Genomic DNA, 56,020 nt, shown 5'->3' on the forward strand with positions numbered 1-56,020 from the left:
TTCGCGGAAATTTATGCTAGAGGTGACAAAAAACTCGCTGAAGAGTATGTAGAGATAGGCATAAAAATTGCAGACTTAGGGAAAAAAATATACGAGAAGACTTCCACATACAGTAGAGGCATGAAAAGAAGGTTAATTATAGCCAGAACATTAATGACTAAGCCGAAACTAGTTATCCTTGATGAGCCTACCTCTGCGTTAGACGTAGAATCTGCTGTGAGGATAAGGAATGTCATAAGTGATATGGCTAAAAAATTGGGAAGCACTATAATCCTTTCTTCACACAACATGCTCGAAGTAGAGTATATGTGCAATAGAGTAGCGATGATAAACGACGGAAAAATAATACAGATAGGTACTCCTACTGAGATAACAGAAAAATTGGGAGTCAGAAACCTGGAAGAAGCTTTCCTAAAGGTGGTCAGCCGTGATCAGAGTGTTCCTAGCTAAAGAGTTCACCGAGATAAAGAGAGATAAGAAGCTACTACTTTCCACAATAATTTTACCATTTATTCTGCTCCCCATAGTAGGAATAGTCCTTTATGCCTCGGTTTCTGCCCAACCCCCAGTTATAGCAGTGATAAACCATAACCCGTTAAATGACTTCTACGTTAGTATTGTTACTAATTATATTCAGAGCAGGGGAGGAATAGTTGAGACCAATATATCCTCCTCAATGTATCCGGACGTAATCATAGAGTTTCCCGACGACTTCTATCAGAACGCTAGCAACATAAGTAGGCAGGCTTATATAATTTATCAAGTAGTTATCTCATCTAATCAGCAAGCAACAGATCTAGCTCAGGGTGCGTTATATCAGCTGTTACTTAATATATCCAACTCTAGAATTTATTACTTGGAGCATGAGGCAAAAATAAACGTGTCGGTTGTAGATATAAGAGACCCTATATACCTACTCCTTGGTTACAGAACCGTAACTGGACACCCCACTTCAAGTAGCGCTGGACAATTAGCAGAGCTTACGAGAATAATAGCGTTAATAATATTCCCCAGTGCAACTCCAATAGTATTCTATTTACTTGAGGGAATAACCGGAGAAAGGGAAAGGAGAACTCTCGAATCATTACTGGCTACACCGCTTTCAGTAAGGTCGTTTATCTTCTCTAAGTTAATAGTGGCTTCAGTCTTAGGGCTGTTCTCTTCCCTCGGGGATATAATTGGTACCCTCCTATTCGTATTACTATCCAGTGTATCCCTTAATCTCACAACTAGCCTTACTTTACCCTTCTTAGGAATGATAGTTATCGTGTACCTTTTATCAGTGCTGTTAACCGGAGCGCTAAGTTTAATATTTCTAGTAATATTAGGTGGATCAGTTAGAAATATTCAAGTGATTAACTTTATAGTAATAAGCTTTGGAATGATAGCCTCATTTACTGCACTGTTTATAAATCCTGCCCAACTAAGTTTTCCATTATCTGTTATATACATTATACCATACGTGCAAATTAGTCTTGGGCTACTCCTATATGTATTTGGATCAATACAAGAATCCATATTCTCTTTATTAGTAACGTTTCTAGTCTCTGTATTTTTAATATATTTATCATCCAGTGCATTTGATTCTGAGAGACTTCTCTTAAAATGAAAAATATTTTATTTTTATACACTAAAGATTAGATCATGGGAGTAAAAGCCTACGTTTTAATCGTAACAACTGTTGGGAAAGAAACAGACGTAGCTAATGAAGTTAAAAAGATCAACGGGGTTAAGGAAGCAAACCCCGTATATGGAGAATATGATGTAGTCATTGAGATAAATGCAGAAAACTTGGACGAGTTAAATAAGGTAATTGCACAGATAAGGAAGAACTCGGCTATACTGAGAACCGTAACCCTAATTGTAATGTAATCAGTTCGAGGAATCAATTCATCATCTTTTTTAAGTATCTTTATCAGGACGTCCCTGTAACATCATTTTTAGAATGAGTTAGTATGATCCTTTTTACGATTTACCAAGGGGGGACCCACCTACGTTCATAAGCCCTTGGGACACAAGGGCATTTCGCGTAGGCCCAATTATAATTATTTACTATCCTTATTTATAATTTCCACTTCCTCATCCTCAGCTTCCTTCTCATATAGTTTCTTGATAAGCTCATTGACCATAGTCTCAAGCTGCGCTATTCTTGCCTCTAGGAACACCATATTTTCTTCTAGTCTAGAGTATTTATCGTCCTCTTTTTCATCACTATCCTCCTCATCAAAGGAGTTCTTTAGCCCACTCCTTATGTAAAATTTCACTAAGTCTGTAACCTGGACTCCCATCTCGTCAGCCTTTCTCTTCAATTCCTCGTAAAGCGATTCTGGCAAAGATAAGTGTATAGTGGGCAATGTGTATTCTCCTCTGAATAAAAGTATACGAAAAACAAATATATTAATCTTCATCAAGTAATCTTCCTCTCATAAGTGGAATATGGAAATACCGCTCCAGATAATATTTAAACCGAAGCAAGAGGAGTATTAATTTGGGTAGCAAGATGAGAGTTGTAACATTTAAGGTAGAAGAAGACTTATTGGAACTATTAGATAGATATGCAATAAGATACAATTTAAATAGATCAGAAGCAATCAGAAAAGCAATCGAAACGTTAGTAAAAGGAGAATTAGAAAAAGAGACTGTCCCTGTTGCTAAAATAGAGAAAGTAAAGTTATAATAGTTTCTTTTGTCCTTGTAAAAGGGGGCAAGCCATAGGTTTAATGGTTTGTGGTCCTTAAGGTATTGTCTTTTTATAATCCAACCTTTTATCTCAATCTCTTTGTATTTTTGTTAAATAGACTATATACACGGGAGACAAGCATAAGTTAGATTTTTACTAGCAGTAGGCTGAGATTGAAGGAAAAGGATTAATGAATCTGTTTGGATGTTTTAGTCAATAAATTCACTTTCTTTTTAATATCACACGAGGAGTAGGTCAAGATTTACACGGTGGTTATGTATGTCCTAGACTCTGTGATAATGTGTTCATGGAGGAGGAATGTTGTTGAACTGTTATTTAGTATATATTATTAAAGTACATGACAGTTCCCTTTTCAACAGTTTCTTCGTTTACTTCGGGCTTATTTATTTGAAGTATCTTTATCCCCTCATTGTTCACTAATTGTAAGAAAGGCTCTATAGGATCTAATGGCATGTAGTGTCCTTTAACCCAATAATGCATAGGAAAAACTACTTTAGGGTTTAACGCCTTGATAAGTTTAATAGCCTCTGACGGGTTTATAGTTATCACGCCTCCAACGGGAATCATTAAGTAATCTGGATTTTTCAATTCCTCAACTAACTTTTCATCTAATAAGTGCCCTAAATCACCTAAATGTACATAGGTTTTTCCGTCGGGTGAGGTTATTTTATATATAGCAGTCTCTCCCCTTCTTTTACCTTTCTCTTTATCATGGTAAGCCTTTATCCCCTTTATTGTATAGTTTTTGTACGTAAATTCTCCATAATACTTAAGTTTCACGGTTTCATGAGGTATTATTTCATATGCGTTATGGTCGTAATGATTATGGGTGATTAGAATTAGTGAGGCTTTAACCTCAGGTCTTGGTAATCCAATGCTTCCTCCGTCATGGGGATCAATTAATATTAAATTATCTAGAAAAAATGCCGAGTGTAATAAAAATCTTATCATGCATTTATTTTTTTACTAGAAACTTTAATAGCTATCGCTTTTGCATCATCTACTGTTACCTTGTGCCCGGTTTCAGCAAGTGCTTTTATCTCCTTCAAAACCTCTCTTAGCTCATCGTCTGTAAGCTCAATACCTTGATCAGATAACAACTTCTTTAACCCGTGAATTCCGCTGTGCTTTCCTAATGCTATCCTCCTGAAGTTTCCAACTTCTTCAGGTGATATTGGCTCGTAAGTTAAGGGGTTTTCAATAACACCATGAACGTGAATACCTGACTCATGACCGAACGCATTCTCTCCTACGATTGCCTTAAAGTAAGGTACGGGTACACCAGTTAATTCCGAAACCAACCTCGAAGTCTCATACAGTTTATAAGTTTTCACTCCGACCTCATAACCGAGTAATTTCTTTAATGCCATGACCACCTCTTCCAGGGAAGCGTTTCCAGCCCTCTCACCTATACCGTTAACAGTCACGTGTACTTGCCTGGCTCCTGCCATAACACCTGCTATCGAATTAGCTGTAGCTAAACCGAAATCGTTGTGACAATGCACGCTTATTATCTTCCCGTCGGCAACCTTTACTACCTTACTTATCAAATCGTAAAACTTGAAGGGGTGCATTACACCAACGGTATCTGGAATATTAACTCTATCAGCTCCCGCCTCTATAGCAGTTTTAACAGCCTTAAGTAGGAACTCTTCGTCAGTTCTAGTAGCATCCTCAGGTGAATACTCCACAATCAAACCGTGGTCTTTCGCATACCTTACTGATTCATATATCCTTTCTAGAACTTGCTCCTTAGTCATTTTCAGCTTGTACTTTAAGTGTATATCTGATGTTGCAATGAATACGTGAATACTTGCTATACCAGTATCTATAGTTCTGTCTATATCTTGCTTTACAGCCCTCGATAATCCTATTACCTCTACCTTATCCCCTACTTCGTCTAATATCTTCTTAGTTGCCTCGAACTCTCCTTCAGATGCTGCTGGAAATCCTGCCTCTATTACGTCTACTCCTAAATCTGCTAGTTGTTTTGCTATTCTTACCTTTTGCTCCATAGTTAAGTCTATTCCGGGTGCTTGCTCTCCATCTCGCAGGGTTGTGTCAAATATCCTGACTTTTTTTGAATTAACAAAGAAAAGACATCCCAAATTTTTCTTCGGTTATACAATTATAAAGTTTTATTAAAAACCTCTTCAACTACGTGCTTAGCAATTTTTAACTTATTTTTCTTAATCCACGATGCAGGTAAATTATTTTCATAATAAGGCTTAGAATATTTACCTACAATCCCTGAATCGAAGTCCATTCCGTACAGTCTTATAGCCTTAGCTTGAAATAGAGAAGCTAAGACTACAGCCCTATCACCATCAGTAAACCCTCCGAATAACTTTAGCCTACCGAAAGGAAATACCTGACAAGTACCGATGAGTTTTCTGTCAGAAATAAATGGAAATTTGCTTATCAGGTATTCCGTGTTATTACCATGAGCTAAAACCACATATATTGAGTTTTTTGGATAGACTGTAATCCCGTCGAGATCCGTCACTATTACATCGGGCTTGATACCCTTAGATACCAAATAATTTGTCGCACCGTCAGACGATATTATTACATCTTCGTCCAAATATTCAACCTGTTCTAAATTCGGACCAGCACCCACTACTGCGACAGTCTTTCCGCGGATTAGGTTACGTAATTCCTCAGTATAATCATCATAGTTATTTGCTAATAGCTGATCAAGAAGCACTGCCGAGTAATAGTCTTCCTCTTCTCTAAACCCAAATTGTCTTCTAATCTGTGAATAAAAGTTCAACCAGAAGAAGATATCACGCGAAAATAAATTACATCACCTTCGTCCCTGATTATTTCAATTTTGTATTTGTTAATAATCTCTTCAAAATAAGCACTATTCTTATTTATTTTGTATATTATATTACGAAAATAATTATTTAGAGCTTCAATTACGTCCGAGCTACAAGTATCCTTGTCTAAGTCAATGATGGAACTCATCAAATACATTATTTGCTAGCTCGAATAAATCTTCAACTTCCTGAAGCAAGTTCTTCACTTCAACGTTCCTAGCCACTACTGAACCATCTTTAAGCGAAGACTCGTCAACAAGGATAATTGGATAGAGTCTTTGTTCTAGGAGTTGTAATTTTCTTATTAGCGTGATTTCTTTCTCTCCAACCTTGTTTACAATCACGTTTAACATTTGTGCCTTGTGATCGTAAGGATAATAAAAGCCGTAAAGTCCTAGTAAGCTTGCACTTATTTCTTCGACCACGTTATAAATATAATATAAGCTGTCAATCAAGTCACCTTCTTCGTAGGCTGACTTAGAGTTGTTCAAATTCCTCATAGCCTTAGTCAAATATTCCGAAGCAAAGGCGCTGTTGTTCATAGATCGACCACATCTCCCTTGTTAATTTCCCCCATTCTTATAACATTACCGAATGAAGACAGATTAGGAACTTCCATATTGCCGTACACTAACACGCCTTTTGTCGATAGGTAGACTACTAAGGGAATATGATACTCCAGTTCTAAGGGGTCTACTAACAGTGTGTAAATTAAAGGTCTGTGTCCCGTAGAAATTACGTAATTGGCGTAAACCTTCTCGGCTTCAACTTTCTTCATGAAATATTCCACGATCTCTTGTCTAGCTAAGAAAGAGATCTTCTTTACACCTTTAATGACGATGAGAACAAAGAGTGGTTTATTGACGTCCTCTTCTTCTACTGCAGGACCACCGATTATTATAGTGCCGACTTTAATACCATAGTGTTGTATTACTCTGCTTAGGAAATCTTCCACGACGTCAAAAAGTTCTTTCATACTTTATTACTTACCTCTCAAACTGTTAAATATGAGTAATATAGTTGACGATTATTTAACAGCCCCACCCATAGAGAAACTAAAAGTCCTAGAGATAGAAATTCCATGCGGTACAGAATGTATAAAGTACTCTCATTTTAAGGATTTGTTAAACGTGGAGACTTTCAGGCAACAATTAGAGGTCATAGACTCCCTTAAATCTCTAATTGAAGACAAGATAGACGTTTTGATAAGGGAGCTAGAGTCTCGAATGCCAATTAAAGTTAACACCTATGAGCTTGCTTATTCTTTTTACAGAATAGTCGAGATTGGCGGGGATTACACTATTGGCTCTGACACTCTTAGATACGAAGACAAAGTAGTGTTCAAGGGTAGGTTCGAGGAGCTCATGACTGTATACAAGACTATCGAGGAGATTAAGAAAGAAGAACAATTAGTCAACTTATGCCATGAAATAAGGTATTTAAGCGAGTCTATGTGGGTACATCTCGACAAAAACATCAGGAGGGCTCTAAATGAAAGTAAGGGTAGGAGTTGAAGGCTTATCATTCGATTCAGCTCACTACACGCTTTCTTCAGAGGGTAACGACCAGTTACATGGTCATACGTACAAAATATCAGCAGAAGTAGAGGGAGATGGAATAGACCCTAAGACAGGTTTCGTAATAGATTTCGGTCTGTTAAAGGCTACGTTACTTGAAATTATTAAGGAGTGGGATCATAAACTGTTGATCCCTAGAAAGGACTTAGAAAAGATTTCAGTAACAGGTCCCTTTAAGCTAGAGGTTAAAGTTATAGAAGCTGATTACCCTACGGTTGAATATATAGGATATGAAATAGCTAAGGAAATTTTCGGAAAGTTAGGTGGTAAGTACAACGTGAAATTAAAGATATATGAAGGAGAAGGTAGCTACGCAATAATTGAATATCCTTGACGGACTATCTAACTATTAGCCTTAAGCCTATATTGTCTATAAACTTCCCCCTTTTTTCCTTAGTGAAGCATAAAACACTACCGTCGTCAAAAGCATAACATGCATAAGGGTTTTCAGTGAAGGAACAAGGGGAAAATTGTTCTCCCTCATTCCCTTCGTAAACGAAACCCTCTAGATAAACGTGGATAAACGATTTTCCATTACTTATCACCACACCGCCAAACACTTTTGCGTAACAAAGTCCTTTGTCATACTTGCAAGCGTCCGAGATATTGAATCCGTTACGTTTTAACTCTTCCAAAAAATCATCATGAGTAACTATGGGAGGAATTACTGCAATGTAAACTTTCAGTTTTTTATTTTTAGCCGTTTTTTCTATTACGCTCGGTACGGACGCTGTTATATCCATACGGTTTGAAGAGTGGTTTATCTTGAATATATTCTTTACCCAAGTTAAGAGCTATCTCGGCTTTAGCTAACTCATAACCTATATATAATGCATGCTCCGCATTTACTCTAGTCTTCTCAAGAAGTCTTCTACCAATACTCAAACCATCAGTCCCTATCAACGTGAACTTTTGCTTCCTGTACCAGTTGAGGTAGATATATTTGTTATCCTTAACAATCTTTACGAAACCCTCGTCCATATCCTTAGGCTCTATATGACCTTCAACTATCTCTGGCGAGTAAAGGTCAGTACTATTAGTATTCACTTTTCCTCTCTTTTTGTCTTTAAGGATAAGTAAATCAATTCCTAAGTCCTTAGGAACTTTATGTTCTTTCATAGCTATGCTAACCATTTGAGATGCTTTCTTGACTTCAAGTGCTGACCCCCTAGTCTTACCCTTATCCATAATTAGTAAGTTACCCACACCCAACTCTCCAGCTATCGTAGTCATTAACGCGTTTACTCCAACACTGTCCGCGTCTATAAGCTCGGTGACGTTAAGTATTCCCATGAGCATTGGCTCATTTTTTACGGCTTCCCTCACTTTCTTAAACTCAATTATACTTTCAACTACTCCGTAAAGTGGTGGAGATAGTACTGGGTCAAGTATTACTTTTTCAAAACCTTTTTGCTTAGCCTTCTCGTACAACTTTAGAGTGATTTCAGCCCTATTTTCTGTTGTATAGGGTGCGATCACAAATGAGGCGCCCTTCTTAATTACCTCAAGTTTTTCCATGTTCTCTTCGTTTAGGTTGAACACGAAACTTGCCCCAGCTTTCACACCTTCAACTAGCTCCTCTGGAGATGCAGAATCTATAGCGACCGGTATTAACTCTCTGAGATACGCCACTTTACTCCTAACATCGTCTAAATCATTATGACCGTTAGGAAAGCCCAGTACTAAGATGTCTATAAAGTCTTTTTTCTCTAACACCTCCTCTTCGAGTTCCTTACAAGGTCTGGTAGCATCAACCTCGAGAAAGATCCTAAAAGGGGGAGGTACAACAGGGATCTTTACGTTATCCACTTCGAATTTGTAGTAACCAGACTCCTCTATGCTTCTTAAAATGTCCTCCAGGTTCTTACCCCTCTCAATTTGGATCAGCTTATCGGCAGGGTATACTGTAGACAGTTCATACCCTTTCTTTAATAGATCTAACGCAAATGGGAGATCTTGAATGTCTTCGGTACCTTTGTAGGCTTTTACCCCCACTTTTTCTTCGATGGTTTTTGTATCCCCACTAGACAACCCCGGGATTATGATAAGATCAAAGTTTTCTACTTTCTCCTTGAACTTCTTTAGACTCTCCGCTATATACTCCGTCGTCATTAGAGCCGCAACTGGATAATCCAAAACTAAAACATCGGCGTTGATTTTTTTAGCTACTTCCTCGACGGCTTTAAACGCCAATTTACCGGTTACTAAAAGTATTTTCACAAAGTTTAAGTCTCAAAACCACCCTTATAAATGAAAGTTCAGAAAGTCTTAAATTCCATGGGAAATGAAATGAAAATATGAGTCTTATACCAAAATCAGCTGACATTAAACCCGGTGAAACTTTTGATTTAATTATTGTAGGCCTCGGTCCAGCTGCATACAGTGCTGCACTTTACGCCGCAAGATACATGTTGAAGACACTCGTTATCGGAGAGACACCTGGTGGACAACTCACTGAGGCAGGGGAAGTAGACGACTACCTTGGACTAATTGGTATTAATGCACAAGACATGATAAAAGTGTTTAATAAGCACATAGAGAAATACAATGTCCCAGTAATCTTAGACCATGTAGAGAGTTTTAGGAAGGACGGAGATGAATTCGTAGTAAAGGCTAAGAAGAAAGGGGAATTTAAAGCAAAGAGCATTATATTAGCCATAGGAGTGAAGAGGAGGAAACTTAATGTACCAGGTGAGGCTGAGTTTACAGGGAGGGGTGTGTCCTACTGCTCAATCTGTGACGCGCCCTTATTTAAGAACAGGATTGTAGCTGTGATAGGTGGTGGTGATTCGGCCTTAGAAGGTGCTGAAATTCTATCAAGGTATGCGACTAAAGTATATCTTATTCATAGAAGGGACGAGTTTAAGGGACAACCGATCTACCTAGAGAACATAAAAGCAAAGCCTAATGTCGAGATAATCCTCAACACTGTTGTCACTGAAATTAAGGGAGATAAATTAGTGAAGTCAATAGTCACTAAGAACGTGAAGACTGGAGAAACTAAGGAATTAAACGTCAATGGAGTATTTGTGGAGATAGGGTTTGAACCACCGACGGATTTCGCAAGAGCTAACGGACTTGAAACTGATACCATGGGATATATAAAAGTGGACGAGTGGATGAGAACTAATATACAAGGAGTGTTTGCAGCTGGGGATTGTACGGGAATGTGGTTAGGTTTCAGACAAGTCATAACTTCAGCCGCTCAAGGTGCAGTAGCTGCTCACTCTGCGTTTAGATATCTTAATGAAATGAAGAGGAAAAAATAAATGAGAAGAGATGAAATAACGAAAATAGGGATAGAGGTAGCTAAGTTCTTAAGAGAGAAAAAAGATTCATCTGACATTGCTAAAATTATAGCTACCCATGAAGACGACGTTACTAGAAAGATTGACAAAGAGAGCGAAGAATATATATTCGAGCTTATGAGAGAGACAGGTTATAGATTCAAATTTATTTCAGAGGAAGCAGGAACTGTAGAAGACTCAGGTTACGAATATAAAGCGATAATTGACCCCATTGATGGGAGTACTAATTTTGTTTCTGGTATTCCGTGGTCTTCAGTATCAATAGCTGTTTACAAAAGTGATGAAAATAACTTGTTACGATCAATTACCGGGGTTATTACAAATATATTCACAATGGACACTTTTTCTTACGATGAGAAGTACGCTTACGTTAATGATAAGGTAGTACAAACTATCAGAAAACCGGAAAAGACACTTATCTTAGCTTACTTTTCGAGGAGTAAATTCGAAACGGTAAAGGAGTTTTTAAGCAAAGTCAAGGACTATAAACTCAGAAGTTTAGGTAGTGCATCCCTCGATATGGTTCTTGTTTGTATGGGAAAAGCTACTATGTTCTTCGATATTAGAGGAAAACTGAGAAACGTAGATATTGCAGCTTCAAGTAACTTCTGTAATAGACTGGGGATAAATCCTCATGATAAAAAGTTAGAAAATATAAATTCAAGTTTGGAAAAAGTAAGTACGCTAAGTGAAGTCATTGTATCTCTTGATCAGAATTTGAGTTCTTATCTTTCCTCTGCTTTACAGAAGGCTTAACCATCTCTACCGCTTCTACTAAGTCTTCATAAGTGAGTTTTCTCTGGACGTTCCCTTTAATTATCTCCCTCAAAACTTTAAGTTTAGCTTCTCTAGCTACAGCTGCAAGATCAGCACCACTGAACCCCTCTGTAATCTCAGCTATCTTAGTACAGCTAACTTGTTCGCACTCCTCTTTTCCTATATACTTCTTTAGGATATCCTCCCTCTCTTCTCTATTTGGTAAAGGCATGAAAATTATTCTGTCAAACCTACCTGGTCTCTTTAAGGCTGGATCAATATCCTCAATCCTATTTGTTGTTCCTATAACTACTACCTCTTTAAGGCTTCTTATTCCATCCATTTCTGTCAATAACTGGTTCACTATCTTAGATAACTCAGCCTTCTGTCCCTCCCTTCTAGGAGCTATAGCATCTAACTCGTCAAGTAGTATGATTGACGGTTTGTTCTCCCTAGCCCTGTTGAAGACCTCTTTTACAGTACTAACTGCTCCTTCATAACCTTTATATAATATTTCTGCACCACTCAACATTATCAGTTTCACTTTCAACGTTCTAGCCAGGGCTTTAGCCATCATAGTTTTACCTACTCCCGGCGGTCCGTATAGTAGTATTCCCCTTATAGGGGGGATTTTCATCTGTTCCATTAAGTTAGAATACTTTAACTGAACTTCAAGTAAGTCGTAGAGCTCCTTTTTTACGTTAAAATATCCGCCTATATCATCTAAAGTGATCCTTTCGGAATATTCGTCTTCTACTATTTCAGGTCCTTTAAACTTCCTTTCATAATCCATGCGGAATTTCTCATAGTCATCAAGCATTTGTAACGTTACGCTTGGCTTATACCTCTTTATTACTTCTACGAAATCCTCCATTGTTATCTGCCTTTCCCGTCCGGTCTCAAGGCTCTCAATGGCAGCTTTTCTTGCTACCTCTTGACATACGTTTGCCAGATCGGCTCCGGTAAATCTCTCAGTCATCTCAGCAATCTTGTCTAAGTCTACATTTTCGGCTAGCGGTTTGCCCATACAGTGAATCTTCAAAATCTCTTTTCTAGATTTTTTATCCGGAACTCCTACATAGATAAGTTTGTCAAATCTCCCAGCCCTAAGTAGAGCCTTATCAAGAAGTTGAGGTACATTAGTAGAACCTACAATTATTACACCATCCTCACTATGAATCCCATCTATCTCAGATAACATTAAGGAAAGTAGTCTTGGTGTTACAGAATCACCAGTGTGGCTTTCCCTTTTTACTCCAATAGTATCTATTTCGTCAAAAAAGAGAATACATGGTGCGTTTTTCCTCGCATTTGCGAAAAGCTCCCTCAATCTAGCCTCACTTTCACCGTACCACTTGCTCATTATATCGCTAATATTAACGTAAATGAAGTTGATCTTAGCTTCATTAGCTAAAGCCCTCATCATTAAAGATTTACCACACCCAGGTGGACCGAACAAGAGAATACCCTTAGGGGGTCTCAAACCGTATCTTTTAGCCAGATCTTTATGTTTTAGGGGAAGTTCAATATATTCCTTAATCTCCTTTTTTACATCTTCATAACCGCCTATCATGTCCCACGTTATTTTCTCCACTGTATCATCCTTTTTCTTAGTACTTTTCTGCTGTAATTGTACTGCCTTATCTGAAAGCATAAACTTTTGAGTGTTCTTTTTAAATAACATATAAAGTAAAGTCATCATGACTGCAAGCACCCCTACCAATGATATAATAGTTTCTACATCTTGCGAAAAGACCATAATCAAACATCATTATGGAATTACAAATATTTAAGTCATAGTTAGGTTTTTCAAATCTCGAAGAATTTCCATGGCAGCGTTATATCCTGGTGCACCAGTAACACCACCGCCCGGATGAGTTCCGGAACCACATAAGTATAAGTTCCTTATAGGAGTTCTGTAATCCGAATAACCTAACAACGGCCTGAAAACATACAATTGATCAGGGGTCATGTCTAGGTGAAATATATTACCTCCCCACATCCCGAACCTCCTTTCGATATCCAAAGGAGTTAGGAACTCCATCTTCACGGGCTTGAAATTAGGAGCATACTCCCTTACTGTCTCAAGAACGATCTCTATCATTTTGTCCTTTAAGTCATCAAGCTTAGGGGAGTAGGGCAAGTATTGACCGAATATATTAAACACGAATTTTCCTTGCGGAGCTAACGTAGGGTCTACTGTAGATGGGATGTTGATAGAAAGCCATGGCTTCTTAGAATAACCGAAAAACTTAGAGTCTAAGTAAGCATTCTCTATATAGTCTATTGAAGGCATTATAAGGATTGAAGCCTTATGTTCGTCTGTTAGCGACTTACCTTTACCGAAATCCGGTAACTCTTCCAAGTAACCGTTAATTTTGAAAGACACACCAGTAGTTTTCAGTGCATTTACTCTCCTCAAAAAATCGTCTTCCAGATCCGAGTTTCTTGCAAGCTTAAGAAACGTAGTTTTAGGATCCGCATTTGACACCACTATCCTACTCTCCACGACTTTTCCGTTTTTCAGTTTCACACCAACTACCCTCTCCTTTCCGTCAGGGTCCTTTTTAGTGAGTATTTCATCTACTTCTGATGAAGTGAAGATCTCTACTCCAAGATCTCTCGCTGCACTAGCTACCGCCTTACTTACGGCCCCCATACCTCCCTCTACATACCCCCATGCACCTTTTATCCCGTTCACCTCACCTATGTTGTGGTGCAGAAACACATAAGCAGTACCGGGAGTCGAGGGAGAGGCATAAGTGCCGACAACTGCGTCCTCAATTAAAGCCGCTTTTACCTCTTCAGACTCAAAGAACTCGTCCAAAAACGACTTCCCGTCTTGGAAGAACATCCTAGCCAGACTTAAGGCTTTATCCTCGTCTATGCTCAGACTCTTAAATAACGAAAAGAGCTCTTCTACCTCAGAAAATTTAGGAGGACGGTTTAGCATGAAAAGGTCAGCAACGGAGGAGAAAGTATCCAGAAGTTGGACAAATTTCTCGTAGTTCTTCGCATCGTTTTTAGAATACTTCTCAATTTCCTTTATTGTCCTTCTTGTGTCCGTCCATATAGAAATCCCTTTACCGTTCCCAAAAGGTACGTAAATTCCCGGGTCTTTAAGGTAAACCTTAAGACCGTATTTCTCTAAATGCAGATCTTCAATTATTTTTCTCCTTAACAAACTTAAGACGTAGGAGCCTGTTGATACTCTAATTCCAGGCCATAACTCTTCAGTTGCAGCGGCCCCTCCGATTATTCCTCTTCTTTCGAATACCGCAACTTTTAGGCCTTCCTTTGCAAGATATGCAGCAGTAACAAGTCCATTATGTCCTCCTCCTATTATTATCGCGTCGTACATCTTATCCAGTACCCCGCCTTATTCTAAAAAAAGCCGCAATGGCTGCACCTGCAACTGATAAACCTATAGCGAGGTAAGCAAAAATTGTTATCATGTTCTGAATAGCTAACTCATCAGGGGGTATTGTAGTAGCCATGATCATATAACTTCATTAACTCAGATAAAACTTTACTGGTATGGAGTTAGTATACCCTGATTATTCTTCGAGAAGTATTTATAATCTAGCCTGTGGAATAGCTGAATTTCTCGGGGTAAATAGGCAATGCAAAGGCAATAAGATTGGTATAACCGGCAAAAGATTAGTCTTAGCGCTGATTGATGGAATGGGTTATAAGATGATGGAGAATGCGGGAATAAATGTAGACACTTATATAACTACGGTTTTCCCTTCAACTACAGCAACAGTCATAACAACACTATTTACGGCCCAACTACCTGGAGAGCACGGAATTTTAGGCTATACAACATATTCCAAGAAACTCGGTTCTGTGATTAACACGTTGAAGTATACTTACCCCTTAATAGACTCAAGGGACTCGATACAAGTTAAGTATTCTACACTATTCCCAGAGGCAAAGAGTTATTTAGCCGAGGTAACGGATAAGAACACAGTAGCGGTAATACCCAAGGGTTTAAACGATACTGAATTTACTAACATGACTCACGGTAAGGTGAAAGTGACAAAGACATATAGCACTTATTTTGACGCATTCTACGAACTCAGTAACGTTTTGAATGAGAATTATGATTTTGTGTACTTTTATATACCGGACGTCGACACATTGGCTCATAAGCACGGCCCTAACACTGAAGTGGTCAAGGAGGCGATGAGAGATATCTACGGAAGATTGACTAAACTAGCTGCGTTGAAAAGGGAATACGAATTCGTTATTGTCGCAGATCATGGTCATGTACAAACAAGAGAGCATGTAATTTTCAATAATGACACTGAATTGCTTAACATTTTAGATTTCCCCCCTTATGGCGACTCAAGAGCTATTTTCCTCCACAGTAAGTACGATCTGAAGACCTACCTTTACTCAAAGTATCCTTCATTAAAGGTATTCCCTAGGAGTGAATTTGAAAAGTTATTAGGTAAGGAAGGGTCTTACGCTGATTTCATAGCAGTCCCTGATGATGATAAGGCTTACGTTTATTTATTTAAACAACAACAAGATGAGTATACAAAGTTAATAGGCCATCATGGGGGACTAAGTGAGGACGAAATGAAAATACCTTTGGTGATGATGAATGGTTGAGTATTATATTCCTAAGTGGGAGGAAATAGAGGAAGGAATTTTAACAATATCAGAAAGAATGCTGAGTGATGATTTTGTCCCTGACGTAATTGTGGCTATTCTTACTGGAGGAGTAATCCCAGCCAAACTAATGTCGGATGTGCTGGGAATAAAGAGCATGAGATATATTGACGTCAAGTTCTATAAGGGAGTAAATAGTAGGGAAAATAAGCCTATAGTGAGAGCGGTATACGTAGATAATCTTGAGAACAAAAAAGTTCTCGTTATAGACGACGTGTCAGATACTGGGGAAACATTAGACTTTGTCGGGAACATCATAGCAATGTTTAACCCTTCTTTAGTAAGGACAGCAACAATATTTGTTAAGCCGTGGTCTAGAAAGTATCCGGACTATTACTACAAAGTAGTTGATAAATGGATCATCTTCCCTTGGGACAAGTGGGAGATAGTTAGAGAAAACACTGAAGCACCAGTTGATAAGAAAGAGAGGTTCTTAGAAATACTCAAAAAATTGAGGAAAAACAGTTAGAATACACTGGGTTCTCTGTATTCTCCCCAAACTTCTCTCAAGGTAGAACTTATCTCTCCTACTGTAGCTCCAACCTTTATTGCGTTCAGTATGTGTGGGAATAAGTTCTCCTTTTCCTTCTCAGCTGCTTTCCTAACAGCGTTTAATGAGTCCCTCCATTTGATTTCGTCTCTCTCACTTCTATACTTCTTCAGCCTCTCCATTATTCTATCCCTAATTTGGGGGTTTACCCTAAACACTTCAGTAGTACCTATCCAGTCGGGCTCGTAGAACATGTTTACTCCTACTTTCACCATGTCACCAGTCTCGATCATCTTTTGAATTCTGTAAGCACTGTTAGCGATTTCTGCTTGTGGATATCCTCTCTCAATAGCCTTCATCATACCTCCCATCTTCTCTATTTGATCAATTATCTTCCACGCCCTTTCCTCAATCTCATCAGTTAACCATTCAATGTAATAAGACCCAGCTAAAGGATCAATAGTATCAGTTGCACCGCTTTCATACGCAATTATCTGCTGTACTCTAATCGCGATTTTAGCAGCCTTCTCGCTTGGCAAAGCTAAAGCCTCGTCATAAGAGTTAACGTGGAGGCTCTGTGTACCTCCGAGAACAGCTGCTAGGGCTTGTAAGGTAGTCCTTATTATGTTGATCTCTGGCTGTTGCGCTGTGAGTTCAGCTCCTCCGGTTTGTGTGTGGAACCTTAACATCATAGAGTCTGGTTTCTTAGCATTGAACCACTCTTTCATTATCTTAGCCCACATCCTCCTAGCAGCCCTAAACTTTGCTACTTCCTCGAATATGTTAGTATAACCTGCGAAGAAAAATGACAACTTGGGAGCGAAATCATCTACCGGAATACCCCTTTCGGCTGTTTTTCTCACATATTCAATACCATCAGCTAACGTAAATGCTACCTCAAGAACAGCGTCAGCCCCTGCTTCTCTTATGTGATAACCGCTAATGCTTATAGGGTACCACTTAGGTATGTTCTTTGCTGAGTATTCGATTAGGTCTATTGCATAACGTAAGGAAGGTTCAGGGGGATATATGAAGTTCTTCCTAGCTATGTACTCTTTTAGAATATCGTTTTGTACAGTACCGTCTAACACATTCATACTTATTCCTCTGGACTCGGCAGTTGCTACATACATAGACAACAGCTCAATTGCCGTAGCATTAATCGTCATTGATGTCGTTACCTTATCCATTGGAATCCCTGACATTACTAAGTCCATTTCCTTCCAGTGGAACATCGATACTCCTACTCCACCTACTTCAGTAAACGCTAAAACGTGGTCTGGGTCTAGACCCAACTGAGTAGGTAGATCAAAAGCCATGCTCAAACCGGTCTGACCGGCTTGAAGTAGTTTTCTGAACCTAGCGTTTGTGTCTTCAGCCGAACCAAAGCCTGCGTACTGCCTAATTGTCCACAGCCTCCCCCTATACATTGTGGGGTAAATTCCTCTGGTGAACGGGTAATCTCCGGGAAAACCTATTTTCTCACCATACGTACCTTTGAGGTCAAGGGGAGTATAAAGTCTCCTTACCTCTATGCCAGAAGGTGTTGTAAAAGCCTTTTTCCTCTCAGGTCTCTTGGCTAGCCACGGATTCAGTACCCTTTCTTCCCACTTCTGTAAACTTTCCTTAATTTTCTCATCTGTATCCATAAGGTATCATGATTATACTGGTTTAAACACTATATAATCTTTGCTTTTTAAACAAACTTATAAGTCAAAAATGAATTAATTCTAGCCATGGAGACACAAAATATCGACCATATCGGAGTCGTAGTGGAAAATATAGATAAAGCGATTAAATTCTACACCACTATGCTCGGGATGAAACTTGTTCATAGAGAGGACTTACTTGATAGAGGTATAAAAGTGGCTTTTCTTACCGGAACTCATGGTGAAACTGCTGTAGAACTTTTAGAGCCCATTAATCACGAGGACATGAATAACACCGTTGCCAAGTTCCTGAAAACAAAGGGGCCCGGGCTTCATCATTTAGCGGTTAAGGTGGAAAACATAGAAAAGAGCCTGAAAGAGTTAGAATCAAATGGTTTACAACTTGTCGACAAGGTCCCTAGACCTGGTGCTAGAGGGCATCTAGTAGCGTTTATACACCCGAAGAGTGTTATGGGTGTGTTGTTAGAGCTTGTTCAGCCTCATGAATAATCAAGGTAATTTCACGCGTTGATTTTTTTAGCTCTAATTCGTAATTCTCTTTTGGGATAAAAAGATGTCAAGAAGGTATAAGGATCCATTTGATCTATTTGATGAAATGATAAGAGAGATAGAGGAAGAATTTGAGAGGTTCGAGAGGGAATTCATGAGACTTGGGGGAGAAGGCGAAGTAAAAACATTCGGTCCCTATGTTTACGGATTCAGAGTAACAATAGGACCTGACGGGAAGCCAATTGTAGAAGAGTTCGGAAACATTAAGAACTACAAAGGAAAGCCAATGATAACTGAAGAGAGAGAACCTCTAGTAGACGTAATAGAAAAAGGAGATGAGATTAGGGTTATAGCAGAAGTACCTGGTGTTGATAAGAATAGCATAAAAGTAAAGATAACGGATGGAGGGAAGACATTAATAATAAGGGCTGAAGGTGGGGATAGGAAATATTACAAAGAGATAGAACTACCGACTCAAGCAGACGAGAATAGTGCCAAGGCTACTTATAACAACGGAGTATTGCAGATAATACTGAAAAAAGCGAAAAGCAAGGAAAATGAAGGCAAAGAAATTAAAGTTGAGTAATTTTTACTTTTTCCGACTGAATGAAGCTCAGACCACTTTCATCATTTATTATTAAGGTAAACGGGATTTTCCCATTTTTTGCATCCTCAAGCTTTTTACATTTCTCTTCTTCGCAATTATCCCCCAACTGATCAAGGATTATTTCTAAAATTCCCTCAATAGTCGTCAAAACTCCTTGATATGCTTCACCCGCAGTAACCTCAATTTCTAACTCGGGGATTATAATGTCCGCAAAAGCTGATCTGTAAACTATTGTTCCTAAGTCCTCTTCCTTTTCAACTTTAAGCTCTAATTTAATTGGTGTCAAGAATTCTAGTGGTTTTACATCTCTCAATCTGTAACCACAACTTTGACATTCCCAAACCGACAGTTCTAGTCTACCTACATTGGGTGCTTCATATAAATACTCTCTGACGATCATTTGATCCGCATGACATATGGGACATTTATGTTTTCCTTCATAGAGTAATTGAGGTTCCATTTTAATCTTATTAAAGTTTATCTATTCGGATACAAATTATTATTTGTAAAAAGTGGTGGGATGAGGTATCCTAAAGAGAACGAGATCGGTAAGATAGAGTATAAACTTTTAATAAATAGCAAAGACGAGAATAGATTACAATCTCTCGCTACACAAATGAAATACAGACTTGAAGAAGGAGGAGGAGAAGCGTTTTACGTAATCGGAGTAAGCGATGATGGAGACGTTTTGGGGTTAAGTAAAGAGGACTTAGAAAGTAGCATTGAAATTCTAGATAAAATTGCTTCGGCAGTTAATGCTAAAGTAGTACACAAGAGAATTGTCGAAGTAAAAAAAGGACGATATATAGGAGAAGTGCTCATAAGGTTATTCAAGGATAAGATCCCCGTCCAAGTTAATGTAGCAGTAATGGGTCATGTAAATGCCGGAAAGAGTACTTTGACCGGTGCACTAGTATTAGGAAAACTTGATGATGGTAACGGTACACTGAGGGCTATGGTAGCCCGACACGTACACGAGGTTTTGACTGGGAGAACTTCCTCAATTACTTTAAGGCTTCTCGGATTTAACGATAAGGGAACAATTGTTAACTGGAACTTGAGAGATCCTCTGGACGAAGCGGAAATAACGTTAAAAAGTACGAAGATAGTGAGACTTATAGACCTAGGCGGTCACGAGAGGTACCTCAGAACAACTCTGAAGGGATTATTAGGATACGAAGTAGATTATGTAATGCTCGTAGTGGGGACGGACGACGGATTGTCCGCCATGGGAAAAGAGCATTTAGCTATTGCATCAATACTTAAGTTCCCGGTGTTCATAGTCATAACAAAAATCGACAAATACGACGAAAAGAGAGTACAAGATATAGTAAATGACATAAGAAACGTGCTTAAGATTCCAGGGATTAACAGGCTTGTCATGGAGGTAGAATCAGATGAGGACTTATTAAACGCTATCCTAGCCATGAAGAGTAAGAGAGTAGTGCCGATCTTTAAAGTGTCAAACGTAACCGGGAAGGGACTCGACATACTGAGTAAGTTCCTGAACATGCTACCACCAAAGCCCAAGGTCACAAGTGATGATAACCAGCCTCCTCTAGTTTATATAGACGAAATATATAACGTGAGCGGAGTAGGAACTGTAGTACTAGGTTCAGTAATAAGGGGGAACGTAAAAATAAATGATAGTTGTTATATAGGTCCTACTAAACTGGGAGAGTTTAAGCTAGTTAAAATCAAGTCGATTCAGTTGAACAGAGTATTTGTTGACTCTGTCAATGCAGGAAGTATAGCGACTTTTGCAGTTCAAGGAGTGGATAAGGAGAACCTGAGAAAAGGAATGGTACTAACAGTGGAAAAACCCAAAAGCTACAAGAAGTTTAAGGCTAGAATAGTAGTACTTCATCACCCTACTACAATCAAGGAGGGATACGTGGCTACCTTGCATCTATACACAATTAGACAAGCAGTGAAATTCCGTGAAATTTCCTCAAGATATCTTAGGACTGGTGACACAGCAGAAGTGGTGATGGAGTTCCTATACAGGCCGGAATATATAGAGAAGGGGCAGATATTCGTTTTTAGAGAAGGTAGGACTAGAGGTCTTGGGATAGTAACCGAGTTACTAGAGTGATTATTCATCTATTCTTTGTTTAGTACATGTTATTATGTCCTCTGCAATTTTATGTGCTTGCTTCTCTACAAGTTTCTCCAGGCCTTTAATAGTAACCTGTACCTCATATTCTATTTTATATATCAACTTGTCATTGTCGATCTTGACTCGACTGATAATCGTAGAGGTTACTCCAACTCCTTCAACTTCGATAACAGACACAGACTCATTATCCCTAAACTCAAAGGACTTCACTTGAGCCTTAGTCTCTACTGTCAAAAAACCGATCTTTGCTCTTGCAGTAAACTCTTTTCCTTTTATTTCAGTTACCCCTGGAATACAATTAATTAAGTTCTGATAAGAACTAAGGAACTCTTTTGCTTTATCCACATTCTTTATTTTCACTTCTCCACTTATCTCCAATCACTTCACCTTAGTTTTCACGCACTCAAACAAGTCGTTCACTATCTTACCTACAGCTGAGTCCATTAATCTCGCCCCTATCGAGGCAAGAACACCTCCGACTTTTACGTCGGCAGAATACTTTAACCTAACTGGATTATCTAAAACTTGTAAAATTGCATTAATATCTACGTTGCTGTTTAACCCATTTCCTTTTGCGATTAAGCTAAGGGTTTTCTTAGCATTGTCTATGTTAACAAAACGAACTAACGCCTTATACTCTCCCTTTATGAAACCTATTCCAGCTGTTCCTACTACTCTATACTCGTCACCTTCCTTAGTTAAACTCTTTATCCCGGGGAAGCAAGAAGCCATGCTTTCTGGTTTTGTCACGAAATTCCAAAGCTCTTCAGCACTTACCTGAACCGGAACTTCTCCTTCATATTTCATAAATAGGTATTTTGAGTAAAAGTATTTATGAGAATCGGAGCTGTAATTCTAGCTGCAGGTGAAGCTAATAGGTTTGGTTCTAACAAACTAATTAAGGAAGTTTACGGAGTGCCTATTATTAGAAGAGTAGTAAGTGCTGTTGAAGGCATAGATAAAGTAATTGTAGTGGGGAAATACTACCAAGAGTTGATGAGAATATTGGAAGACCAAGTAGTATTGTACAACCCTTATTGGAGTAAGGGAATGTCTACTTCATTAAAACTCGGGATAAGGTTCTTTCAAGACTATGATGGAGTTATTGTACTCCTTGGGGATATGCCGTTTATTACTAGGGATACCGTAAATAGGATAATCCAATCATTCACTGTGGACTGTGATATAGTAGTACCTACACACAAAGGAGTTAGAGGGAACCCAGTACTATTGCACAAAAGGACTTTCCCCCTGATCATGAATCTGGAGGGAGATATAGGAGCTAGGGCTATAATGGATAAGGTTAAAAAAATATGTTACGTTGAGAGCGGTGAAGAAGTCCTTATTGACGTGGATACTCCTTCTGACTTAACCTCAAAGAAGCATCCTTAATAGCCTTTACTATGTTTTGATACCCAGTACACCTGCATAAATTACCTGATATACCTTCTCTGATTTCCTCCTCTGACGGGTTGGGATTCTCTTTAAGTAACCAGTAAGCCTCCATTATCATACCCGGAGTACAGTAACCGCACTGTAAACCGTGATTGTCCCAGAAAGCCTCTTGTATCGGATGTAGCTTCCCGTCTTTGCTAAGACCTTCGACAGTTAGTATATCAGCACCATCAGCCTCTACTGCCAGAACTGTGCATGACTTAACGGATCTTCCGTTCATTATTACAGTACATGCCCCACAATTAGAAGTATCACATCCGATATGAACGTCTGTATATCCTAAGTCTCTTAAAACGTGTACCAATAGTCTTCTAGGCTCTACCTCCACCTCGTGAACTTCTCCGTTTACCTTCAAAGTTATCTTAGCCTTTTGGTCTTTCTCAATTATCTTCATTTACGAACACCTCCTAAAGCTTGATTTATACCCCTCTTAACTAATACTTTAACCATCTTTTTCTTATACTCAGCTGATCCCCTTATGTCCGAAGTAGGGTTTGCACTCTCCATAGCCCTTGTCGATGCTTTCTCGACGACTTCTTCAGTGAGTTCCTTTCCTATTAACTCTTCTTCTGCACCCTTTGCTCTAACTGCTATATTGTTTACAGCAGTTAAGCCTATTCTTGCATCCTCGATTCTACTTCCGTTTACCTTCAGAAGGACCGCAACACCTACTATTGCGTAGTCGCCAGCCCTTCTTTCTAGCTTTTGATATGAAAACTTGTAACCATCAAAGGCCGGAACTTGTATTTCTGTCACAAGTTCTCCAGGGTTTAAATCTGGTGTAAACATGTCTTTTGCGAAGTCCTTGAAGTCAACTAACCTCTGACCTTTCTTGCCTCTTATTAAGACCTTAGCGTCCATTGCTATCAAAGAAGCAGGGTAATCTGCAGCCGGGTCTAGGTGTGATATAACACCGCCTATTGTTCCCATATTCCTAACTTGGGGATCTCCGATCGTTTTTGCCGCATCACTTAGTAGTGGTACATTGGATTTTATCATGTCGTAATGGGTAGTTAATGCACCTATTTTATAGATATTTCCTTCTCTTTTCACGTAGTTAAGTTGTTGAAATCTTCTTATTTCTACTAAATAAGAAGGTCTTATAATCCTGAGCTTTAAAGCAGGTATTAAGCTATGCCCGCCAGCTAAAGGTCTTGCATCTTCATGTTGTTGTAAGAACTCTATCGCTTCCTCTATACTATCGGGAATTACATAACCTATCTTAGGAGGATACACGAATAATGAAATACCACATTATATTTTAAATCTTCTTACTGTATTTACTACAAACTGTGTGTCCTCAAAAGATTTACCTTTTAAGCGAGATAGCTAGTAGATTTATTTAAGTTAAGAAATACTCTTTACTACTAGTGATGAAGACTTTTGGGTCAGAGTAGTGAAGACGTGGCGGCTAACTGAGGTGTTGTATATTGAAACCCATACATCTTTCAGTTGGTAGAATTAACATAGATATAATAGTAAAGTTAGATAAATTTCCTCAGCCTGACGAACCTCTTACTACCGACATTCTTGAAATTCAGCCCGGTGGTGCAGCTGTAAATTACGCTATAGCGGTCAATAAACTAGGTCATAGCGTTAAGATTTTAGCCAAAGTGGGGAAGGACTCACTTGTCATAAGACCTATACTCGAAAAACTTGCGGAGACCGGTGTGGGCTTGGACTATGTAGAAGAGGTAAATGCACCCCAAAGTATGGCTTTAATTCTTCTGAGGAGTGATGGAAAAGTCTCAATTGTTAGGAAGTTAGGCTCTTCGTTACTTCTATCAAATGAAGACGTGAGAAAGTACTTCGGGATGTTTGATGTGATTCACTTCGCCTCCGTACCTCCTGAAATCGTGATCAGAGATCCTAGCTCGAAGTTAATCAGCTATGACCCAGGGCCAAACAGTGGAAAGCTTAATTCTGAACTGGACGTAGATATACTCTACCTAAACGAGAAGGAGAGCAACTCCGTAAACATAAACAATTTGCGGAAAGTGAACTTAATCATAATAAAAATGGGTGAAAAAGGTGCTAGGGTAATATCCCAAGATAAGGAGTGTGAGGTAGAGGCTTATAAAGTAGACCATGTAATTGATACTACTGGTGCGGGAGACGTATTTGATGCAACGTTTAATTATGCGTATATGGAGGGTTATAGTCTAGAGGAGTCATTAAGACTCGCGGTAATTTCTTCAGCGTTAAAAATAACAAAATTAGGAGGAACATCTTCTCCCACTCTAAGCGAGATCCTAAACGCATTAAAATCTTACACTCCAAGTGTATATTGTAAATGATTGTGCTCTTCGTGGACTTTGACTACTTTTTCGCCCAAGTAGAAGAGGTACTTAACCCCCAGTATAAGGGCAGGCCGGTAATTGTCTGCGTTTACTCGGGAAGGACTAAGACCAGTGGTGCTGTGGCTACAGGCAATTACGAGGCTAGAAAACTGGGAGTAAAGGCTGGGATACCAATAATTAAGGCGATGGAGTTAGCCCCTTCCGCTATATTTTTACCCATGAGGAAGGAGGTCTACCAAGAGGTTTCTAATAGGATTATGAACGGAATACTCAGGAAATACACCTCAAAGCTCGAAATAGCGAGTATTGACGAAGCATACTTAAATATAACAGATAAAGTGAAGGACTTTGATGAAGCTTACGCCCTAGGTAAGAAAATAAAAGAGGAGATATTTGAGAAGGAAAAACTAACAGTGACTATAGGAATTGCCCCTAATAAAGTATTTGCTAAAATAATAGCTGATAAGAATAAACCGAATGGGTTAGCCGTGCTAAAGCCAGAGGACGTTCAGTCTTTCCTCCAAAGCCTGGACATTGACGAAATACCGGGGATAGGAAAGATGTTGACTGACAAACTGAAAGAAATGGGGGTTAACAAGCTAGTTGATGTCTTGAACTTTGACTTCACGAAGTTAGAAAGGGAAATAGGTAGGTCTAAGGCAACTTATTTGGTCAAATTAGCTCAGAACAGATACAATGAACCGGTGGAGGACAAGACCAAAAAGCCTCACGGTAGGATTTTAACATTACCGTATAATACGAGAAAGCCCGAAGTAATACTACCTCACCTTAAGAGAGCTGCAGACGAGGCTTATAGCAAAGTTCAAGGCGTTCCTATGAAGATAACAGTTGTGGCAATAATGGAGGACTTAGACATCGTAAGCAAAGGAAAGAAGTTTAAACATGGGATCAATAAGGAAAAAGCATATGAAAAAGCGTTCGAACTACTCAAACAGATCCTCGAGGAGGACGATAGAAAAATACGTAGAATAGGAGTTAGGTTAGATGACGTGATTAAGACCAGAGGGTTAGACCAGTTCTTCTAAGGAAACAATGCCCTTTAATACACTGAAATTTACGTTACCATACTTCGATAGGTAGTTCACAAACCCTCTAACTCCCCTACTGTTAGTATCTACTTCTTTAAGTACTTGAATGTTTACGTAAAAAGGCACTACATTACCCTTAACGACCTTTTCTAGAGGGATTACTCTCCTGATCTTATCAAAATCTTCTTCTATGTTCTTAGCCTCTAAGTAAGCTTTCTCGCCTCTTATCGCTATAACTACGGGCTCGTCACTTATTTCACCGTACTTATCATGAATAACTACCAACCTTCCTGCCCTACCTCCAGGAACGTCTTCGTAAAAGTTCAAAGCCTCTACGAAGTCACCGTTACGGGACAGAGGTATAACTATTAACTCCTCTATACTTACGATTTTAACGACAGATTTTATTCTCACTTTCATATTTATCACCATAACAATGATCGAGATAGATGGATCTTACGGTGAAGGTGGAGGTCAAATACTCAGAACATCATTGACACTATCGGCTCTAACAAAAAAACCTTTTAGGATCTACAACGTTAGAGCTAAAAGACAGAAACCTGGGTTACAGAGACAACACTTGACAGCCGTAGAAGCTGTTAAGGCTTTGACCAACGCTAAGACCAAGGGAGACTTCGTGGGTTCAACTGAACTCATTTTTGAGCCTCAGGATATTGTTGAATCAGGACACTTCACATTTAATATAGGCACTGCTGGAAGCGTTACCCTAGTGCTTCAAACAGTATTGCCAATCATCCTTAACAGAAAAATAGAGATAAGGCTAATCGGAGGGACAGATGTACCTAAGTCTCCTACTATCGACTATATAAGGCTTGTGTTCCTGCCATTACTTACCAAAATAGGAATAAGAGGAGACATTAACGTTGTCAAAAGAGGTCATTACCCAGAAGGGGGTGGTGAGGTTATAATAAAGAACTTTAAGGCTGATCCTACATCCTTTTCTATAAACACCTTTGGAAAACTGGTAAGGATAATAGGAATTTCACATGTGTCCTCACTCCCATCTCATATAGCTGAAAGGCAGAAAACTTCTGCGATGTCAATTCTCGCCAAACTGGGAGTTGAGGTCTCGATCGATTTAGACATAAGAGAGAATGAGATTAGTAAGGGGAGTGGGATAACCCTCAGTGCAATAGGAGAGAACAGTATTATTGGTGCAGACTCTTTAGGAGAAAGAGGAAAGAGAGCAGAGGTTGTAGGAGAGGAGGCTGCAGAGCTCCTAGTCAAAGAGTTGAAGACTGGTGCTGCAACCGACAGTCATATGGGAGATATGTTAATGCTTTACGCTTCACTGTACGGTGGAGAGTATACATCATCATATTTAACTCAACATGCAAGGACTAATGCCGAAATAATAAAGAAGTTTCTAAACGTAAGCGTTGAAATAATAGGTGAATCACCATACTTATTTAAGGCAAAATAACAGCCCTTCCAACTATTCTCTCCTCTAGAAGATCGTTTATTGCCTCATTAATCTCCTCAAGTTTATAGGGAACCGATAAAGTTTTGAGCTTTCCAGCTTCAAATAGCTTAATTACCTCAACCATATCATCCATATTACCATATAATATTCCCCTCATCCTTAACCCCCTTAAGACTATTAGTTGTTCAGGGATTTGTAAATGACCACCGTATTCACCGATTATTCTTAATTCCCCTTCTCTACTTAATAACCAAGGAGCGTCTTCAAGCGTTTGATCGTTTCCAACGAAATCCAGTACATAGTCGAATTTCTTTCCGGCTACTGGAGAGAATGGAGGGTCTTTCTTTTTCATCGCTAATACTTCATCGGCTCCCAAACTCTCCGCCTTACTCAACCTTATCAAATTCCTCCCTATTACGGTGACCTCAGCGTTTTTCAATTTAAGTAGTTGAATAGCCAGTAAAGCTACTGATCCTACCCCTATCACCAATACTCTATCTCCTTCCCCTATCCCTTTCGTGGCATTATAGGCAGTTATTCCAGCATCAGCTAAAGGTGCTGCGGATATGTAATTTCCGCTTACTTTGAATAAGTACTCCTCAGAGGGAACTTTTACATATTCTGCAAACCCTCCGTCCGTATGAACCCCTATGACTCTCACGGACTCACAAAACTGCCTATCTCCCCTTCTACAGTACTTACACCTACCGCAACCTATCGAGCTGTATACGAGAACTTGATCCCCTCTCTTGAACTTGTTACCTCCTTCCACAACCTCACCTACTATTTCATGCCCCAAGATGACGGGAGTCTTCACGGTTATGTCGTTCTCCCATTCACCGAAAATTAAGTGAATGTCACCGTGACAGAGCCCAGAAGCCTTAACTCTTAAAAGGATCTCACCAGGGTTTAGTTTCGGCTCAGGCACGTCCATTATTTGAAGGGGCCTACCTTTTTCTAAAAAAACAGCCGCCTTCATTTACCATCCCGACTTAAGATATGCGAGTATCTCCCAATCTGTTATCTCGTTCTCGTAATCATCTAACTCCTTCCTTTTAATCTCTATAAACGTGTTAATGAGGTCTTGACCCAGTGCATATTTTAACTTGGTGTCACGATCTAGGCTGTTAATAGCCCCCCTTAAACTCGTCGGTAATGTTACTACGCTGTAATTAACATCTACGTCTAAACCTCTTTCTATTCCGTCTAGACCCGCGTGAATGATTGCGGATAGAAGTAAATATGGATTTGCTAGGGGATCTGCCAACCTGAACTCGATTACCCCGTAATCCTTATACGTTGACGGGATCCTTATTATGTAGTGCCTCTCGTTTCCTATGCCAGCGATTGTTGGTGTAACTATCTCTTTAAATCTCTTATATGAGTTTACAGTAGGGGCTGCAATAGTCATTATTGAGCCTATATGATCAAGTATACCTGCCAAAAAGTTATAGAAAGTTTTGCTCAATCCCAATCCTTTCGGGTCGTTAACGTCGATACCAATGGGCCTCCCAGTTAAATCCAAGAGCTTAATGTAAACGTCCATACTGCTACTCGGGTAATTCCTAAAGGGCTTTGGCATGAAGGTGGAGTACAACTTATAATACCTTGCGGTGTCGCGTATTATTTCTCTAGCAGTAACTAAAGAGTCAGAAGCGGTTAATGCATTTGACATCGTGAAGGTAATTTCGTACTGACCTGGTCCATAGTGTTTATTGATGTATTGAACCTGAGTATTGACACTCTCAAGATTTTTAATTAAATCCCTTAAGAAATTCTGTTGTTCCATAAGCCCTTCAAGAGAGAACGCTCTTGCTTCATCTGCAGGTAGAGGTTTCCCGTCCTTGAAGTTTATAAGGTAAAAGGTCGGTTCAAAGGCGACTTCCAGTTTTATTCCACTGTCCATCAACTTCTCCATGGAACGATTAAGGAGAGACCTTGTGCAAAGGTTATGGGGAGAGCCATCACTTTCAGTCAAATAGCTCATTACTCTAGCCGTCCTTTCTAAGTAGGGAATAATAGCAAAGGTTGAGATGTCGGGCTGCGCGAACATATCACCATATGTGTGTTTTATCGGTGTATCTCTATAATCGAGAAACAGTAATGACTCGGAATACTCGACTCCCTTTCCCTCTAATACCTTTTCGAACTCTGCCCTCCTTAAAGATCTTCCTCTTATATTTCCTAAAATATCAACGAAGACTACCCTTACATAGTCTACTTTTCCGGATTTTAGTATCTCCAGTACTTCATCCCTGATCAATTTGCTCAAACTATCCTAACTATTACTTTATATAAAAGCATTCAACGAAAACGCATGAAGATCTGACCTGCGTAAATAACGGCGTTTTTGTAATCACCGAAAATACCAGACTCGACCACTTTTCCATCTTTCAATAAGGTTACTATATATAGATAACCTTCGGGTGTCTTTCCCTTCTTACGATAAAATTTAAGCGTATAAATTCCCAGATTAACGCGCTTCCTTTGGGATACTTCATATCCTAATAACATTATGGTATAGATGTCTACCATAGAGTCCTTAATTACTTTTTAATGTCAACAACTACATGATAAACTTTTGGTTTCACACTCCTTACAATCCTAGCAAAGACTACGTTAGGGTATTTACTCTTTGCTATACTAATAGGGTCGTTGCCCTCTATTTCAGTGTATAAGTGCAATATCCCACCTGGCTTCAAATGAGGTATAGCTACCTCATAAGCTTCTTCAGCCTTCTCTGGGAGAGGAGCCAATATTCTATCTACATTATACGGGAGATAATCCATTTTCTTAAAAGCGTCTCCGTAAATAGGGATAACCCCGAAAGCCTTGTTTAGATCAACGTTAGCCATCATATAATAATAAGCAAAAGGATTGATGTCAATAGAATAGACAGTTGAGGCACCACCTATAACGTAAGAAAGTATCGAAAACGGTCCATAGCCTGAGAACATATTTATGATTACTTCCCCTTTCCTCACAAGTTTTGCAACCCTTATGTGCTCGTAGGAAAGTTTAGATGAATAAAAAACCTTGCTTATGTCTAGGAAGAACCTACACCCGTACTCTTTATAAATAGTCTCACTCCTTTTCTCACCGGCTAAATGGACTGTTGTTGATAGTCTGAAGTCCCCTTTAATGTCCCTATACTTACCCCACACTGACTTAACGTAAGGAATTTTTTCGAGAATTACTTCCGCTAACTTTCTTACTTCTTCAACGTCTTTGTCAAAAGGGATTCCGATTATGGCGATGTCTCCTACTACCTCAACCTTTTTCCAGAGACCTAGTTCTTTCGCCAGTTTTTCTATCAATTTCCTCTAACCTCCTGATGCCCTCTTCAACGTCTTTTAACCCCACGTTTAATGGTAAACCTCCGTCTAACACGGGCTCACCGTTCACTATCACTGTCTCTAATGAATAACTCGAGTAAATCAGGGTCTCATAAGGAGATACATTGTCTAAAGGAAATGCTGGAGGTTCAGAGTACTGGAATATAGCTAAATCAGCAGTATATCCCGTATTCAGGACTCCAGAGTTCATTTTTAATTGAGAATAACCCCAATCTGTCATTGAATGGAAAGCATCTTCAGCTGTAAGTAAAAGCCTTGTAGAGGTATAAGCCAACTCGTGGCGGATGTCAAATGATGGTACAAGGTCTAATGATACGGATGGTTTATACTCGCTTAGAGGAAACTTAGATACCTCGTAAGAGGGTGTAAATGACAACTTAAAGCCCTTCTTTCTTATTACCTCTAGATCTAACCTTGACCCACCACCTAACCCTATTATTTGGTCGTAATCTATGTCCTCTGTGAGATACACCTTGTTATCAACAAGAACGACAATTTCGTTTTCCTTAGCCAGTTCAACTGCGTCCCTCAGTAAGGACTGATCACAAACTTTCAGGATTACATTATTGGCTCCTTTATGAGACCATCTATTGAACAGTGTCCTGAACTCTTTTTCCCAGTCGCTAGGTGAATTACTACAACCAACGGGAACTATTATAATCGGTCTTAGACCCACTTCCGACACAGCTCTAGCTACTATATCTAAATGATTTCCGCTAAATCCTACTGTAGTAACACCTTGTTTTAGAAGATGATAAGCTCCCAACAAGGAGAAGTAATAAGCATCATTAGACGAGAAAGTTGAGAGAAGCTGATTAGCGTTTTCCCTACCAGTGAAGATTCTAAATCTGAATGGGTAGAGAGACAAGTAAGTGTGAATTGTTATAAAACCCGGTGATACAATTCTATCCCATCCACCTATATCGAGTTCTGCATCCTCATAACCAGTGAGCTCATCGTGAGATACTACGTCTATCTTAGAGTCTTGTAAACCAACGTAAACTTTTCTTAGTGGTTTGCCAGCACCTAAGGCGAAGCCAGCCCTTATTATGGTTTTCATGGTATTAAATACTGGAGGGTAAAATATAAGACTAATGAACTACATCGAGTTAATAGAAGACGAGGTAAAGAAATTCCACCCTATAGAAGTTGAACAAAAAATTACCTCTGGGATTGTAGTGGGTGCCGGAGACTCCTATGCCGTAGCTCTCGCTTTGGAAGGAAAGACAAATAGGAAAGCTATCGCAGCAGACCCATACGACGCCTTATACATAAACTCGGATAGACCTTACGTTATAGTCTCGATATCTGGAAGGACTAAGACAAACGTTGAGCTAGCTAAAATGAAGAGAAAAGAAGGGAGAAAAGTAATAGCCGTCACGGCTAACCCCAATTCACCCCTTGCTGAAAACTCTACTGACATCATTCTAATACCCTATAAAAGTGATGTCACATTACCTGGTACCTTGTCATTCCTTCTGGCCTTATCTGCTGTTTATTCACTTTTTGGTATTGAAATTACCAAAGATTACATCAAGGCTAAGAGTTTTGAACTACGAGAAAAACCATTCTTCGTCGGTCAAGGAGAAAACTACGGTATAGCTTACTACTCGGTTTTGAAATTAAACGAGATTTTCTGCGAGACCGCAAACTACGAAAAGTTAGAATTATTTCCTCATTCTCCTATATTCTCTACAAGAGGTAGGCAAATAGTACTTTTGAATAGTGGAAGTGGAAGAGAAAGAAGACTCAAACAACTCATAGACTTTACCTACGTCTACTTAACTGAGTGTAATGATGCTTTTTGTAACGCACTTACTGTCATTCTTGCAATAATTGAAAAGATGAAAAGGGAAAACTGGAATAGAATTTGTTTTTTGGATGATAAAAAGATCCTAAATATTAGTTCAGAGATGATATACTAAATGGCTAAAACTTTAGACCTAAGGCAAAGCGATACTAAGTGTGGTTCCAGTTCACCTGCTCTTACCATAATGAGGTTTTGGCTTTCGGAGGGTGGTAATCAAGAAGTAGAGATAATTGCTATTAAGGGAGTTCAAGCAGATCAAGTGGAAATGTGGGCTGAAGCCATGAAAGATAAGGGAGTTAAAATCCTTTCAAAACAAGACGAAGGAGATAAATTGATATATAAAGTTTATCTACCATAAATCCTGATAATGAATTTTAGGTTGGAGGACAAAATATACTTTGATACGAAATGGATTATTTGAGATTCTCAAAATATCTTTCAATATCAATACTGATAGTATCAGTATTAATTTACATTATTGGAGACCCTATTGAGAAATTATTAGCTTATCAAGGTCCGGTGATAGGTGGGGGTATATTGGGGTGGTATGTCCTAAACTCGGTCAGTAGAGATAAAATAATTGAAGAAGAGAACGGTGATAGAACCCCAGTTACAGCTATTCTCTTGAGGAAATACGCTCTATTGGGAGTAATTATAGGTACATTAATGATTATCCCTTGGTTAACACCCACGTTGTTCGTATTGGAGGAAACGGTTCAACTTCTTTACATTCTCTCTTTTACGAGCATGGCAATAGGAGGTTTCCTTATAGGATATGTGATCTCGTCTTTTAAATTCATAGAAAAGGTCGTACTCTATTCCTTAGGTTTCGTTGGAGACATTTTATACTTCTTTGTAATCTATATAGCGTCCCAATTATTCGGAATTCCTCAACTAGAAGTAGTGAATTACGTCCTACTAATGGTTTACGGCGTAAAATTTCCTGAAGGTGCAATATTCGGCTTTTATATCATTAAGAGAGTAAATGCAATATGAACGGTATAGTTTACATAGTCGGTGCAGGCCCTGGGGACCCTGAATTAATTACGGTCAAAGCATTGAAAATCTTAAGGATAGCTGATGTAATAATATACGATAGATTAGTTCCACAAGAGTTATTAGAAGGTCTGAACGCGGAATTAATATACGTCGGGAAAGAGTTAGGAGACGCAAAGCTTCAAGATTATATAAACGAGCTGTTGGTTCGAAAAGCTAAAGAAGGGAAAAAAGTCGTGAGGTTAAAAGGCGGAGATCCATTTGTCTTTGGACGAGGAGAGGAGGAATGTATCTATGTCTTAAGGCACGGAATAAAATGTGAGATAGTACCGGGAGTAACAAGTGCGATAGGTGTTCCTACATATGCAAGAATCCCAGTAACCAGCAGACTGGTGGAAAGTTCTTCAGGTTTCACGGTAATTACGGGGACGACAAAAGACGGTGGATTAATTTCAGAGGAGTATATACCAAGAAAAGGGACTATTATTATACTTATGGGTATTCACGTAATAGACGAGTTAACTAAAGTATTAATGAAGGTCAGAAGCGGAAAAGAGAAAGTAGCTGTAATTGAAAAAGGCACAACTAAACAGCAAAGAGTTTTTACTGGTACATTAAATGAGCTACCAGAAATTATAAAAAGGGAAGGAGTAAAGTCACCTGCTGTCATAGTTATCGGTGAGACAGTATCACTAATGGATTTGCTTACTCTTAAAGAGTAGAGGTAAAACTTCGTCGTTATTACTGTAACGGAGAGCCGCAATTACTACAGAATTTGGCTCCAGCTGAATTTACATAACCACATTTAGGACATTTTAATGGAGTCAACGATGCACCGCAGTTAGGGCAGAACTTTGCGTTAGAATCTACTTCAGCACCACACTTCCAACACTTCGTAACGGCTTTCTGAAGCTGAGCTCGGGGGGCTGATGTAGAAGGTTGAGTCACTGATGATGGAGTGATTGATGGTTGGTTCATCCCAGACGTGTTGACGGATTGTTGGGGAGGAGTGGATTGAGGTGGTTGGGGAGGATATTGCTGATAGGAGGATTGTGGTAGTTGCTGGGGATAAGGCTGAGGATATTGTTGATAGGAGGATTGTGGAGGTGCTGAAGACTGAGCCATCATTATAGCCATCATAATAGTATTCATAATCTGGTCTTCCTGCATGAAGTCCTTTACTAAATTGTAGGCATCTACAGCTGTAAGCCCACCACTAGCTAGAGTTAGTAGAGAGTTATGCAAATCCGTGTCCGAAACTGTTGCGACTCCCGCACTTCCTACTAAAGGTATTAAATCTTGCAATAGGTTAGTCATACCCGTTTCTACCATGATCATGTTAGGGCCTTCACAAATTCTAATGGTATAAGCTTTATTCGAGTCAGTAATCATCCCCAAGAAGCTAGAATGTTGTGCTTGAATTACAGCCATATACTGCCCTACCATTGGAAAAACTTGAAAACCTTGCCCCATTAGGTACATCACAATTTGTTGAATTACAGGTTGTAAATCAATAGGCCTCTGTATAGGTATCATCTGTTGTTTGCCACCTAGCCCTATGGGCTGCATGCACATCATCATATTGAACATAGCATTGGGTTGAGGATTTCCACCATATGGATAGCCAGAAGGTTGAGGATAGTTAGGTGGATATCCAGTAGGCGGATAACCGCCTGAACCATAAGGGGGATAGCCTGAAGGAGGATAGCTCATTATAATCTTAATAACAATTATAGATAATAAACATTTAGGAAACATACTTATAACAACACATTTCTTACTAGAGAGGAAGATTTATCTCACCAGCTCTTAAATTATTTTAACTACATAGGATTGTTAGGTTAGGAAAATGCCTCTAAGCTTTCTCATTATAGGTTTGGTTATAACTCTCGCACTGACTCACTCATTAGAGCCTGATCACATAGTTACCATGAGAATAATGAACAACCCCAAGGATTATCTAGCCTTTGGAGCTTCTCACGGTGTTGGTTTCGCAATAATCGCTATACCATTAATCTTACTTTTTAATCAATTCCAGTTTTACGGGATATTAGCTGGTGATGTGATAGCTATAATCTTCGCGATTATCTTAATTTACGGAGAGGTTGTAGGTAAGGAATTTGAGATATCACCTAAAGGTTCGGGGATCCTGCAAGGAGCATTCGCGATAACTCCGTCAAAGGTAGTTGTTGCTGTACTAGCTTCAGAGACTACGCTTCCGATAGGAATTGTCTATGTGGCATTATTTATACTAGTATCAACAATAGCAATGTTTATCGTAGGTGTATCGTTACACTATGTCACGGAAAAGCTCGAGAGGGTCATTAATATAGGAATAGCCCTAGTTACTATAGCCTATGTAATCTACACAGTGATAAACGGAGAATTGTAGAAGACTAAGATCCTCATTTTTCTCGTTCTACAATCCACAAAGGGGTCTTCTCCCCCTTTAAATACTTCTCTATCATTTCTAGTGTAGTTGGACTTATAGAAACCTTTTTCATTTCATCTATAGAGAAAAACCTTGCATCCGCAGCATCAGAACCAGCCTTTACATCACCGTTAGTGATTTCACAAACGAAGTCCAATATAACATAATGGAACCCCTCCTTAATAATTTCCACAATAGCCATCAATTCTTTGGGTCTAACTGTTACTGATATTTCTTCCATCATCTCTCTTCTCAACGCTTCCTCAATTAGCTCACCAAAATTTACCTTACCCCCTGGAATAGCCCAAGAGCCTTGATTAGGTGGATGTTTCCTCTTTACTAGTAATACTTTCCTATCAGAGTCAAATATTACGCATCCGACAGCTATCCTAGGCAAATTCATAGAGATTAAAAGTTCTACCTTGGATAAAAGTTAATATATACTATATACTCGTGTAATGTGATGAAAGGTTATTTAGTACTTTTAATCGCATTAATTCTTCTTGCCCCCATGGCTATTATAAGTAATGCTACTACAACTGAACCTTACCAAACAGTCCAAATTCCTTCATTAACAATATATAAAGACTTGACTTATCATGTAGTAGCTCAAAAGACTCTGAACAATACCAAGATTACTACAATTTTTAGTGTTAATTACGAAGTCACTTCAATAGAGAATACTACTTTATCTGTAAGTGTGAGCGGTAATTTCACTAAGAACATGAGCTATGTGATTGGTGGATTAGGTAACTTTAGCGTTAATATATTTAGCGAATTGTTCTCCCTTCATTACCCTTTCATTCCACCTTTCTTAGAATTTAACAATACATACGGGCTCAACACCACTGAAGGGAGATGGGATCTCCATTATGTGGGGCCCACAAATGTTACTATAATGAATAAGAATGTGACAGCGTCAGCATATATAGTCTATTTCAACCAGACTTATTCACAATATTACGTAATTTTGAAAAACGGTCTTATTGCGAATACAAGTTATTCAAGTGAAAACGGTTCGCAAATCACAATGTGGTTAGTGTCCTACTCTAATCCCGTTAATATAACGTTTAGTACCCCTTCTCTAACAGGGATCGGAAAACCTTACCTTTATATTCAATACATTAACAACTTTGAAACTGACAGCTTAACTCCTGAATATTATTTAGAGGTATATTACCCTTATCAAGTTGGTGACTACTTAGTCCAGATAAACTACTTACTATACCCTCAGCAAGGAAGTTTGGTAGTTCCGGCCAACTTAGGAAATATTCCCCAGCCAATTAGCTTCGTCGCCGTTTTTGCACCATACTATAAAGAGCAACTGACTTTCGTAAATAATGTGGGTAATAGTACGATAATGTGGAAGGGAGTGAACTTAACGCTCATAAACACTACCTATATTAAAACCATTAACGGTACATACGTAAAAGCGTATGTGTATAAATATTATCAAAATTCTTCAGTTCCGCAAGCATCAGTAATACTTTACGTCTACTTCTCTAGTGACGGAACATTATTACAACAAAGCGTGTACTCAGTAGGTCTCAAGAACATTACAGTAATGTTTAAATTAGTATCGAATGAATACGTAAGTTTAGATTCTCAATATCCTACTCTAACTAAGCCCTTATATACTACATTACCATATGAGCCTGTAAACCTGCCAACCGCTATACTAATTACTGTGATTATATCGGTAGTTATTTCAGCGTTAATAGTTGTGTTAAGACAAAGATAATGTTTTAATCTTTTTTAAAACCAAACGATTTATCACTTGTGTCTTTACATTAATAATCAAAAGCTTATATGCGTCTATTGCAAAGAAATAAATTTTTCCAATAGAGAAGGGATCATGAAGAGTTATGACAGAAGCTGTTCAAACTACTCTTACTTCTAACCTTTATGACCAACAAGTAAAAAAGTTATATAGAGTAGGCGAAATTTTAGGACTTCCACAAGATGTTTTAGAAACATTATCTCAACCAGAGAGGGTTATTCAAGTCAAGATAGAGATCAAGGGAAAGGATGGCAAAGTTAAGACTTTTATAGGTTGGAGATCCCAGCACAATAGTGCGTTAGGTCCATATAAAGGAGGAATCAGATACCATCCTAACGTGACTCAGGATGAAGTTATCGCATTATCAATGATGATGACATGGAAGAACTCCCTTCTCTTATTACCTTACGGTGGAGGAAAAGGAGGAATAAGGGTCGATCCAAGTAAACTTTCATTAGAAGAATTGGAAATGTTGTCTAGAAGATATATTGATACATTATATAAGTATATCGGTAGTGACATAGATATTCCAGCCCCAGATGTTAATACAAATCCTCAAACAATGGCGTGGTTCATAGATGAATACATAAAAATAACTGGAAAAGCTGACTACGCAACCTTTACCGGTAAACCCGTGGAATTAGGAGGACTGGAGACCAGAAACTACAGTACTGGATTAGGTGTAGCAACCGTGGCTAAAGAAGCTGCATCAAAGTTTATAGGTGGCATAGAAGGTGCAAGAGTAATAATACAAGGATTCGGGAACGTCGGTAGTTTTACTGCTAAATTCCTGCAAGACATGGGAGCTAAAATTATAGGAGTAAGTGACTCTAAGGGAGGGGTAATAGACCCTAACGGAATTGATATTAATAAAATGATAGAAACCAAGGAGAAGACTGGCTCTGTAATCAACTATCCTACTGGGAAAAAGGTAACAAACGATGAGCTTCTTACTTCAGAGTGTGACATCCTAATACCTGCTGCACTGGAAAACGTAATTCATAAATTTAATGCTGACAAAGTAAAGGCTAAAATGATAGTTGAAGGTGCTAACGGACCTCTCACAGCTGACGCGGATCTAGTTATGAAAAATAGAGGAATACCAGTAGTCCCCGATATTTTAGCTAACGCAGGAGGAGTAGTAGGTAGTTACGTGGAATGGGCAAACAACAAGATGGGAGAAATTATGGAAGAAGAAGAGGCTAAAAGACTCATAATATCTAGAATGGAAAAAGCGTTTAACAGTGTTTATGAGATGCATAAAAAACTTGGAGACCAAGACCTCAGAATGGCTGCAATGGCCTTAGCTGTTGAAAGAGTAGTAAATGCTATGAAGGTAAGAGGAATGATCTAGATAATGACGTAACAACTTTTTTAAATTCTTTTTATTCAAATCTCCACGTGGTCTTGTCTTTAGAATCCAATAATTTTATCCCAGCTTTACTCAATACATCTCTGATCTGATCGCTAAGATCATACATCTTCTTTGCCCTGAGTATATTCCTGACCTCGACCACAGCGTCAATAACCTTGTTCAAATTGTCGTAAGCTAGATTGAACTCTTCATCCATAACGCCATAAACATAGTTAAACTGCCTAAACGCGTCTAAGGCCAACATAGCCCCCATGAAATCTTCTGAGGTTTGTATCTCGTTAAACACAATGGTAGCTATTTCATGGATATAGGATAGTGCTGTTGCAGTATCAAAGTCTTCGCTAAGAGCTTCGTGGAACTTTTGTATAAGGCTGATAATTTTTCTCTGGGTTTTAACTTGTTCGTCATTGGAGTAATATTTTGGTCCAGCCTTTATGATCCCCCTTAATACGCCCATTGCGTCTTTTAACCTCCTCAGGGATGTGGATGCTTGGGAAAGTGAGTCTTCACTAAAATCTATTGTGTTTCTATACTTGGCTGTCAAAAACCAATACCTGAGAGTATTAGTTCCCCATTTCTTGATTGCCTCGTTCAAGGGAATAATGTTCTTTAAAGATTTACTCATCTTCTCCTTATTGATGGTGAGGTAAGATACATGAACCCAATACTTTACCCATGTTTTGCCCAATAATGCTTCAGACTGTGCTCTCTCGTTTTCATGGTGGGGGAAAACTAGATCTACCCCACCACCGTGAATATCGAACTGCTCTCCCAAATACCTCGTAGACATTGTAGAGCACTCTATGTGCCATCCCGGTCTACCCTTCCCCCATGGAGACTCCCAATAAGGCTCACCGGGTTTCCAAGCTTTCCACAAAGCGAAGTCGTACGGGTGTCTCTTCTCTTTCATGAATTCTTCTCCCTGATTCCACTCCTCCTTTTTCGTCCCCGATAAAAGACCGTAACTGGGGAAAGTATCAACATCGAAATACACGCTACCACTGGGAGCTACGTATGCATGACCTTTATTAATAAGCCCTTGGATGAACTCGGTTATCTCCTTAATATGAGTTGAAACTCTAGGATGTTGATCTATTTCTACTTTGAGCTGACCCATAGCGTCGATATAGTCCTTTAGGTAAAAGTCTACTATTTCAGTCCAATCTTTACCCGTATCTTGAGCTTTCTTAATTATCTTATCGTCAATGTCAGTTATGTTTTGGACTCTTATTACGTTGTATCCTCTTAGCTTTAAGTATCTTACCATCGCATCGAAGGCTACAAAAGTCCTACCGTGACCTATGTGAACGTAGTCATAAACTGTGGGACCACATACGTACATCTTAACCGTATTCGGTTCTACTGTTTGAAGTTCCTCTAGTTTTTTTCCCATAGTGTTGAAAATCTTAATCATGATAACTCCCTTTCAAATGCCTTATATGTTATCTCCCTTATTTTAGGAATTAACCTTAACTCCTCCGGCTTTAATCCCATAAGTTCTGCCAATTTCACAGATGTAAAACCAGCTAATAGAAACATACTTGAGATAATTTTTAATGGCGAAGAATAAAACGGTCTTATAGTAATCGCATTGATTAGCTCAGCTGTCTTCTCGTCAATTATATCTGAAGGGAAAACTACTGGCTGAAAGTGAAATGGATAGTTCTCAGAATAAAGTTCTATTTCATTATGGTTGGCTTCGGGTAATTGAGAAAAGAAAGCTGGATATTTTGCGTTCTCATTTACCTCTTGCTTAAACCTTTCAGCTATCGGTAGTAAATCAGAAGCGTAAAACACTGGGATCTTACCTTTAATTTTTGAAGCAAGGTCAGTTGCAATCTCTTTTACCTTGGCTTGACTCTCCGTAACTCCCTCCAAAAGCTCCCTTTCTTTATACCCCACACCTAAAGTGTTGTTTATTAGTTTAATAAGATAAGTGAAAATGTAAGGGAATACGTACCTGGTCTGAAGACCTCTAGGAAGGATTAAAAAAGGGTATCCTTTTGCTTTCGCATATTCTAACAATTTTCCTCCGCTAGTTATAATCACTACCTTTCTTACACCTTGCCTTTCTGCCTCCTTTAATGCAACGAGTGTCTCAGTAGTATTTCCGGAATAACTCACAGCAAAGACTGTAGTCTTCTCATCTACTTTTACCTTATATCCCCTAAATACCTCATAAGGGACGGGTAAGGAAAGAAGTTTTAGTGCTTCTCCAGGGATTCCGCTTCCTCCTATACCGAAATAGGCTATTTTTTCGGACTTTCCTAATTCATGAACTTGACTGTTTAGAGCATCGGAAAAAAAGTCAGCCCATCTCTCATAAATATTATTCACTTTTTACCACCATACTAAGATTCACTGATGGTGGGTTTGTAGCTATAGAGACATTTATACTTTCGACTCCTATCTTCTTAAGATTTGGTCTCAATTCTAAAACTCCAGAGGATATTATTAAGGAAGCTAATGAGATATACTCTTCTAAGTAAGGGGATACTTTACTCTCCGTTGTTAATAACGAGATGTTAGCTGGCTGAAATATGTAAATAAATATTATGTTGATCCTTTGGGTCAAAAGTATAAAACTAGCAAGGGCTTCATCCCATTTCTGTGAAGATATAGAATCCTCAAACTTCTTTAGCAAGTCCCTTTGTTTCTTCGTCTCAGCCCTTAGGAATTTAACTACCTCGTTCTCGTTAAACGACAGAGATGTAGCACTTAATTCATCTAGCTTCTTAATTAAATTATCGAAGAGTAGAGCTTTCTCCATAAATGATATTACAAGATACAATATAATAAGGTCTTTCTTCATTTAATAGATAATATGGAGAAATTAGTCGTAATAGGTGGCGGAGCCGCTGGAATGAGTGCTTCAAGTAGGGCTAGAAGATTAAAGCCACAAATGGAGATAGAAGTCTTCGAAGCTACGAAAATGGTAAGCCATGCCCCTTGCGGAATTCCTTATTTCATTGAAGGATTATTTGATGACGAAAACTTGTTTATGACATACACCCCCCAGTTCTTTATTGAAAACAGGAAAATCAACGTGAGAATCAATACAAGAGTGACAGAGATAGACCTGAGTTCCAGAGTAGTGTACGCCGAAGGAAAAGACGGTAAGATGAAAAGTGAATACGATTATTTAGTTATAAGCACTGGGTCTAAGCCGAAAAGGCTGCCGAGTGAAGGGAACGACAGAGTGTTCTATATTCACCATCCGGCCGAAGCTGTGAGCTTAAGGCAAAAGCTGTGGTCTCTTAACACTATCGCAATAATAGGGGGAGGAATATTGGGTGTTGAAGCTGCAGAGGCTTTAACACAGAGGGATAAAAAAGTACTCCTCATACACCGTGGCGAGTATTTGTTAAATAAAAGTCTAGACCAAGAGTTAGGAAAAGTCATCACGGATAGAATTTCAAGGGACGTTGAGTTGAGACTTGGAGAGAAAGTTATTGAGATCAAACAAGGGGGAAGACTGATTATTACAGATAAGGGAAAATACGAGGTGGACGGTACTATCGTAGCAATAGGAGTAGAACCTAACGTAGATCTGGTAAAAGACAAAATCCAACTAGGAACAACAGGAGCAATAAAAGTAGACGAGTACATGAGAACGAATTATAGAGAAGTTTACTCTGCAGGTGATAACACAGAAAGCGTTAACATAGTAACAGGGAAGCCTTACTGGGTTCCTTTTGCTCCGGTTGCGAACAAGATGGGTTACGTAGCTGGTAGTAATATTGGGGGAGAGCCGATGAAATTCCCTGGTGTCGTTAACACACAAATTACGAAGTATAAGGAGTATTACATAGGTAGGGTAGGACTTCAGGAAGAAGAAGCTAAAAAGTATGGGTTTCACCCAGTTTCTGCTACAATAACCGGAAAGACAAGAGCTAGGTATTATCCCGGTGCAAAAGACATTCATGTGAAAGTCATAGCCGACGAGGAAACTAAGAGGATTCTAGGGGCTCAAATCGTAGGCGAAGAAGAAGTGCTAGGGAGGATAGACATGATGGCAGCTGCAATCATGAAAGGGTTTACCATCGAAGATACGTTCTTCATAGAAATGGGTTACCTACCGGCAATATCAAGAGTATGGGATCCAGTCATCGTAGCAATAAGGAAAATAATGGAAGATTGAGAAGAGGTAATACCCATGGGTAATACGCCATATTTAAATATTTCGTCAATTAAGTTAATCAAAGCATGAGTAATACTTATGAACTTACTGTAATACTCGACGAGGTAATACAAAAATACATTAGGGAGTACTTTAATGTATATAGCGTAGACCCCTCCTTAGTTGAGAGTCCAGCTACTTTAGCTTCTAATGACATCCTAACAGAGATAACACCTAGGAAATTAAACGGAGAAGTCTTTGCTGTTGACAGCAGTAGCAGAAGTTTAACTTCCGCTGGAGGAATAATCAGCATAGTGACACTCGGGGTTTCTTCGTTATCCAAACCCTTATATGGCGCCTATCCCGGACTCTTCGGAATAAGTAACCTTGATCTAAACAAGCCTTTTATAGCCCTTGCGTCTTCTTCTTTCTCCAAGGGTATTAATGCATATTTATATTCATCAAAATACGTAACTACTGTCTCCCTTGACGGAGCACCATTTCAGTCAACAACTGAGCCGGAGAGAATAGAAACAGAGTTGAGGGCGATCCTTGAAACCGAAGCTTTGAAGAAGTTGAAAAACAAAGGATTAATTATCGTAGATGGACCTCTTTTTCCCTCTTATACGTTCCTACCGGAAAAAGTTAAAAAGAATATTATAAAAGAACGTGTTAAAGTCCTAGACCAAAACTACATAGGAGTAGTGAAGAGACTTGATAAATCCGACTTATTGGTTAGATCTTTGTCCTCCAAAGCCACGGAAATATTAGCGAAATATAAGGTTGATCCTAGAGGGTTCATTTCAGATGAGGCTTTCTTATTTCAACTTGTAAGGTTTAACTACACTCCTCCCTATCCTACATTGAGTGTAGGTCCTCTAATTAAGGAGGTAACAGAAGGAGTTAAAATATACGTAAATTATTTAATTTACCCGATACACAAATACATTCCTAAGTTCTCCCTCTTGAGAATCGAGTCATTCACTAGAGATGCAATAGAGAGAATATCGTCACTAAAATTTACACTAGACGGTATACCCATCGTCCTAGCATTAGCCGACAAAACAGCAAAAGAACTTTCTTCGGGAATATTACGTTACATAGCATTCTCACTTGAACGTATAGGACTACAAGAGAGCTTCAGAGGAAAGTTTGAGGTGCTAAACGTTGTCTGAGGACATTTCCAATACTATTAAAGATAAGATAGAAAAAGCTAAAGCCCTAGCTATAACTCTAGGAGTCATTGTCGGGAGAGTAGCGAGAAGTATACCGAATAAAGTTGATGAAGAGAATTACATTACTAATGTAATTATTGACGCCACGACTTATTATAAATACCCTTTCCTCGGCAAAGTAGGGGTGTTATTAGGTGCTGTCGATATTAAGTCCTTGTATTTCGTATTACTTAGGGTAGTTGGCTATGAGAGGAGCGATGTTTCATCCCTGCTTTTTTCAGACTCCCCGATAATCTCGTCGAATGATACTGGTGAAGAAGAGCCTGGCTCACTGATCTCAAACGTAGTTGTAAAGTGTGAAATGTTAACCAAGGTAAACGTATTAGAATCTACAGAACCTGAAGCTGCAGATATCGTAATAGAACCTCAATCCCCTGTCATAATCCCTCAACCTGAGATAATAGAAAGATCTCTAGACACTAACCGGGGTCTATTGAAACTAGGCTACTTAGATAACCAGTCTAGTCAAGTTAAAGTAGCAATAAGCTTAGATGATCTAAATTATCACATGTTACTTTTGGGAACTACTGGAGCTGGAAAAACCTCATTTGTTAAGGACTTAATAGCAGGGATTTACAAGGCTGCTGATGATACTAGAGCGTTAATATTCGACGCTACCGGTGATTATTATCACATTTTCCTTCCTCCAGATAAAACAAATAAGACTGTGAAACAGAGCGTGAGCATGTTCGAGTCACTCTACTCACGAATGACTGGAATAGACCTCGGGATAATTTACCCTGTAACAAAAAGGTGGTTGAAAAAATATACTAACGGTAAAAAAGACCTCTTATCTATCACTACGGCCTACTATAAGTTGTATGTGGAACCCATAGTGAGATACTTAGAGAGAAAAGGATATACGTTCTACGTTTCTGTAGATAAGGGGAAAATAGTAATATCAAATAGCGAGTGGAAAGCTGAGACCGAGATCTATCCTTTTTATTTCAGGTTTAAGGAAGCTAGAAGTATACTACCTAGGCTTAATCCATACTTCTCAGAACAAGCAACGCAGTTCCTTAAGATCTTGATGAAAAGGGAAGGAAGAAAGTACGAATCGCTCTCAGACCTTATTGAAGGTTTCGAAAAAGAGGATCTTGAACATATAAGCATCCATAAGAGCACGAAGGAAAACATCTTGAGGGGGCTTTATTTACTTAAGGAGACTGGCCTTTTCGATGTAGGTGCCGAGAGGGTGCCCTTATCGATCATCCTCTCAAACAGTAGTAAGAAAATTCTAGTATTTGATTTATATAATAGCGAAATAGACGATTTCTCTCAGAAAATTCTCACTTACTACATGCTTGACAAGATATTTGATGTTAGAGAGAAACAAATGAAAAGCGGCCTCTTGAAGGATAGAATAATACTCATAGTTGATGAGGCTCATAAGTTCTTCCCTTCCGTAAAGGGAGGAGAAGAAGACGCAAACTACGTAAGGAGAGTAGCAGGAAAAATAGCAATGATGATGAGACTAGGGAGGAGGAGAAAGATAGGGTTTATATTTTCAACACATAACCCTGCGGATTTATCTGATATTATTGTCCAATTGGCAAACACAAAAGTTATATTCAGGATAAAAGCTGAAGTAGCTGAGGCAATGGGATTATCAAGAAGTGAAGCTAAGACTCTTAGCTGGGAGAAAAACGGGGTAGCCTATTTGATCTCCCCTTGGCTTAGGGAGGGGAAGGTAAAGATAAAAGTCCCAGTTCCGCCACCACTTGGGCATTACGATTTGTCAAAGGCGACGTGAAATGGGAGAGCTGGAATTAGTCATTAAGAAAATGAAAACTAAAGGAGACAAAGAATCTGTTATAGAATTCCTTAAAACTCTGATGAAATTAATACCGCCAACAGACGATATCGGGATTTCCTTAGCTAAAAAAGGGACTCACGAATATATTTTAGATAGAAGAGGGCTTGCTATAATAAGCCTATCCGAAGACGAGTACCTACCCTTTTTCTCAGCATCTGAAAAGAGAGTTGAATTGGAGAGCTTACCTGAGGACGTTGCTAAAAATATAAAGAATAATTGGAGGAACATACTAGATCAACTAAGAGATTATGTGTTAGATTACAGTAAAATTGATAAGAAGTATTTGAAAGTAGTAGATGAGATAACAGATGCAGTTTTTAAAAATCTCTGACACCAAAGTAACGGCTATTAAAGTCATTCATTACGAACACACAAATTACATGGGCAGATTACACGGAGGTGACATGCTGAACTTTCTAGTCGACATAGGGATGTTATCAGCGATGAAAGTAGCTAAAGGATTAGCCGTACTGGCTTCTCTTGATGACGTCATCTTTAAGAAACCTATCCTCCTAGGCGACATAATAACAGTTGAAGCTGAAACGGAGTATGTAGGGAATACATCAATGGAAGTAAGTATGAGAGCTGTAAAGGGGGATGAGACGTTAGTGGAAGCTACTGGAGTTTACGTTAAGGTGGACGACCTCCTTAGACCGACGGTTGTTGATACGAAAATACAACCTGATAACGAGGAAGAGAAGAAAAAGTACGAAATTGCATTGGAGAGGAGGAAAAACAGAAAAGTTAACACGTCTTCAAGGTATAACGTAAGCGATCCAACAGAGGGACTGACTTATAGACTTATATCAACAATCTACGTGACGCCGGATATGACTTATGACGGTAAGATAATATCCGCCGGAAAGATGCTTAAAGTAATGGACGACTTGGGCGGAGCCTTAGGTCTAAACTACATAGGTTATGAGGGGTACGGAAAGGGTGATACAGTAGTCACTGTTTCGGCTAATAGTATGAGTTTTTACACTCCAGTCAGATTGGGAGACATTCTGGAAATGAGAGCTGGGATTAGTTACGTGGGAAACACCTCCCTCGAGACTACTATAAACGTAATTAGAATAGATCCCGAAAACATGAGTAAAGAACACGTAACTACCGCTTACTTCAACTACGTCAGGATAGACAACTCTGGAAGACCGGTAAAGCTGAAACCTCATATACCACAAAACGATAAGGAAAAAAGGATCTTCGAAGAGGCTTTACTCAGGCGGAAGAAGTTACTTTCACACTATTGATGTAATCATAAAACATGAAGAAGGATATTACAAAACCGAAGAAGGATATGAAATATGCTTGGGAAATAGAATGAGGGTTTACGAAGGCTGAAAGTATACTACCAGCAGCACTAGCTAAGTTTTCCCCTGCGTTAAACAATCCTATTATAGCGCCTCTGTTTTTACTTAAGTTCTTGAACATAAGTGAGAAGAAAGCCGTACTGTATATAGGATAGCTGGAACCAAATACTAGAAATACTGGCATTATCCCATAGGATAAGTTTATAGAGAAAAACACTAAGAATCCTAGCGCTAGAACTATCGACGACCGTAATGATATCACTGAGAAAGCATAATACAATTCGTTATCCTTTACCATCTGAGGTGATTTGTAATAAACATACTCGTCCAAAATGTACAATGCGGTATATGAGAGAAAGTAAGTCCAAGATGGTACTTTATAGATCGTAAGGAGAGGGATAAACATAACGTAAAAAATCTCAGCAGAAAGATTGAACATAGAGAATGATATTAGAGGCTTTAACAGTATCTTAAACTCTCTTATTCTCTCGTTTTTATCCTCCCTTATTTCACCCTTATAACGCGGGATGACTATCGCATTTATCACAGTACCAAGTGCAAATAAGATTAAGGGAATTTCGAAATGAGGTAAAACCGCACCGAGGATACTACCTGCTATATTCCCAGCTAATGAAAGTTGAGAAAGTCTAGAATTGCCTACAACAATCGTTTCAGGCGTTAGTTGCTCTAAGAGAATAACTGAGTATAAAGGAGAATCGAGTGCCGAGAAAAACCCTACTAAAGAGTAGCCTAGGAGGCCGAACGATGTCCTAAATATTATAAATGAAATTAACAAACCACTTAGTGGAAGTAATATAGTGTAAAAGTATCTCTCCCTACTCTTGTCTAAAAGAAGTCCCCATATATAGGAACCTACTGCAACAGCTAAGTTATTCAGTGTAATACTAAGACCGAGTAAAGCTGTTGAATGTGTCTCATTATATAGAGAGATAGGGTACAGAAGGGAGAGCATTGTAAGCCCAGCAACAATAAACGCTTGACCTATGAATACCTTCACGATTTTTTAGTTAGGAGTGATAAACCTAAAAGATGTAGGGCTTAATTTCATTATCCTTTCGCCCTTCATATTTCATATGGAGTTTATAGCCCTCGTTATAGCAATTTTTACATATTTAATGATAGCACTAAGGAGTATTACGAAAATACCCCCTTGGGCGTCAATGTTCTTTGGTGGGGTATTAATGATTGTAACGGGAGTTATAAGCGTAGATCAAGCTTATTCTAGTATCAATCTAGATGTTATAATATTCCTCATAACTATTTTTACCTTTTCTTCAGCTCTTGAAATCTCTGGTTTCCTGAGATATTTAGCATATAAATTAGTGACAAAATATAGACAACCAAGGAAGATAATATTTTTTATACTTCTCTACTCAGGTCTCCTTTCTAACCTTGTGACTAATGACGGAGTTGCCTCGAGTTGGACTCCAGTCATGTTAGAAGCTTCTAAGGCCATGAATATGGACGAACTCCCTTTCTTATACACTCTAGCTTTCGGAGTAACAATTGGAAGCGTTATGATGCCAACTGGAAACCCTCAGAACTTACTTATCCTACTTGAGGCACATGTACCTTTTTTATTATTTATAGGAATACTAATCGTCCCGACATTCGTTAACCTAATTTTATCTTATCTTGTTATCGTTTTCTTATTTAAGGACAAGCTAAAGAACGTCGTAATTGACGATATAGAACCAGTAGAAATTAAGGACAGAAGACTGGCATATCTGTCATTAATATTACTCATAATAACTGTACTACTCTTCCTCGCCTTAAGCGCACTGCGAATAGATATAGTTTTAGGCTCGCTAGTCACCTCTTCTCTTCTTCTCTTTATGAGCAAAGAGAGGAGAAACATAATCCAAAGAATAGATTGGAGTACTATTCTCTTCTTTATAGGACTCTTTATATTCACAGAGGGACTCTTCCAAGGCGGAGTAATCAATCTGCTTTACAGCTTCATCCCCCCTCCAACAAATGTACTGACTATAATGGTATCAAGCATAGCCTTGAGTCAGGTCCTAAGCAACGTACCGTTAGTAGCTATATACATACCAGAAATGCAACAGCTAGGAGTCGCTAGTATAATAAACTGGTTAGCTTTAGCGGCAGGTAGTACTATAGCCGGAAATTTTACAATATTAGGAGCTGCTAGTAACGTGATTATATCAGAAGCGTCAGAAATAAGAGGAGGAAAAAGTTTCAATTTCTTTGAATTTATGAAATACGCGACTCCGGTGCTCTTGGTTAATTTCACAGTCCTCTACTTGTTTATTTCTTTGGCTGGAACAGCCTTGATACAGCTACTAGCTGCATCTCATTAGTACCTTCTGCGATCTCCATGATTTTAGCATCTCTATATAATCTCTCCACTTTAGATCCTCTGTTAAGACCGTGGCCGCCAAATATATGAAGGGCTAGTCTTGTCACCTCTGTTGCAGTTACTGCAGCGTAATACTTAGCCATTGAAGCCTCTGTAAGTGCCTCTAATCCTTTATCAAACATTGAGGCAGCTCTCCAGGTTAGAAGCCTTGCAGCCTCAACTTTTATGTAAGCATCAGCTAGGTTAAAGCCGATCCACTCCTGCTCTATTATTGGCTTTCCGAACTGCTTTCTGGTCTGAGCCCTCTGGATTGCCTCATCTAAAGCTCCTCTTGCAATTCCCACAGCAATTCCTGCATATCCATTTCTTCCGATCATCAGGGCCTTTAAGGCTCCTCTATACGCATCGCCTTCTTTTCCTATTATACTGTCTTTCGGAATCCTAACGTTGTTGAACTTGACATATGACACACCAGCACCTCTGATACCCATTAGGTCGAGCTTATGAATTTCAACACCGGGCAATTTGGAGTCTACAAGAAGTAAGGATATTCCTTGCCTGTCTCCAGGATTTCCGCTAGTCCTAGCTAATACTACCATCTTTGTAGAGAACGACGCGGCACTAGTGAATATTTTCTCTCCGTTGAGGACAAGCTCATCTCCATCAGGCTTCGCCGTCGTTTGTAATGCGCCTAGATCAGAACCGGCTTGTGGTTCTGTTAATGCTACGGCGTATATTTCCTTTGCCTTTATTCCTTTCTCTATCCATTCTTGAGCTGCATCACCCCCTACTGAAATCAAGAGTTGTAAAGCGTTGTGTTGTGTATGTAGAGAGTGAGAAGCACCTCCGCTCTCAGCTCCTAATTCCTCCGTAGCTATTGCGAATGCAACTTCCCCTAGACCGAGACCACCATATTTTGTGGGCTCCTTCATGCCTAGCAAGTTCATTTCAGCTAAATCTTTCAGTATTTTATCTCCACCTTCGTTGGTATCGTCCATATATTTAGCATATTCTCTAACAGTTTTCTGAGCATATTCTCTAATTTTATACCTATACTCTTCTAATTCCTTACTTAATTCAAACATGGCTATTTAGGTATAAAGAGTTTAAGTGATATAAAATTTTAGAGGGAATAAAATTAACGATATCTGACGTCTTTTCATTCGATCAGAGTTAAATAGAGGGAATTATTATATGTAATCAGATGGGGTATCTAGCCCTCTGACTGCCTCGCAGAGGGCTGTGTGAGGAGGGCTTCCTGCCGTGAATATAATATACTTACTACAAGTAGTGTTAACTCTAGTAATGCTAATTCACACATCGATTCTAGACATCAAGACCAGAGAGGTTGACCTCAAGGTTTGGCTAATTTACTCACCGTTAATACTATTCTTATATTTCGATTATAAGTTAGTTATACCCTTTCTCTACTTATACTCTGTCATAACCACTAATGTTATGATTTACGTGTTTTACAGACTGGCATTAATGGGAGGAGCTGATCTTTTCTTATCAGTTATACTCTCCTTAGGTAACGCCGTAGTCTATCCCTTTTTCTTTCCGAAACTCTCAGAAGAGGGAATCGAACCTTTAGTAATCCTTCTCTACGCCTCACTCTTGATAGGAATAACAGCCTTAGGTAATATGATAAGAAATCTCGGTCATATAAATGGAGACCTACCGTTTACCACCAAACTTAGCTTAATGATATCTGGAAAGAGGATTAAAGTCAGGGATTTTCTCAATTCTAAGTTTCTTTTTCCCCTGACACAGATCGATGAAAAAGGTAATGTCTCATTGAGGACAACTTTTTCTGTAGATGAAGACGATGCAGAGTGGAGGAAGAAATTTCAGGAATACGTGAATAAGGGAATAATTAAAGAGGATGACGAAATTTGGGTAGTTTGGGGAGTCCCAGTCATTCCTTTCATATTAGCCGGGTATGTAATTAGTTTAATAATAGGTTTGCCGATTTAGGAGGAAAAATAGTTTTAAAGAAAAATCATATTTTTACTATGATATATATCATGATTAGACCTATTAAGCTCAGAATTGCTATCCCCAATGAAGGGTAAACGTAAATAGGATTTGAATCCGAAGACCACATCATGAATGAGCCTAAAAGTAAGATTTGTTGAATAACCAGAATAATGCCTAATCCTAAAAGCACTGCTGTAAGTTTGCTCCTTACAACACTCCTAGTAGATACTAATTCATACGATACCAGTAATGCCAAAATCAACGATATAATTACAATACCAATGTTAACTATCCAAATATGAAACATTATGATTAGTAATCTGATAGAGTTTCCTTTTAAGTTTTTACCAAAATTCAATTCTTTTGACCATATTATTAATTGGTATAGTGAAAATAGTTCTTTTAAGAATTTGACAAATCATATGTATATTCTTAAATAAAAAATAATAATATGTATATATACTTCTATTCCTGCAAACAAATTAATTTAACTCTATTAAACTTTTACAGTTACGCACTACTTAGTCCGTAAAAACGTTCATGTTATATGTTTTAAAATTAGAGAGATATAGCGGACCCGCCGGGATTCGAACCCGGGACCACCGGCTCTCTTACCGGCCCCATAGAAGGCCGGCGCTCTATCCTGGCTGAGCTACGGGTCCAGGTTCATAAATCATGAGTCTCACATAACTTAAAGGTTTTTCGGTATATTATATGGTACAAATTAAAAACGCCCATTACTACTTAATGAAAACAAGTTGAACTTCTCCCGATTTAAGCCTTTATCAATAATTAGTATCAGTAATATTCTTATCGTTCATTTATTATTCTTTTTATCGATATTTATCACATGCCTTGGATTTCAACAAAATCAGCAGATAAATTGGTTTTCGGTCAAGTCATTAAACTAGAAATAGGGAAAGTAATGAGAGTCGAAAGCTTTAAGGGAGACCGTTGGGTAGAAATCACAAAGATTAGAGAAGACTTGTTCAAGATAGTAGAAAGCGGATTTAAGAAGACGACTTACGAGAACGTATCTGAGAAAGACCTGAAAAACTTATTGAAGAGAATTTTCGATGAGGAATTCCCCAGAAGTCATCAACTTAGAGTGTCAATTCACAGTAGCTAATTCACTCGTATTCACGCCATACTTTTCCACACTTAGTACACTTGTAAAATCTCGTAGGAGGCTCGTCAGCACTTCTCGTCTGTAAAATCCAGAAATAAGCCTCATCATTACCACAAGCAGGACAAGAAACACCCTTAGTTATTTGTGCACCAGTAGGAGGAACGTCGCTCTCCAAGACCAACGTTTTCTCTTTAATAGAGTGCTTAACTGTCGTCGTTATCTTAACTGATTGTTGCCCTGCCACTTCCTCGTAACCACACTTAGGACATCTGTAAAGTGTCTTTCCTCCATCTTTCTTAGGTACCATAATGGAGCCACATTTGGGACAGAACTTCATAATAAAGTCACCAATAGAAATACCTACTTACGCCATAGTTTATTTAATTTTCTTCCAATTTGCTCAGCCAAAGAGTTACAAATTTCGACTTCTTCTCCACTATCAACAAAGGTTTTAACTTCCTCCTTAACACTTGATGAATTAAAAGAATTAATAACCTCTTCTTTACTTTCCCCGAAAAATATTTTTTCTAGAAAAAACCTCTAAATATACATACAATGTATAACTTGTCATGATAAGACGAGACAACCGCTTTTCTAGTTTCCTTTTTCAATACTCTTAACCTCTTCAATAAACTTGTTAGCATAACTCTCGGCAAGTTCAATAGCCTTCTTCAAAGCCTCCCTTGGCTTTATAGTTCCGTCTGTCATTGTCTTTATTATTATACTGTCTATCAGAGGGTGAGGTTGCGTATAAGAGGCGAACTTTACTCCCGGTACCATTAAGAGCATACCCTTTAGTAGGTTACCTAAAGTGTGATCCTCACCGTCTATTTGTACTTCTAAATACTCATCCGTTTCCTTAAGGATTTTAACTTCCACCTTTCTTCACCTGAAGTAGAGCTATTTTTCTAGACTCAATATTACCACAGTTGGGGCACCTTAAATGTTCTTCGTCATGTTTAGTCATTTTAGTACCGCATATCGAGCATTTAGCGTAAACAACACCCAGATCCCTCTGTTTTAGAGTTAACGCTATAGGGATTGTGGAGTTTAAGGGCTTAGCCCTTATTATATCTCCGACCTTAACAGCTTCGGATATCGAGTTTAAGTACTTGTTATTTATCTGAGAAATATGTAGGTAACCTGTAATAGACTCTGTCTGTTTATCCTCAATACTATAAATGTTTACTAGGGCTGAGTCTTCCTTAAGCCCAACTACAATTCCTAGCACATACTTCGCCTTTTTTATCATAACAATTCCAGGTCTCTTAAAGGCGATCGAATTTACCTTTCTATTTATCATATCGTAAAACGCTTTCCCTACGACACTGGAGTAAACCTTTCCGTCCTTCTCGTAAGTCCCTTCGCTCGGTACGAATTCCTCCAATACATTCAACTCGTCACCCGGTAACAATAATTCTCCTTGCTTTCTCAACACTCACATCACCAAGGGAATATATATTTATCTAAATTACCAGCTATAATCATTTTCGCTTCCCCCGGAGTTAAAACCGGTTTCTCATAATCGTACAAATCGTCGATAGGAAGTCTAGGACAAGAAGTTACGACAAACGTGTCGATCTCATCATTGTCTACGTTTCTCAAGGTGTCCTTACTCAAAGACCTATTTGTGACTACGAATACTTTATATCCTCTTTCTTTTAGTTTCTTCTCAAAGTACTTAACCATCAGAGGTCTGTTCTGACCAGTTTTCACTCCCTGAATTATTACCCACGTCTTTGCATCTAATGCTTTCAATATCTTTCCGTATCTGACCTTAAGGATTTTATAAACTTCACTCGTTAAGTCCTCATTTCTTTCGGTATAAGGATCAACCTTAATTACAGGCTTTCCAGTAGCAAGACCTACGCCTAAAGCGTGAAATAGACCTCCTGAGATGTTAAGATATACGTCAGCCTCTACATTCAAAGCTGCTTTATAGTCACAACCCAGTATTTGCCCATCATACATAAAAGGAGAAGAGGGTTTTCCTACAACCACATCAAATTCCTGAAGTTTTGTAGCCAGTTGCTTGATCAAGTGTACATGTTGTATGGTCGAAGTTATAGATACTCTTCTCGCTTTGTATTTTTCTTCAAGAAGGGATTTCAAGTTCGCTACTTGCTGGTCACTTATATAAAGATTACTTCTGACTTCGATGAACACGGTAGGGAACTTAGGGTAATACCAAGTATATGGTGTATGACCATAGTGAATTATTAGATCTACTTTAAGCGTAGTAGCCTCGTCTTCGGCTATATCACATGCTCCCCAACTGGGTTCAGTAGATATGAGAAATTCTATATTCGGTAATTTTTCTTTTAGCTGTTCAACCACTTGTAATGAAAAAGGTTTTAAACCCTCCGGAAACTGAAGAAGAACTCTTTTTGCTCCTCTATTCTTTATTTCGTTTATGGTTTTCTCTATTTCAAAGTTATAATTCACTGTGCTGGTGCCTCTTTCTTTAACGGCACGATCTCGATCTTAGTCCTAATTGATATTTTGGACTGTGCCATCTTTAATGCTTGTTTTGCTATATCTACGTGTTCCTTCTTAACTTTAACGAACATTATGAGGTCTCCTAACCTTTCTATTCTAGCTGCTGTACCTATGGGCTTTCCGAATGAAAGCCTCATACCATCCTGTAATCTGTCCGCTCCTGCAAAGGCCATCATTTTGTTTTCCCTCAAAACATGGTGGGGATACTTAGTAACAACCAAATAGAAGTTCGTTTCTGAGGCTAATTTCTTCGTTAAATACTTTAACGCTAATACACGTGCGGCTTCTAAAGCGTTATGCCTTATTTGCCCTATCTCACTACTGACTAGTCTTAATTCGTAATCGTAATCATTATTGGGATTACCCATA

68 protein-coding genes and 1 tRNA gene (2 of these 69 running past the window's edge) are annotated in these 56,020 nt (G+C 38.8%); 32 read left to right on the top strand and 37 right to left on the bottom strand.

Translation table 11 applies throughout. The features are described 5' to 3' along the window. The 3 genes in view from D1868_RS07815 to D1868_RS07825 are tightly spaced (at most 35 nt apart) and all read left to right on the top strand, a layout consistent with a single transcriptional unit that may run on beyond the window. Positions 1-450 carry the 3' portion of an ABC transporter ATP-binding protein gene (locus tag D1868_RS07815; RefSeq protein ID WP_156007147.1) on the top strand. 300 nt of this gene lie to the left of the window's left edge, so the window shows 450 of its 750 coding nt (coding positions 301-750); its start codon lies beyond the left edge, outside the window; the stop codon is at positions 448-450. Further along, entirely contained in the window at positions 428-1,609 is a 1,182-nt protein-coding gene (locus D1868_RS07820; protein WP_156007149.1) for an ABC transporter permease, read from the top strand. The genes D1868_RS07815 and D1868_RS07820 overlap by 23 nt, the downstream gene beginning before the upstream one ends. A gap of 35 nt (positions 1,610-1,644) precedes the next feature. After that, positions 1,645-1,872 (top strand): Lrp/AsnC ligand binding domain-containing protein, encoded by a 228-nt coding sequence (locus D1868_RS07825; protein ID WP_156007152.1) that lies wholly within the window; start codon positions 1,645-1,647, stop codon positions 1,870-1,872. A 173-nt stretch (positions 1,873-2,045) separates the two neighbouring features. On the opposite strand, the gene D1868_RS07830 is transcribed toward D1868_RS07825, so the two are convergent. Beyond that, complete coding sequence (locus D1868_RS07830) at positions 2,046-2,354, bottom strand: hypothetical protein (RefSeq protein ID WP_156007155.1); 309 nt, start codon at positions 2,352-2,354, stop codon at positions 2,046-2,048. A 146-nt stretch (positions 2,355-2,500) separates the two neighbouring features. On the opposite strand from D1868_RS07830, the gene D1868_RS07835 reads away from it, so the two are divergent. Continuing rightward, positions 2,501-2,677, top strand: a complete 177-nt coding sequence (locus tag D1868_RS07835) for an aCcr1 family cell cycle regulator (protein WP_156007991.1) — start codon at positions 2,501-2,503, stop codon at positions 2,675-2,677. Between the two features lie 339 nt (positions 2,678-3,016). Here the strand turns inward: D1868_RS07835 and D1868_RS07840 are convergent, their stop codons facing one another. Genes D1868_RS07840 through D1868_RS07865 form a run of 6 tightly spaced genes read right to left on the bottom strand, consistent with a single transcriptional unit; the run spans position 3,017 to position 6,499 of the window. Further along, positions 3,017-3,652 carry an MBL fold metallo-hydrolase gene (locus tag D1868_RS07840; protein WP_156007158.1) on the bottom strand — a complete coding sequence of 212 codons (636 nt, stop codon included), beginning with the start codon at positions 3,650-3,652 and terminating at the stop codon, positions 3,017-3,019. Further along, positions 3,649-4,809: an isopropylmalate synthase gene (locus D1868_RS07845; protein ID WP_156007160.1), complete on the bottom strand. Its 1,161-nt coding sequence runs from the start codon at positions 4,807-4,809 to the stop codon at positions 3,649-3,651. Before D1868_RS07845 ends, D1868_RS07840 begins: the two co-directional genes overlap by 4 nt. A gap of 20 nt (positions 4,810-4,829) precedes the next feature. Continuing rightward, on the bottom strand, positions 4,830-5,474 hold the full coding sequence (locus tag D1868_RS07850) for a 6-hydroxymethylpterin diphosphokinase MptE-like protein (protein ID WP_156007163.1): 645 nt from the start codon (positions 5,472-5,474) through the stop codon (positions 4,830-4,832). Continuing rightward, positions 5,471-5,671 carry a hypothetical protein gene (locus D1868_RS07855; protein ID WP_156007165.1) on the bottom strand — a complete coding sequence of 67 codons (201 nt, stop codon included), beginning with the start codon at positions 5,669-5,671 and terminating at the stop codon, positions 5,471-5,473. Before D1868_RS07855 ends, D1868_RS07850 begins: the two co-directional genes overlap by 4 nt. Next, positions 5,655-6,065, bottom strand: a complete 411-nt coding sequence (locus D1868_RS07860) for a HEPN domain-containing protein (protein ID WP_156007168.1) — start codon at positions 6,063-6,065, stop codon at positions 5,655-5,657. The genes D1868_RS07855 and D1868_RS07860 overlap by 17 nt, the downstream gene beginning before the upstream one ends. Then, positions 6,062-6,499: a hypothetical protein gene (locus D1868_RS07865; RefSeq protein ID WP_156007171.1), complete on the bottom strand. Its 438-nt coding sequence runs from the start codon at positions 6,497-6,499 to the stop codon at positions 6,062-6,064. Before D1868_RS07865 ends, D1868_RS07860 begins: the two co-directional genes overlap by 4 nt. Before the next feature lie 31 nt (positions 6,500-6,530). On the opposite strand from D1868_RS07865, the gene D1868_RS07870 reads away from it, so the two are divergent. Further along, positions 6,531-7,037 carry a hypothetical protein gene (locus D1868_RS07870; RefSeq protein ID WP_156007173.1) on the top strand — a complete coding sequence of 169 codons (507 nt, stop codon included), beginning with the start codon at positions 6,531-6,533 and terminating at the stop codon, positions 7,035-7,037. Beyond that, a complete protein-coding gene (locus D1868_RS07875; protein WP_156007175.1) occupies positions 7,015-7,434 on the top strand; it encodes a 6-pyruvoyl trahydropterin synthase family protein in 420 nt (139 codons plus the stop codon). The genes D1868_RS07870 and D1868_RS07875 overlap by 23 nt, the downstream gene beginning before the upstream one ends. 4 nt (positions 7,435-7,438) lie before the next feature. On the opposite strand, the gene D1868_RS07880 is transcribed toward D1868_RS07875, so the two are convergent. Together D1868_RS07880 and D1868_RS07885 are read right to left on the bottom strand one after the other, a co-directional pair. Next, a complete protein-coding gene (locus D1868_RS07880) occupies positions 7,439-7,843 on the bottom strand; it encodes a hypothetical protein (protein ID WP_156007177.1) in 405 nt (134 codons plus the stop codon). Continuing rightward, positions 7,797-9,320 carry a dihydropteroate synthase-like protein gene (locus D1868_RS07885; RefSeq protein ID WP_156007179.1) on the bottom strand — a complete coding sequence of 508 codons (1,524 nt, stop codon included), beginning with the start codon at positions 9,318-9,320 and terminating at the stop codon, positions 7,797-7,799. Before D1868_RS07885 ends, D1868_RS07880 begins: the two co-directional genes overlap by 47 nt. A 77-nt stretch (positions 9,321-9,397) precedes the next feature. Between D1868_RS07885 and trxB the strand changes: the two genes are divergently transcribed. After that, the gene (trxB, locus tag D1868_RS07890; RefSeq protein ID WP_156007181.1) at positions 9,398-10,369 is read left to right on the top strand and encodes a thioredoxin-disulfide reductase; all 972 of its coding nucleotides are present in this window, start codon (positions 9,398-9,400) and stop codon (positions 10,367-10,369) included. Continuing rightward, entirely contained in the window at positions 10,370-11,164 is a 795-nt protein-coding gene (locus D1868_RS07895) for an inositol monophosphatase family protein (RefSeq protein WP_156007183.1), read from the top strand. Here the strand turns inward: D1868_RS07895 and D1868_RS07900 are convergent. Genes D1868_RS07900 through D1868_RS11250 form a run of 3 tightly spaced genes read right to left on the bottom strand, consistent with a single transcriptional unit; the run spans position 11,103 to position 14,661 of the window. Next, positions 11,103-12,923, bottom strand: coding sequence for an AAA family ATPase (locus D1868_RS07900; protein WP_156007185.1), 1,821 nt, complete (start codon positions 12,921-12,923; stop codon positions 11,103-11,105). The two genes, D1868_RS07895 and D1868_RS07900, sit on opposite strands and share 62 nt — an antisense overlap. 30 nt (positions 12,924-12,953) lie before the next feature. Next, positions 12,954-14,525, bottom strand: coding sequence for a phytoene desaturase family protein (locus D1868_RS07905; protein ID WP_156007187.1), 1,572 nt, complete (start codon positions 14,523-14,525; stop codon positions 12,954-12,956). Between the two features lies 1 nt (position 14,526). After that, positions 14,527-14,661, bottom strand: coding sequence for a hypothetical protein (locus tag D1868_RS11250; protein ID WP_269194902.1), 135 nt, complete (start codon positions 14,659-14,661; stop codon positions 14,527-14,529). Between the two features lie 40 nt (positions 14,662-14,701). Between D1868_RS11250 and D1868_RS07910 the strand changes: the two genes are divergently transcribed. Next, the gene (locus D1868_RS07910) at positions 14,702-15,784 is read left to right on the top strand and encodes an alkaline phosphatase family protein (RefSeq protein WP_156007189.1); all 1,083 of its coding nucleotides are present in this window, start codon (positions 14,702-14,704) and stop codon (positions 15,782-15,784) included. Beyond that, on the top strand, positions 15,777-16,313 hold the full coding sequence (locus tag D1868_RS07915) for a phosphoribosyltransferase (protein WP_156007191.1): 537 nt from the start codon (positions 15,777-15,779) through the stop codon (positions 16,311-16,313). Before D1868_RS07910 ends, D1868_RS07915 begins: the two co-directional genes overlap by 8 nt. Here D1868_RS07915 and D1868_RS07920 read toward each other — a convergent pair. Next, positions 16,310-17,983, bottom strand: a complete 1,674-nt coding sequence (locus D1868_RS07920; RefSeq protein ID WP_156007193.1) for an acyl-CoA mutase large subunit family protein — start codon at positions 17,981-17,983, stop codon at positions 16,310-16,312. The two genes, D1868_RS07915 and D1868_RS07920, sit on opposite strands and share 4 nt — an antisense overlap. An 87-nt stretch (positions 17,984-18,070) precedes the next feature. Between D1868_RS07920 and mce the strand changes: the two genes are divergently transcribed. Both mce and hsp20 read left to right on the top strand, forming a co-directional pair. After that, positions 18,071-18,493, top strand: a complete 423-nt coding sequence (gene mce, locus D1868_RS07925; RefSeq protein WP_156007195.1) for a methylmalonyl-CoA epimerase — start codon at positions 18,071-18,073, stop codon at positions 18,491-18,493. 64 nt (positions 18,494-18,557) lie between these two features. Then, a complete protein-coding gene (gene hsp20 / locus D1868_RS07930; protein WP_156007197.1) occupies positions 18,558-19,079 on the top strand; it encodes an archaeal heat shock protein Hsp20 in 522 nt (173 codons plus the stop codon). Here the strand turns inward: hsp20 and D1868_RS07935 are convergent. Then, entirely contained in the window at positions 19,066-19,560 is a 495-nt protein-coding gene (locus D1868_RS07935) for a ZPR1 zinc finger domain-containing protein (RefSeq protein ID WP_156007198.1), read from the bottom strand. The two genes, hsp20 and D1868_RS07935, sit on opposite strands and share 14 nt — an antisense overlap. Positions 19,561-19,620: 60 nt before the next feature. Between D1868_RS07935 and D1868_RS07940 the strand changes: the two genes are divergently transcribed. Continuing rightward, on the top strand, positions 19,621-21,195 hold the full coding sequence (locus D1868_RS07940) for a GTPBP1 family GTP-binding protein (RefSeq protein WP_156007200.1): 1,575 nt from the start codon (positions 19,621-19,623) through the stop codon (positions 21,193-21,195). Here D1868_RS07940 and D1868_RS07945 read toward each other — a convergent pair whose 3' ends face one another. Together D1868_RS07945 and D1868_RS07950 are read right to left on the bottom strand one after the other, a co-directional pair. Further along, positions 21,196-21,597: an SRPBCC domain-containing protein gene (locus D1868_RS07945; protein WP_156007202.1), complete on the bottom strand. Its 402-nt coding sequence runs from the start codon at positions 21,595-21,597 to the stop codon at positions 21,196-21,198. Then, positions 21,598-22,026: a CoxG family protein gene (locus tag D1868_RS07950; protein ID WP_156007205.1), complete on the bottom strand. Its 429-nt coding sequence runs from the start codon at positions 22,024-22,026 to the stop codon at positions 21,598-21,600. It abuts the gene before it with no gap. A gap of 27 nt (positions 22,027-22,053) precedes the next feature. On the opposite strand from D1868_RS07950, the gene D1868_RS07955 reads away from it, so the two are divergent. Next, complete coding sequence (locus tag D1868_RS07955; RefSeq protein WP_156007207.1) at positions 22,054-22,611, top strand: nucleotidyltransferase family protein; 558 nt, start codon at positions 22,054-22,056, stop codon at positions 22,609-22,611. Here the strand turns inward: D1868_RS07955 and cutC are convergent. Further along, positions 22,562-23,068, bottom strand: a complete 507-nt coding sequence (gene cutC / locus D1868_RS07960; RefSeq protein WP_156007209.1) for a glyceraldehyde dehydrogenase subunit gamma — start codon at positions 23,066-23,068, stop codon at positions 22,562-22,564. The genes D1868_RS07955 and cutC overlap by 50 nt on opposite strands. Then, positions 23,065-23,910, bottom strand: a complete 846-nt coding sequence (cutB, locus tag D1868_RS07965) for a glyceraldehyde dehydrogenase subunit beta (RefSeq protein WP_156007211.1) — start codon at positions 23,908-23,910, stop codon at positions 23,065-23,067. The genes cutC and cutB overlap by 4 nt, the downstream gene beginning before the upstream one ends. A 194-nt stretch (positions 23,911-24,104) precedes the next feature. Between cutB and D1868_RS07970 the strand changes: the two genes are divergently transcribed. Both D1868_RS07970 and D1868_RS07975 read left to right on the top strand, forming a co-directional pair. Beyond that, positions 24,105-24,971, top strand: coding sequence for a carbohydrate kinase family protein (locus D1868_RS07970; RefSeq protein ID WP_156007213.1), 867 nt, complete (start codon positions 24,105-24,107; stop codon positions 24,969-24,971). Beyond that, positions 24,968-26,020, top strand: coding sequence for a DNA polymerase IV (locus tag D1868_RS07975; RefSeq protein WP_156007221.1), 1,053 nt, complete (start codon positions 24,968-24,970; stop codon positions 26,018-26,020). The genes D1868_RS07970 and D1868_RS07975 overlap by 4 nt, the downstream gene beginning before the upstream one ends. Here D1868_RS07975 and D1868_RS07980 read toward each other — a convergent pair. Next, positions 26,003-26,443 carry a hypothetical protein gene (locus D1868_RS07980; RefSeq protein ID WP_231112346.1) on the bottom strand — a complete coding sequence of 147 codons (441 nt, stop codon included), beginning with the start codon at positions 26,441-26,443 and terminating at the stop codon, positions 26,003-26,005. The genes D1868_RS07975 and D1868_RS07980 overlap by 18 nt on opposite strands. A gap of 16 nt (positions 26,444-26,459) precedes the next feature. Between D1868_RS07980 and rtcA the strand changes: the two genes are divergently transcribed. Next, complete coding sequence (rtcA, locus tag D1868_RS07985) at positions 26,460-27,467, top strand: RNA 3'-terminal phosphate cyclase (protein WP_156007225.1); 1,008 nt, start codon at positions 26,460-26,462, stop codon at positions 27,465-27,467. On the opposite strand, the gene D1868_RS07990 is transcribed toward rtcA, so the two are convergent. From D1868_RS07990 to D1868_RS08010, 4 genes are all read right to left on the bottom strand, one after another. Continuing rightward, complete coding sequence (locus tag D1868_RS07990) at positions 27,454-28,446, bottom strand: alcohol dehydrogenase catalytic domain-containing protein (protein WP_156007227.1); 993 nt, start codon at positions 28,444-28,446, stop codon at positions 27,454-27,456. The two genes, rtcA and D1868_RS07990, sit on opposite strands and share 14 nt — an antisense overlap. Next, entirely contained in the window at positions 28,447-29,730 is a 1,284-nt protein-coding gene (locus D1868_RS07995) for a glutamine synthetase family protein (RefSeq protein WP_156007992.1), read from the bottom strand. A gap of 283 nt (positions 29,731-30,013) precedes the next feature. After that, a complete protein-coding gene (gene taw21, locus D1868_RS08005) occupies positions 30,014-30,784 on the bottom strand; it encodes a tRNA 4-demethylwyosine(37)-methyltransferase Taw21 (protein ID WP_156007231.1) in 771 nt (256 codons plus the stop codon). Next, a complete protein-coding gene (locus tag D1868_RS08010) occupies positions 30,738-31,883 on the bottom strand; it encodes an amidohydrolase family protein (RefSeq protein ID WP_156007233.1) in 1,146 nt (381 codons plus the stop codon). The genes taw21 and D1868_RS08010 overlap by 47 nt, the downstream gene beginning before the upstream one ends. Before the next feature lie 34 nt (positions 31,884-31,917). Here D1868_RS08010 and D1868_RS08015 point away from each other — a divergent pair, with 34 nt between their 5' ends. The 4 genes from D1868_RS08015 to cobA are packed head-to-tail and all read left to right on the top strand — an operon-like array spanning position 31,918 to position 34,351. Continuing rightward, a complete protein-coding gene (locus D1868_RS08015; protein WP_156007235.1) occupies positions 31,918-32,748 on the top strand; it encodes an SIS domain-containing protein in 831 nt (276 codons plus the stop codon). After that, entirely contained in the window at positions 32,749-32,991 is a 243-nt protein-coding gene (locus D1868_RS08020) for a hypothetical protein (protein ID WP_156007236.1), read from the top strand. Between the two features lie 50 nt (positions 32,992-33,041). Then, entirely contained in the window at positions 33,042-33,629 is a 588-nt protein-coding gene (locus D1868_RS08025) for a hypothetical protein (RefSeq protein WP_156007238.1), read from the top strand. After that, positions 33,626-34,351 (top strand): uroporphyrinogen-III C-methyltransferase, encoded by a 726-nt coding sequence (cobA, locus tag D1868_RS08030; RefSeq protein ID WP_156007240.1) that lies wholly within the window; start codon positions 33,626-33,628, stop codon positions 34,349-34,351. Before D1868_RS08025 ends, cobA begins: the two co-directional genes overlap by 4 nt. 19 nt (positions 34,352-34,370) lie before the next feature. Here cobA and D1868_RS08035 read toward each other — a convergent pair whose 3' ends face one another. Beyond that, the gene (locus D1868_RS08035; RefSeq protein ID WP_156007242.1) at positions 34,371-35,342 is read right to left on the bottom strand and encodes a zinc ribbon domain-containing protein; all 972 of its coding nucleotides are present in this window, start codon (positions 35,340-35,342) and stop codon (positions 34,371-34,373) included. A 136-nt stretch (positions 35,343-35,478) separates the two neighbouring features. On the opposite strand from D1868_RS08035, the gene D1868_RS08040 reads away from it, so the two are divergent. Continuing rightward, a complete protein-coding gene (locus tag D1868_RS08040; RefSeq protein ID WP_156007244.1) occupies positions 35,479-36,021 on the top strand; it encodes a hypothetical protein in 543 nt (180 codons plus the stop codon). A gap of 13 nt (positions 36,022-36,034) precedes the next feature. Here the strand turns inward: D1868_RS08040 and D1868_RS08045 are convergent, their stop codons facing one another. Then, positions 36,035-36,463: an NUDIX hydrolase gene (locus tag D1868_RS08045; RefSeq protein WP_156007246.1), complete on the bottom strand. Its 429-nt coding sequence runs from the start codon at positions 36,461-36,463 to the stop codon at positions 36,035-36,037. Positions 36,464-36,523: 60 nt separating this feature from the next. On the opposite strand from D1868_RS08045, the gene D1868_RS08050 reads away from it, so the two are divergent. Together D1868_RS08050 and D1868_RS08055 are read left to right on the top strand one after the other, a co-directional pair. Then, positions 36,524-37,801, top strand: a complete 1,278-nt coding sequence (locus tag D1868_RS08050) for a hypothetical protein (RefSeq protein ID WP_156007248.1) — start codon at positions 36,524-36,526, stop codon at positions 37,799-37,801. A gap of 124 nt (positions 37,802-37,925) precedes the next feature. Then, positions 37,926-39,194 carry a Glu/Leu/Phe/Val family dehydrogenase gene (locus D1868_RS08055; RefSeq protein ID WP_156007250.1) on the top strand — a complete coding sequence of 423 codons (1,269 nt, stop codon included), beginning with the start codon at positions 37,926-37,928 and terminating at the stop codon, positions 39,192-39,194. A 31-nt stretch (positions 39,195-39,225) separates the two neighbouring features. On the opposite strand, the gene cysS is transcribed toward D1868_RS08055, so the two are convergent. From cysS to D1868_RS08070, 3 genes are read right to left on the bottom strand one after another with little or no spacing between them, the layout of a single operon-like run. Beyond that, a complete protein-coding gene (gene cysS, locus D1868_RS08060) occupies positions 39,226-40,629 on the bottom strand; it encodes a cysteine--tRNA ligase (RefSeq protein ID WP_156007252.1) in 1,404 nt (467 codons plus the stop codon). Then, a complete protein-coding gene (locus tag D1868_RS08065; protein WP_156007254.1) occupies positions 40,626-41,552 on the bottom strand; it encodes a bifunctional phosphoglucose/phosphomannose isomerase in 927 nt (308 codons plus the stop codon). The genes cysS and D1868_RS08065 overlap by 4 nt, the downstream gene beginning before the upstream one ends. Further along, the gene (locus D1868_RS08070; RefSeq protein ID WP_156007256.1) at positions 41,545-41,985 is read right to left on the bottom strand and encodes a hypothetical protein; all 441 of its coding nucleotides are present in this window, start codon (positions 41,983-41,985) and stop codon (positions 41,545-41,547) included. Before D1868_RS08070 ends, D1868_RS08065 begins: the two co-directional genes overlap by 8 nt. 54 nt (positions 41,986-42,039) lie before the next feature. On the opposite strand from D1868_RS08070, the gene D1868_RS08075 reads away from it, so the two are divergent. The 5 genes from D1868_RS08075 (at position 42,040) to D1868_RS08095 (ending at position 47,639) form a co-directional block, all read left to right on the top strand. Continuing rightward, positions 42,040-43,356, top strand: a complete 1,317-nt coding sequence (locus D1868_RS08075; RefSeq protein ID WP_156007258.1) for an FAD-dependent oxidoreductase — start codon at positions 42,040-42,042, stop codon at positions 43,354-43,356. A gap of 65 nt (positions 43,357-43,421) precedes the next feature. Beyond that, entirely contained in the window at positions 43,422-44,510 is a 1,089-nt protein-coding gene (locus D1868_RS08080) for a DNA double-strand break repair nuclease NurA (RefSeq protein ID WP_156007260.1), read from the top strand. After that, on the top strand, positions 44,503-46,323 hold the full coding sequence (locus tag D1868_RS08085; RefSeq protein ID WP_156007262.1) for an ATP-binding protein: 1,821 nt from the start codon (positions 44,503-44,505) through the stop codon (positions 46,321-46,323). Before D1868_RS08080 ends, D1868_RS08085 begins: the two co-directional genes overlap by 8 nt. A gap of 1 nt (position 46,324) precedes the next feature. After that, complete coding sequence (locus tag D1868_RS08090) at positions 46,325-46,717, top strand: hypothetical protein (RefSeq protein ID WP_156007264.1); 393 nt, start codon at positions 46,325-46,327, stop codon at positions 46,715-46,717. Next, positions 46,695-47,639, top strand: a complete 945-nt coding sequence (locus D1868_RS08095; protein WP_156007266.1) for an acyl-CoA thioesterase — start codon at positions 46,695-46,697, stop codon at positions 47,637-47,639. Before D1868_RS08090 ends, D1868_RS08095 begins: the two co-directional genes overlap by 23 nt. Here D1868_RS08095 and D1868_RS08100 read toward each other — a convergent pair. Then, entirely contained in the window at positions 47,608-48,717 is a 1,110-nt protein-coding gene (locus tag D1868_RS08100) for an MFS transporter (RefSeq protein ID WP_156007267.1), read from the bottom strand. The two genes, D1868_RS08095 and D1868_RS08100, sit on opposite strands and share 32 nt — an antisense overlap. A gap of 76 nt (positions 48,718-48,793) precedes the next feature. On the opposite strand from D1868_RS08100, the gene D1868_RS08105 reads away from it, so the two are divergent. Next, a complete protein-coding gene (locus tag D1868_RS08105) occupies positions 48,794-50,044 on the top strand; it encodes an SLC13 family permease (RefSeq protein ID WP_156007269.1) in 1,251 nt (416 codons plus the stop codon). On the opposite strand, the gene D1868_RS08110 is transcribed toward D1868_RS08105, so the two are convergent. Continuing rightward, entirely contained in the window at positions 49,992-51,128 is a 1,137-nt protein-coding gene (locus tag D1868_RS08110) for an acyl-CoA dehydrogenase family protein (protein ID WP_156007271.1), read from the bottom strand. The two genes, D1868_RS08105 and D1868_RS08110, sit on opposite strands and share 53 nt — an antisense overlap. 220 nt (positions 51,129-51,348) lie before the next feature. Between D1868_RS08110 and D1868_RS08115 the strand changes: the two genes are divergently transcribed. After that, positions 51,349-52,020: an A24 family peptidase C-terminal domain-containing protein gene (locus D1868_RS08115; RefSeq protein ID WP_196770309.1), complete on the top strand. Its 672-nt coding sequence runs from the start codon at positions 51,349-51,351 to the stop codon at positions 52,018-52,020. Positions 52,021-52,045: 25 nt separating this feature from the next. Here the strand turns inward: D1868_RS08115 and D1868_RS08120 are convergent, their stop codons facing one another. Both D1868_RS08120 and D1868_RS08125 read right to left on the bottom strand, forming a co-directional pair. Beyond that, the gene (locus tag D1868_RS08120; protein WP_156007275.1) at positions 52,046-52,330 is read right to left on the bottom strand and encodes a hypothetical protein; all 285 of its coding nucleotides are present in this window, start codon (positions 52,328-52,330) and stop codon (positions 52,046-52,048) included. Positions 52,331-52,595: 265 nt separating this feature from the next. Beyond that, positions 52,596-52,685: transfer RNA gene (locus tag D1868_RS08125), tRNA-Arg, on the bottom strand. Positions 52,686-52,873: 188 nt separating this feature from the next. Between D1868_RS08125 and D1868_RS08130 the strand changes: the two genes are divergently transcribed. Then, complete coding sequence (locus D1868_RS08130; RefSeq protein ID WP_156007277.1) at positions 52,874-53,152, top strand: hypothetical protein; 279 nt, start codon at positions 52,874-52,876, stop codon at positions 53,150-53,152. Position 53,153: 1 nt separating this feature from the next. Here the strand turns inward: D1868_RS08130 and D1868_RS08135 are convergent, their stop codons facing one another. The 5 genes from D1868_RS08135 to D1868_RS08155 form a co-directional block, all read right to left on the bottom strand. Further along, positions 53,154-53,489, bottom strand: coding sequence for a transcription factor S (locus tag D1868_RS08135; RefSeq protein WP_156007278.1), 336 nt, complete (start codon positions 53,487-53,489; stop codon positions 53,154-53,156). Between the two features lie 257 nt (positions 53,490-53,746). After that, positions 53,747-54,031, bottom strand: a complete 285-nt coding sequence (locus D1868_RS08140; RefSeq protein WP_156007280.1) for a DNA-directed RNA polymerase subunit L — start codon at positions 54,029-54,031, stop codon at positions 53,747-53,749. Further along, complete coding sequence (locus tag D1868_RS08145) at positions 54,021-54,587, bottom strand: exosome complex RNA-binding protein Csl4 (protein WP_156007993.1); 567 nt, start codon at positions 54,585-54,587, stop codon at positions 54,021-54,023. Before D1868_RS08145 ends, D1868_RS08140 begins: the two co-directional genes overlap by 11 nt. 8 nt (positions 54,588-54,595) lie before the next feature. Continuing rightward, positions 54,596-55,597: a diphthamide biosynthesis enzyme Dph2 gene (gene dph2 / locus D1868_RS08150; RefSeq protein WP_156007282.1), complete on the bottom strand. Its 1,002-nt coding sequence runs from the start codon at positions 55,595-55,597 to the stop codon at positions 54,596-54,598. Beyond that, positions 55,594-56,020, bottom strand: the 3' portion of a protein-coding gene (locus tag D1868_RS08155) for a 50S ribosomal protein L16 (protein ID WP_156007284.1). It continues 104 nt past the right edge of the window; only the last 427 of its 531 coding nucleotides appear in the window; its start codon lies beyond the right edge, outside the window; the stop codon is at positions 55,594-55,596. The genes dph2 and D1868_RS08155 overlap by 4 nt, the downstream gene beginning before the upstream one ends.

Origin of the sequence: Stygiolobus azoricus, assembly GCF_009729035.1 — an archaeon.
GTDB lineage: Archaea > Thermoproteota > Thermoprotei_A > Sulfolobales > Sulfolobaceae > Stygiolobus > Stygiolobus azoricus.

Bases quoted from the DNA above. Each gene is read 5' to 3' on its own strand.
- D1868_RS07825 (WP_156007152.1), top strand. From the start codon at position 1,645: ATGGGAGTAAAAGCCTACGTTTTAATCGTAACAACTGTTGGGAAAGAA.
- D1868_RS07835 (WP_156007991.1), top strand. From the start codon at position 2,501: ATGAGAGTTGTAACATTTAAGGTAGAAGAAGACTTATTGGAACTATTA.
- D1868_RS07840 (WP_156007158.1), bottom strand. From the start codon at position 3,652: ATGATAAGATTTTTATTACACTCGGCATTTTTTCTAGATAATTTAATA.
- D1868_RS07855 (WP_156007165.1), bottom strand. From the start codon at position 5,671: ATGAGTTCCATCATTGACTTAGACAAGGATACTTGTAGCTCGGACGTA.
- D1868_RS07860 (WP_156007168.1), bottom strand. From the start codon at position 6,065: ATGAACAACAGCGCCTTTGCTTCGGAATATTTGACTAAGGCTATGAGG.
- D1868_RS07865 (WP_156007171.1), bottom strand. From the start codon at position 6,499: ATGAAAGAACTTTTTGACGTCGTGGAAGATTTCCTAAGCAGAGTAATA.
- D1868_RS07870 (WP_156007173.1), top strand. From the start codon at position 6,531: ATGAGTAATATAGTTGACGATTATTTAACAGCCCCACCCATAGAGAAA.
- D1868_RS07875 (WP_156007175.1), top strand. From the start codon at position 7,015: ATGAAAGTAAGGGTAGGAGTTGAAGGCTTATCATTCGATTCAGCTCAC.
- D1868_RS07880 (WP_156007177.1), bottom strand. From the start codon at position 7,843: ATGGATATAACAGCGTCCGTACCGAGCGTAATAGAAAAAACGGCTAAA.
- trxB (WP_156007181.1), top strand. From the start codon at position 9,398: ATGAGTCTTATACCAAAATCAGCTGACATTAAACCCGGTGAAACTTTT.
- D1868_RS07895 (WP_156007183.1), top strand. From the start codon at position 10,370: ATGAGAAGAGATGAAATAACGAAAATAGGGATAGAGGTAGCTAAGTTC.
- D1868_RS07900 (WP_156007185.1), bottom strand. From the start codon at position 12,923: ATGGTCTTTTCGCAAGATGTAGAAACTATTATATCATTGGTAGGGGTG.
- D1868_RS07905 (WP_156007187.1), bottom strand. From the start codon at position 14,525: ATGTACGACGCGATAATAATAGGAGGAGGACATAATGGACTTGTTACT.
- D1868_RS11250 (WP_269194902.1), bottom strand. From the start codon at position 14,661: ATGGCTACTACAATACCCCCTGATGAGTTAGCTATTCAGAACATGATA.
- D1868_RS07910 (WP_156007189.1), top strand. From the start codon at position 14,702: ATGGAGTTAGTATACCCTGATTATTCTTCGAGAAGTATTTATAATCTA.
- D1868_RS07915 (WP_156007191.1), top strand. From the start codon at position 15,777: ATGGTTGAGTATTATATTCCTAAGTGGGAGGAAATAGAGGAAGGAATT.
- D1868_RS07920 (WP_156007193.1), bottom strand. From the start codon at position 17,983: ATGGATACAGATGAGAAAATTAAGGAAAGTTTACAGAAGTGGGAAGAA.
- mce (WP_156007195.1), top strand. From the start codon at position 18,071: ATGGAGACACAAAATATCGACCATATCGGAGTCGTAGTGGAAAATATA.
- hsp20 (WP_156007197.1), top strand. From the start codon at position 18,558: ATGTCAAGAAGGTATAAGGATCCATTTGATCTATTTGATGAAATGATA.
- D1868_RS07935 (WP_156007198.1), bottom strand. From the start codon at position 19,560: ATGGAACCTCAATTACTCTATGAAGGAAAACATAAATGTCCCATATGT.
- D1868_RS07940 (WP_156007200.1), top strand. From the start codon at position 19,621: ATGAGGTATCCTAAAGAGAACGAGATCGGTAAGATAGAGTATAAACTT.
- D1868_RS07950 (WP_156007205.1), bottom strand. From the start codon at position 22,026: ATGAAATATGAAGGAGAAGTTCCGGTTCAGGTAAGTGCTGAAGAGCTT.
- D1868_RS07955 (WP_156007207.1), top strand. From the start codon at position 22,054: ATGAGAATCGGAGCTGTAATTCTAGCTGCAGGTGAAGCTAATAGGTTT.
- cutC (WP_156007209.1), bottom strand. From the start codon at position 23,068: ATGAAGATAATTGAGAAAGACCAAAAGGCTAAGATAACTTTGAAGGTA.
- D1868_RS07975 (WP_156007221.1), top strand. From the start codon at position 24,968: ATGATTGTGCTCTTCGTGGACTTTGACTACTTTTTCGCCCAAGTAGAA.
- D1868_RS07980 (WP_231112346.1), bottom strand. From the start codon at position 26,443: ATGAAAGTGAGAATAAAATCTGTCGTTAAAATCGTAAGTATAGAGGAG.
- rtcA (WP_156007225.1), top strand. From the start codon at position 26,460: ATGATCGAGATAGATGGATCTTACGGTGAAGGTGGAGGTCAAATACTC.
- D1868_RS07990 (WP_156007227.1), bottom strand. From the start codon at position 28,446: ATGAAGGCGGCTGTTTTTTTAGAAAAAGGTAGGCCCCTTCAAATAATG.
- D1868_RS08010 (WP_156007233.1), bottom strand. From the start codon at position 31,883: ATGAAAACCATAATAAGGGCTGGCTTCGCCTTAGGTGCTGGCAAACCA.
- D1868_RS08015 (WP_156007235.1), top strand. From the start codon at position 31,918: ATGAACTACATCGAGTTAATAGAAGACGAGGTAAAGAAATTCCACCCT.
- D1868_RS08020 (WP_156007236.1), top strand. From the start codon at position 32,749: ATGGCTAAAACTTTAGACCTAAGGCAAAGCGATACTAAGTGTGGTTCC.
- D1868_RS08025 (WP_156007238.1), top strand. From the start codon at position 33,042: ATGGATTATTTGAGATTCTCAAAATATCTTTCAATATCAATACTGATA.
- cobA (WP_156007240.1), top strand. From the start codon at position 33,626: ATGAACGGTATAGTTTACATAGTCGGTGCAGGCCCTGGGGACCCTGAA.
- D1868_RS08035 (WP_156007242.1), bottom strand. From the start codon at position 35,342: ATGAGCTATCCTCCTTCAGGCTATCCCCCTTATGGTTCAGGCGGTTAT.
- D1868_RS08040 (WP_156007244.1), top strand. From the start codon at position 35,479: ATGCCTCTAAGCTTTCTCATTATAGGTTTGGTTATAACTCTCGCACTG.
- D1868_RS08045 (WP_156007246.1), bottom strand. From the start codon at position 36,463: ATGAATTTGCCTAGGATAGCTGTCGGATGCGTAATATTTGACTCTGAT.
- D1868_RS08050 (WP_156007248.1), top strand. From the start codon at position 36,524: ATGAAAGGTTATTTAGTACTTTTAATCGCATTAATTCTTCTTGCCCCC.
- D1868_RS08055 (WP_156007250.1), top strand. From the start codon at position 37,926: ATGACAGAAGCTGTTCAAACTACTCTTACTTCTAACCTTTATGACCAA.
- cysS (WP_156007252.1), bottom strand. From the start codon at position 40,629: ATGATTAAGATTTTCAACACTATGGGAAAAAAACTAGAGGAACTTCAA.
- D1868_RS08070 (WP_156007256.1), bottom strand. From the start codon at position 41,985: ATGGAGAAAGCTCTACTCTTCGATAATTTAATTAAGAAGCTAGATGAA.
- D1868_RS08075 (WP_156007258.1), top strand. From the start codon at position 42,040: ATGGAGAAATTAGTCGTAATAGGTGGCGGAGCCGCTGGAATGAGTGCT.
- D1868_RS08080 (WP_156007260.1), top strand. From the start codon at position 43,422: ATGAGTAATACTTATGAACTTACTGTAATACTCGACGAGGTAATACAA.
- D1868_RS08090 (WP_156007264.1), top strand. From the start codon at position 46,325: ATGGGAGAGCTGGAATTAGTCATTAAGAAAATGAAAACTAAAGGAGAC.
- D1868_RS08095 (WP_156007266.1), top strand. From the start codon at position 46,695: ATGCAGTTTTTAAAAATCTCTGACACCAAAGTAACGGCTATTAAAGTC.
- D1868_RS08105 (WP_156007269.1), top strand. From the start codon at position 48,794: ATGGAGTTTATAGCCCTCGTTATAGCAATTTTTACATATTTAATGATA.
- D1868_RS08110 (WP_156007271.1), bottom strand. From the start codon at position 51,128: ATGTTTGAATTAAGTAAGGAATTAGAAGAGTATAGGTATAAAATTAGA.
- D1868_RS08115 (WP_196770309.1), top strand. From the start codon at position 51,349: ATGCTAATTCACACATCGATTCTAGACATCAAGACCAGAGAGGTTGAC.
- D1868_RS08120 (WP_156007275.1), bottom strand. From the start codon at position 52,330: ATGTTTCATATTTGGATAGTTAACATTGGTATTGTAATTATATCGTTG.
- D1868_RS08130 (WP_156007277.1), top strand. From the start codon at position 52,874: ATGCCTTGGATTTCAACAAAATCAGCAGATAAATTGGTTTTCGGTCAA.
- D1868_RS08135 (WP_156007278.1), bottom strand. From the start codon at position 53,489: ATGAAGTTCTGTCCCAAATGTGGCTCCATTATGGTACCTAAGAAAGAT.